Source organism: Rhizobium rhizoryzae (assembly GCF_011046895.1).
GTDB classification, from domain to species: domain Bacteria; phylum Pseudomonadota; class Alphaproteobacteria; order Rhizobiales; family Rhizobiaceae; genus Neorhizobium; species Neorhizobium rhizoryzae.
Window position 1 is genome coordinate 748853 of record NZ_CP049249.1, and the last position, 57671, is coordinate 806523.

A 57671-nucleotide genomic window follows, 5' to 3' on the forward strand; every position below is an offset into this window, starting at 1 on the left:
TCGGTGCTCTCATCATCGCACTTGGATTGCTCGTCGATGACGCCATGATCGCGATCGAGATGATGGTGTCCAAACTGGAAGCCGGTGAAACGCTCGCCAAGGCGGCAACCGCCGTCTACACCTCAACGGCTTTTCCAATGTTGACAGGCACACTCGTCACCGTGGCGAGCTTCATTCCCGTCGGTCTGAACGATAGCGCGGCGGGCGAATTCACCTTCTCGCTTTTCGTTGTGATTGCGATATCACTGATCGTTTCATGGATCGTTGCGGTACTCTTTGCTCCATTGCTGGGCGTGGTCATGCTGCCGAAGACCATGAAAAAGCACGAGGACCACAAAGGCCTGATGGCACGGGTCTTTTCAAGGATCCTGCACGTCTGCGTCACCTGGCCGAAGATGACAATCCTCGTTACGGTCGCCTTGTTTGGTGCCTCCGTTTACGGGATGGGCTTCGTTCAGCAGCAATTCTTCCCTCAATCCGATCGCCCGGAACTCATCGTCGACTGGAATTCACGCCAGAATTACACGATCGACCAGACCAAGGCTGATATGGACAAGTTCGAGGCAGCCTATCTTGCCAAGGATGAGGATATCGTTCATTGGACCTCCTATGTCGGCCAGGGAGCAAAGCGCTTCGTACTCTCGTTTGACGTACAGCCATCCACCGCCTACTTCGGTCAGATGGTCATTGTCACCAAGAGCATAGAAGCTCGCGAGCGCCTGAAGGCCAAGCTCGAGAAGGTTGCCGAGACCGAGTATGCGGGCGCGGACATCCTCTTGAAAGAAATGGAACTTGGACCCCCGGTAGGCCGCCCCATCCAGTACCGCGTCAGTGGTCCTGATCCTCAGCAGGTCCGCATGCTTGCAGGCCAACTAGCTGGGATAGTGGGTCAGGATCCCCGTCTAGGTCGCGTGGTCTTCAACTGGAACGAACCCGCACGCAGCGTGAAGGTGGATGTGCTTCAGGATAAGGCCCGCCAGCTCGGCGTTACATCCTCGGACATTGCCACGGCGCTCAACAATATCACGAACGGCTCAACCATCACGCAGATCCGCGACAGCATCTATCTGATCGACGTGATTGGCCGCGCGACCGAAGACGAGCGTCGTTCCATCGAGACGCTACGCAATCTGCAATTGCCGGGCAATAACGGTCAATCCGTGCCGCTCGCTTCGATTGCAAACTTCCGCTACGAGCTGGAACAGCCGGTGATCTGGCGTCGCGATCGCCTGCCAACCGTAACCGTGGAAGCAGCCATTGTTGACGGCACCCTGCCGGCGACGATCGATGCCTCCCTCAAGTCGTCCATCAACGACTTCAAGACGAAGCTGCCGATCGGCTACAAGATCGAGACCGGCGGCTCTGTCGAAAGCAGCGCGAAAAGCCAGGCTCCGATTGTGGCTGTCGTTCCATTGATGCTCCTGACCATGGCAACGATCCTTATGTTCCAGTTGCAGAGCTTCCAGCGCCTGTTCCTGGTGGTCATTGTTGCACCGCTGGGCTTGATCGGCGTAGTGGCCGCTCTTCTGCCAAGCGGCGCACCGCTCGGCTTCGTGGCCATCCTCGGCGTTCTCGCGCTGATCGGCATTCTGATCAGAAACTCCGTCATTCTGGTGGTGGAGATCGAGACGCTTCGCACCGCGGGGCGTCATGCCTGGGATGCGGTCATCGAGGCATCGGAGCATCGGATGCGGCCAATCATGCTGACCGCCGCGGCTGCCAGCCTCGCCCTCATTCCGATTGCCCGCGAGATCTTCTGGGGACCGATGGCTTATGCGATGATGGGTGGAATCGTGGTGGGTACCGTCCTTACTCTCCTGTTCCTTCCAGCCCTTTACATCGTCTGGTTCCGGATCAAGAAGCCGACGGATGGCGCTGAGGCCTCGCCTTCAACCGCGCCGGTCACTCACTAGACATCGCCTATTCAAGACGCAAGCGGGGCGGAGAGCAATCTCCGCCCCGCTTTTGTTTCTGCGCTTCTTCAATGACTTGGTCGGCTGAACAACAGTTCTCTTGCACTGCACAGCAAATCATCGCGCCGCACAACAATTGTGCTTATGTATGGCGATAAAAGAAATATCGTTCAACAATCTTGACGAATTTGTAAAACGGGATAACCCTTAGCGTTAGGAGAACGGTCGGGGATCCATTGAGGCCGCTCTCATCCAAACAAAAGAGGGAACCATGGAACAGCCAACTGCCGTACCATCTGCAGATCCTGCATCTGGCAAGTCACGCCGCGCGGCGCTCACTGCTGCCGTCTTCCTGATGGCAACATCAGCGATCGGACCGGGCTTCATCACCCAGACCGCTACCTTCACCACAAAGCTTGGCGCCGCCTTCGCATTCGCCATCTTGGCGTCCATCCTGATCGACTTCGTCGTCCAGTTGAACATCTGGCGCATCGTTACACTGACACGGATGCGCGCATCCGACATTGCCAACGCTGCCATTCCCGGCACAGGCTACATCCTTGCAATTCTCGTCATCGTTGGTGGGCTGTTCTTCAACATCGGGAATATTGGCGGATCGGGCCTTGGTCTCAACGCGCTTCTCGGCCTCGACCCCAAATGGGGCGGCGCCATCAGCGCTCTGATCGCCATCGGCATTTTCAGCTCAAAGCGTGCTGGGGTCGCTGTTGACAAGGCAATCATCGGCGCGGGCGTCTTGATGATCATCCTTACCCTCTATGTTGCGATTGTCTCTCAGCCACCCGTCGGCAAGGCGATGTTTGAAACCTTCATCCCTTCCACCATCGATTTCGCCACCATCACCACGATCGTCGGCGGCACTGTTGGTGGCTATATCACTTACTCCGGTGCACACCGCCTCCTGGACAAAGGCCAGACCGGTATCGAAAACCTCGGTGCCGTCAACCGCGCAGCGCTCTCCGGCATCGCGGTGACAGGCATCATGCGCTATGTCCTGTTCCTCGCAATTCTCGGCGTGGTATCGGCGGGTGTCGCGATCGATGTGTCGGGCAAAGGCGCCAACCCAGCTGCGCAGGCCTTTCAGGCTGCGGCAGGCGAGTTCGGCCTTCGCATCTTCGGCGCGGTCCTCTGGTTCGCCGCCATTACTTCGGTCATCGGTGCGGCCTATACGTCGGTCTCCTTCATCACGGTCTTCAAAAAGGACATCAGCGACCGCGCGCGTGACATTGCGACGATCATCTTCATCACCATCTCGCTCTTCGTCTACGTCATCATCACCACGCCTCCTGCGCAGATGCTCGTTTTCGTCGGTGGATTGAACGGTCTGATCCTCCCAATCGGCCTTTCCATCTTCATCTATGCGGCATGGGCCCGATCCGACCTGATGGGAGGCTATCGCTATCCCCGCTGGCTGCTGGTGCTCGGCGTGCTGGTCTGTGCGCTGACCTGGTATATGGGCTACAAGTCCATCGGCCCGATCTTCGCGCTGCTCGGCTGAAGCAAGACAGACTAGGGAGAGGAAACCATGACTTCCATTGATCTTAACAGTGACCTCGGCGAAAGCTACGGCGCATGGAAAATGGGCGATGACACGGCCATGCTGTCCATCGTTTCCAGCGCGAACATCGCCTGCGGCTTCCATGCTGGCGATCCGCTCGGCATCCGCCAGACGGTGAAGGCCGCTGTCGAGAGAGGTGTCGTCATCGGCGCCCATGTCTCCTATCCGGATCGCGTCGGCTTCGGCCGCCGCGATATGGACGCCACAAGTTCGGAACTGACAGCCGACGTGATCTACCAGATCGGCGCACTGCAAGGCATCGCCGCAGCAGCCGGTGGCAAAGTGGCCTATGTCAAGCCACACGGAGCGCTCTACAATCGCATCGCTCATGACGCAAAGCAGGGGCAAGCGGTTATCGACGGCATTCGGGAAATCGATCCGAACCTTGTGCTCATGGGACTGGCAGGAACGCCAATCCTCCAGCTCGCGGAGAAGGCGGGCCTGAGAACCGTGGCAGAAGCCTTTGCAGACCGCGCCTATACGCCCGGCGGAGAGCTTGTGTCTCGTCGTGAAGCCGGTTCCGTCCTGCACGACACCAATCTCATCGGCCAGCGCATGCTGCGACTGGCGCGTGAGGGCAGGCTCGAAGCGATCGATGGCACGACTATCAAAATCGAGGCTCACTCCATCTGTGTACACGGTGACAGCCCCGGTGCCGTCGCCATTGCGCAAGCCGTTCGCCAGACCTTGGAAGCCGATGGCATCACCATCCGCTCCTTTGTCTGACCCCCATTTTCCGGGAGGAAGATATGATCTCGTTTGAACATCTGGCGCATGTTGATGCGTCTCCCGCAAGGAACGCCCGCGCGCAGTACCGCAATGGCCTTGTAGAGCCGACGGCAGGCGTTGCCCGCGGCTTCACGCAGGCCAACATGATCGTGCTGCCGCGTGACTGGGCCTTCGATTTTCTGCTTTATGCGCAGCGAAACCCAAAGGCCTGCCCGGTCCTCGATGTTTCGGATCCGGGCTCGCATACAACGGCACTTGCGAAAGATGCCGATCTTCGTCGCGACGTTCCGCTATACCGCATCTGGCGCAACGGCAAGCTGGCGGAAGAAACGCCGGATGCCTCCGCCGCCTGGGCAGAACACCCGGATCTCGTGAGCTTCCTGATCGGCTGCAGCTTCACGTTTGAAACGCCCATGGCCGAAGCGGGTATCGAGATCCGGCATATCACCGACAAGTCAAATGTGCCGATGTATCTGACGAATAAGCTATGCCAGCCGGCCGGTCGTCTGCACGGCAACATGGTCGTCTCGATGCGACCGATCCGGGCAGATCGCGTGGCAGATGCCGCCACCATCTCCGGGCGTTTTCCTTCTGTGCATGGCTCCCCGGTTCACGTGGGCCAGCCGGAAGCCATCGGGATTTCCGATATCTCCAGACCTGATTTTGGAGATCCGGTCCGGATCGAGCCGGGTGAAGTTCCTGTTTTCTGGGCTTGTGGTGTGACGCCACAAGCGGCGGTCATGGCGTCCGGTGTTCCGTTTGCCATTACCCATGCTCCCGGCCATATGTTTATTACCGATATCCCCGATTCCGCTTACCACGCGTGAGGTTCCATGCGCTTCCTGCCCGTCAGCCTCACCACCCTTTTGGTGGAACTGCAAAATCTGGATGAGACGCTGGCACTCTTCGCGTCCCTGCAGGCCGATCCGGTCGATGGGATCGTGGAGATGGTGCCCGCCGCACGCACCCTCATGGTGCGCTTCCAGCCAGAGGTGATCACCGCGTCTGAACTGGTGGCGATCATTGCCGGACACGATGTTTCGAAGGCTCTATCCGCGTCTGATCAGCGCGTTGAGATCCCTGTCCACTATGATGGTGAGGATCTGGCCGATGTAGCGGAACTGACAGGATTATCGGTGGAGGAGGTCATCCGGCGTCATACGGAAAGCATCTTCACCGTTGCCTTTTGTGGCTTCGCCCCTGGTTTCGGCTATCTGGTCAATGGCGATCCCAAGCTGCATGTGCCGCGCAGAAAAAGCCCGCGCACCCGCATACCTGCCGGTTCTGTGGCGCTTGCGGGCGAATTCTCGGGCGTCTATCCGCAAAACAGTCCCGGCGGCTGGCAAATCATCGGTACGACGCCGGTGAAGATGTGGGATCTGGACCGAAACCCGCCGGCCCTTTTCCAGCCTGGCTATCAGGTGCGATTCATCGATCTGGCGCATGTGCCCGCCAGCTATCATCTGCCGCCAACTCGGCAGATCATGCAGGCACCGGCACGAGATGTCACTGAAGGTGTTGCGCTCAAGGTTCTGGAAGCGCCTATGCCTGCGCTCATTCAGGATCTCGGTCGCTTCGGCCAGACAGGTCAGGGCGTATCCTCCTCTGGTGCTCTCGACCAGGGTGCATTCAAAGCAGCGAACCGCATTGTCGGCAATCCGCTGAACACGCCCTGCCTCGAAGTAACCCTGGGTGGCTTCTGCTTCGAGATCACAGGTCGAACCGTGATGGCCTTGACGGGTGCCTCTTGCCCTCTTCAGATCGAAACACACGACGGCACCTCGATTCCTCACTCAACCTACCAACCAGTTTCATTGGAAGCAGGCGACAAAGTCCGTCTCGGCTTTGCTGTGAGCGGCGCTCGCAGCTATCTCTCCTTTCGAGGCGGTATCGACGCTGCCATGGCTCTCGGGAGTGCGGCGACTGACACGCTTGCGGTCGTCGGGCCGGAAGCGCTTGTTGCCGGAAGCGTGGTCGGCATTGGTGGCGTTGCTGAGCGGCTTCTGCCAGTCAGCCTTGAGGAGCAACCAGCGTTCAAACATCCCATCGCAGGCGAAGAGGTTGTGCTCGACGTCGTCATGGGGCCTCGAACCGATTGGTTTACGCACAAGGGCATCGAAACGCTTTTTAGCCAGAGCTGGACGGTGACGCCGCAGTCTAACCGCGTTGGCGTTCGTCTTGCCGGAGACACCCCGCTTGAACGCATCGATTCCCGAGAACTTCCGAGCGAAGGTACGGCCACAGGTGCCATTCAGGTGCCGCACAGCGGACAACCCGTCCTGTTCCTCGCCGACCACCCGCTGACAGGTGGTTATCCGGTCATCGCAACGGTCGCGGAATATCACCTCGACCTGGCCGGTCAGATGCCCGTGAATGCGAAGGTGCGCTTTCGCCCCATCACCCAATTCAACGAGATTGAACCGGCTGCACGCTGACCAGCAGACCGAAGAAGAACAAGAGGGAACATCCATGAAGAAGGTTCTGATTGCCAATCGTGGCGAGATCGCCGTTCGTGTCATCCGTGCCTGTCGCGATTACGGCTTGAAATCGGTTGCAGTGTACGCCGATCCGGATGTCGATGCATTGTTTGTTCGTCTGGCCGACGAAGCCTATGGGCTCGGCGGCGCTCGTCCAGCAGAGACTTATCTCGATATCGCCAAGCTGATCGAGATTGCGCAACGTGCAGGCGCAGATGCCGTGCATCCCGGCTACGGCTTTCTTTCAGAGCGCGCGGAATTTGCACAGGCCGTGATAGATGCAGGTTTGACCTGGATCGGGCCGGATCCGAACGTCATAGAGGCGCTTGGCGACAAGGTCGAGGCGCGACGCATTGCTCTTTCGGTCGGTGCACCGCTCGTCGCGGGCAGCGATGGCCCGGTGGAAACTGCAGCGGAAGTGCTGGCTTTCGCCCGCGAGCACGGGCTGCCGCTGGCAATCAAGGCTGCTCATGGCGGCGGCGGGCGAGGCATGAAGGTTGTGTGGAAGATGGAGGACGTGGCAGAAGCCTTCGAGTCTGCCGTCCGCGAAGCCAAGGCTGCTTTCGGTCGAGGCGAGTGCTTCCTCGAACGCTTTCTGGATCGACCACGCCATATCGAGGCACAGGTAATCGCTGACAAGCACGGCAATGTTCTGGTCGTCGGTACTCGCGATTGCTCCCTCCAGCGCCGCAACCAGAAACTCGTGGAAGAGGCTCCGGCTCCATTCCTCACCGATACACAACGGCAGAGCATTCATCATGCTGCAAAGCGCATCTGCGCGGCGGCAGGCTACTCAGGTGCAGGAACGGTTGAATTCCTTCTTGGTGTTGACGGAACGATTTCGTTTCTGGAGGTCAATACGCGTCTTCAGGTCGAGCATCCGGTGACGGAGGAAACGGCGGGCATCGACCTCGTGATTGAACAGTTCCGCATCGCGGAAGGCAAGCCGCTGGAAGTGACCGAAACGCCTGCTCCACGCGGTCACGCAATTGAGTTCCGCATCAATGCCGAGGATCCAGGGCGCGGCTTTTTGCCGACGCCGGGCACGATCACCCGCTTCGAAGGACCTTCGGGGCCGGGCGTCCGGCTGGACACCGGCGTCGTTTCAGGCTCCACCGTACCGGGAACGTTCGACTCGCTGACCTCAAAATTGATTGTGACCGGGGCAACGCGCGAACAGGCGATCGCGCGTGCTCGGCGCGCACTGGATGAGTTCGTCATTGAAGGTGTTGCGACGGTGCTGCCCTTCCACCGCGCCGTGCTGAAGGAAGACGATTTCATCGGCACTGACGGCTTCAAGGTTCACACGCGCTGGATCGAGACGGATTTCGCCGATCGCCTGGAACAGGCCGCAAGACCTGAGCCTGCGACAACGGAGGGTCTGGTCCGCACCGCTGTGGAGATTGATGGCAAGCGTGTGATGCTGGGCATCCCGCAGGCGCTGCTCGGCGGCCTGGCGGGACTTTCGGGAGTAGGTTCCAAAAGTGCCGCAGCTTCAGTGGATACCGTTGATCCCCTGGCGATGATCGCGCCGATTTCCGGCACGCTGCAAAGCTTCAAGGTTGAGGATGGCGCCACAGTCCAGGAGGGTGATCTGATCGCCGTCATGGAAGCGATGAAGATGGAAACGCAAGTTATTGCAAAGCGCAGCGGCGTCTTGAATTTCACCGCCAATCAGGGCGATTACCTGCAAAGCGGATCCGAGATCGCGCGTTTCCAGCCGTAGAAACCAATAAAGTACGACACCAAATATCGCCCCGTTCGCCAATGTCGAACGGGGCGTTTTCTTGATCACCCCATTCGCTCGGAAGCGTAAGATCCGGGGCTGGGTGGGAAGACGATTGTGCGATTGCCGTTGATGAAGGTGCGATGATGGATATGCGCGTGAATGGCGCGCGCCAGCACCTGTGCTTCCACATCGCGACCGAGAGAAACATAATCGTCCGGCGACTGGGCATGCGTCACACGCACGGTGTCCTGCTCGATGATCGGGCCTTCATCAAGATCTGCTGTCACGTAGTGCGCCGTCGCGCCGATCAGCTTCACGCCGCGCTGATAGGCCTGCTTGTAGGGGTTGGCTCCCTTGAAGCTCGGCAGGAAGGAATGGTGGATGTTGATGATGCGGCCGGACATCTTCTTGCACAGATCATCGGACAGAACCTGCATGTAGCGGGCCAGCACGACAAGTTCCGTGCCCGTCTGCTCGACCACATCCATCAACTGCGCTTCCGCCTGCGGCTTGTTTTCCTTCGTCACCTTGATGTGGTGGAAGGGAATATCATGGTTCACGACGACCTTCTGGTAGTCGAAGTGGTTGGAAACCACGCCGACGATATCGATTGGCAGCGCGCCGATCTTCCAGCGATAGAGCAGATCGTTCAGGCAATGACCGAAACGCGAGACCATCAGCAGCACTTTCATGCGCTCGGCGGAGTCATGGATATCGGCCTGCATCGAAAATTTCTGTGAGATCGGTGCCAGGCCTTCCATGAGTGCATCACGCCCGATGCCCTCTTCCGAAATGAAGGAGATGCGCATGAAGAAACGCCCGGTATCGAAATCATCGAACTGCGAGCTATCGACGATGTTGCAACCCTTTTCCGCCAGGTAACCCGAAAGTGCAGCCACGATGCCGCGGGCGGTGGGGCAGGTTACAGTCAGGACGAAATTCATCGGCTCATTTTCCTTCAGACACAGTTCGTTGCGGCGACCGGGCTTGCGACCACGGTCGGGGCTCTGCTTTTGGCGCGGGAACGCCTCGTTGTCGAGACATCCTTTATGATCGACAGTAGCGAGGCTGTTAATTAACTCTTGCTCATCACTCCGAAACCGGCTGGCGCACGAGTTCGGAGGCAAGTTCATGGTAGTGCGCAGGCGCAGGCCGCCTTGTCTTGATACCGTCGGTTAAAGCCGCAAACGCGATAGAAAGAGCGTAGCTTCCTGTTCAAACGCGCGTGAAAAAAGGGACGGCCGGCCATCCTGCGATGACCGGCCTTCCAATGTCTTCCAAAAATTCCCGGATGTCAGGTGCGGACCTTTGTCGGCACGTCGACGCTTGCCTTGATGGCATTGGAGTACGGGCAGATGCCGTGGGTGACTTCGATCAGCTTCTGGGCCTCATCTTCAGCCATGGCTGGCAGGTAGACGTCCAGTTCAGCCGTGATGCCAAACCCGCCTTCAGAGCGCGGGCCAATCCCCACGGTTGCGTTTACTGTAGAACCTTCCGGAACCTTGGTCTTCAGCTGCTGCGCGCCGACGCGCAGGGCACCCAGGAAGCATGCGGAGTAACCCAAAGCAAAAAGCTTTTCCGGGTTTGCACCCTCACCGCCCGGTCCACCCAATTCCTTCGGAACGACCAGTTGCAGTTCCATGGAACCATCCTCCAACTTGGTCTTACCATCACGGCCACCACCGGAAGCCGTTGCAGAGGTCTTGTACTTTGCGTCGACAGACATAGGTCTTCTCCTTGGGTTGTGTGGCCACCGCTTCAGTGATCCACAATTCAATTGCGCACAATATGTATCGGCGAAACCTGTTCGTCAATAGCTTGCAATCAGATTGCGCACAATATATATTCAGATCATGAAAAAAGCCGAACCAACCAGTGATGTCGCTTTGGACCAAATGCTCTGCTTTGCAGTCTACAAAGCGGAGCAAGCGTTCAACCGCGTCTACAGGGCGGCTTTGGAACCTCTTGGCCTTACCTATCCGCAGTTTTTGACAATGCGTCTTCTGTGGAGGTCTGGGTCGTCATCGGTGGGAGAGATCTCTGAGCAGTTGGGCCTCGACTCCGGTACAATTACCCCGCTCATCAAACGTCTTACCAATATGGGGTTGGTTCGCAAGGAGCGCCGCGCCGACGACGAACGTCGTGTCGATATCCACCTGACGCAGGCGGGCCGCGAGCTTGAAGCAAAGTCCGGAGAGGTTCTACGCTGTATCGGACAAGCGCTTCAAATGGACATGCAGCAGGCAAATGTGACATTGCAAACAATAAATCACCTGACGAGCAACCTGACGCGAGCGGCAAACGTCCGAACGACAGGCACGGATGGAGATTCAGCACCGCATGCTTCCATCGTATAGCGTGAACTAGGAAGAGCAATGGTGCCTGCATTCGAGTTTACAGAGCTCCGTCTACCAGGACTGGCACCCGGCATGCTGGGGATCGGGACCCGTTACGAACCCATGGGCGAACCGGTGCTGGAGGCAGCCGGCATCCAGTTGCCACCGGCTCTTGCGACCGCTGTTCCAAGCCGGCAACTCGAATATCTTGCGGGTCGCGCGTGCGCGGTTGAAGCCTGCCGCAGATTGGGTCTGGATGCGACGCCCGCGACAACCGGCCTTCATCGAGAGCCGATCTGGCCCGCGGGCGTTGTCGGCAGCATCACGCACAGCCATGGAGAGGCAATGGCGGTGATTGCGCCTTCCTCCGCCTGCCGCAGTCTTGGTGTCGATATCGAACATATCGTCGATTTGCAGAAGGCAGAAGATCTCTTCAGTGTCATTGCGGACCCGGCAGAGGCAGATGTTCTGAAGGATCTGACAGGCAATAATCTCGCACTGATCTTTACCCTGATTTTCTGTGCGAAAGAGGCGATCTTCAAAGCCACCTGGCCCTTCGTTCGTCGTTTCATCGATTTCGATGAAGTGAAATTGGTCGCTGCCAAGTCTGGCTCGCTGACATTTGCCGCAGATGCGCCTCTTGCATCGCAACTCGCTTCTCCAGGATTACCGCCGGTCACGTTCGCCGCAGCCACGTCATCAATAACAACGCTTTGCATCTACCGATGACAAAGCTTCCACATGAATAGTGCTCCTGAAAATGTACTCGTACAGTATTCAACCTTGTATGTGCACTGGTTTCTGTTAGGTTGAAGCAATCTTTCATGGGTGCATGATTGTTCAATCGATCCGTGAGATCGTATTTTGAACGGAAGAATTTTCCTTCAGGTTTCATTCAGACGCTATTCTGCGACAATCTTCGAGGACTGATATGACTCAAAACTTCAGCAAATCTCGCCAAGAGGCCGAGATTGCCTTTACGAATATTCAAACTAGAACAGCCTTACCAGACAGCGCCACCGAGGAGATTGACCTTCTGGACAGGCAGCGTCAGGAAAAGACCGAGCGTCTGCGGCAGGCCCGGCTTGGGCGAGAGCAGGAGGCGGCAGCATTTGGTAAATCTGGCGCCCGCAAGCGACTGAAATGACGGGCTGCAGCGAGCCTTGTTATCCCTTGTGCTACACTCATCTGCAGTGAATTCGATCGGTGGATTACCATGAGCGGCCTTACAGGCGCAGATTGCCAAACCTGCGGTGCATGTTGCGCCTATTCATCAGACTGGCCACGCTTCACTATGGAAAGCGAAGATGCTCTGGAGAAGATCCCTCCACATCTCGTGGCCGGGGATCTGAGTGGCATGCGCTGCGACGGTCAACGTTGTTCAGCGCTAGACGGCCAGATCGGCGTGGCGACACGCTGCACGATCTATGAGGTAAGACCCCAGGTCTGCCGTGAATGTCAGCCTAATGACGAGGAATGCCTGACGGCTCGTTGGGCTTACGGCCTTGGGCGCTCTGACTGATACCGTCATTTCACGCTATGATTTGAAACCGTATTATTCGACCAGCCGTTTCCCATTCGGGAAAAAGGGCTCTACAGTCTCTTCGCCTGTGGTCGTGTCGGCCATGCATAGTCAGACCCACCAGCGAAGGGCCACCACATCATGACGGACAAGTTTCATCAGCCTGTCGATGCGGCGCAGGTGCCGCGATTTGCAGGACACGCGACGTTCATGCGGCTGCCGGCCGTAGCAGACGCCGAAGGTCTCGATATCGCACTTGTCGGCATCCCGTGGGACGGCGGAACAACAAACCGTGCTGGCGCACGCCATGGACCGCGCGAGGTCCGAAATTATTCAAGCCTTATGCGCAGCGCGCATCACATGTTCGGAACTGAGCCCTACAAGGTTGCCAATATCGCAGATGTCGGCGACGTTGCCGTCAATCCCATTGATCTGATGGATGGTCTTCGACTGATCGAAAACGGGATCTCCGCCATCGTGGAAAAAGGCGCCCTGCCGCTCGCCGTTGGCGGGGATCATCTAACCACCCTGCCCGTACTGCGCGCAGTCGCGAAGAATGGCCCCGTGGGTCTCATTCATTTCGATGCTCATTCCGACACGAACGACACCTATTTCGGCGATAATCGCTATACGCACGGAACTCCGTTTCGACGCGCGATCGAAGAGGGGCTGCTGGATCCAGCCCGCATGGTGCAGATCGGTATTCGGGGTTCGGTTTACGGTTCTGACGAGCATGCTTGGGCACTGAAGCAGGGTGTTCGTATCATTTACATGGAAGAGTTCGTTGCCCGCGGCGCTCTTGAGGTCATGGAGGAGGCGCGCGCCATCGTTGGCGGCCATGCGACCTATGTGACCTTCGATATCGACTCTATCGATCCATCCATGGCTCCCGGCACCGGAACCCCCGAGATTGGCGGGTTTACGACCCGTGAAGCCCAGCAACTTCTGCGTATGCTGGATGGCCTCAATCTGGTAGGCGCAGATGTGGTGGAAGTCGCCCCGCCCTTCGACTTGAACGGTATGACATCGATCGTCGGTGCAACCGTCATGTTCGAGTTGCTTTGCATTCTCGCAAGACAGATCGAGCGGCAAAAAAACCGCATTGCCCGGTGAATGGCGATACAACAGAGATAGACTGCGGTTGACTATCAACATCTTGAACGCGGCCTTGGACAATCCCATATCTTCGTCAACCCGCTGGTCCGGGCCCCTCTGGTGAAGGTTACGGCGCCTTCACGATGTCGGACCCTTTTGAGTTCGATGCCGGATTGGAGGATTTCAGCATGCTTGCAGATATTGCAGCCTGGTTCATTACGCTTTTTCTCATTAACCCGCTTCAAGCTGAAGCCCAGGAACAACTGCAGAGAGCGAACGCGTCCGCACAGACCGTGCAGCAGTTTCGCCAGTGTATTGCGAGCGAGGGTCCGCGCCTGATCGAACGCGCCACGAACGAGCCTGCCTGGGCCATCGCCGCAGGGACAGGCCTCATGATTGGCTGGTCGTCTCCGCTGGAATACATTGACCGGAACAATGAAAACTGTGCCTCGGTCGTGCGCTTGCTGCAGGGTGGCGAGGGCAACACTGTCGAAAGCTGATAGTCGTTTCTGAAACAAAAAAGAGAGGAGCGTAGCAGTGCTCCTCTCTTCGCCGCATCTCCCAGGAATGGGAAGAATGGTCAAAAGCCTTAGACGCCTGACGCTCAGTATGCGTCCGTCAAACCAGCATGGACAGAAACGGATTTAGGTTGCCCCCCGATGGCCACACCCTGCTAAAGGCGCAAATGGTGCAGACACCGAAGAAGACAAGGGCAATTCATTTCGCTCTTTGAATATTTATCTGAGCGAGGGGCGGATCACCCGCCAAATACCGACCAGCCCGTTTTGTTGGCCAGCATTTCCAGAGCTAAGGAACCAACCAGCGAGTTTCCATTCTGATTGAGACCGGGCGACCAGACAGCGACCGAAGCCTTGCCGGGGGCCACTGCCATGATGCCGCCGCCAACGCCGCTCTTGCCGGGCAAGCCTACGTGATAGGCGAAATCGCCGGAGCCATCATAATGGCCGCATGTCAGCATCAACGCGTTGATACGACGAGCACGCTGGCTGGACACGACCGTATGACCTGTGATCGGGTTTTTGCCGTTGGCTGCCAGAAAGAGGCCTGCGCGCGCAAGCTGAGTGCAGCTCATTGCGAGCGCACATTGGTGAAAGTAGACGCCCAGCACGTGATCCACTGGATGCTGCAGCTTTCCATAGGACTTCATGAAATTTGCGAGCGCCATGTTGCGAAAACCTGTCGCTGCCTCAGACCGGGCAACCTCCGGATCGATCGCGATTGTCGGATCGTCTGCAAGATACTGAACAAAACGAACGATCTCGCCAATTGCCTCGCGTGGCGTGTGGCCAGCAAGTACGGAATCCGAAATGACAATTGCACCGGCATTGATGAAGGGATTGCGCGGCTTGCCGTGCTCATGTTCCAGCTGGACAATGGAGTTGAAGGCAGAGCCTGAAGGTTCGCGACCGACCCGGTTCCACGTTGTTTCGCCATGCTTGCCCAGTGCCAAAGTCAGAGTGAAGACCTTGGACACGCTCTGAATGGAGAAGGCTTCGTCGCAATCGCCAGTCTTGTAGACGGTGCCGTTGAGGTCAATGATGGCGATGCCGAACTTGTTCGGGTCGACACGCGCAAGCGATGGGATGTAGTCAGCCACCTTGCCTTCGCCGGTCCGCGGCTTCAACGTATGATGGATCTCTTCGACCAAAGCCTGTAGGTCCGCCATTCTTTCCCGTCGCTCCGATGATTGTCTGTGTCACCTCTATGCGCAAAGAAGGTGAAACTCGCAAGCGGTCTCACCTCCGCCAGAGCGCGGCTTGGCGTCACAAACCGCCGAGGCAAATGTATTTCATTTCGAGATAATCTTCCAAACCGTGCCGCGAGCCCTCTCGGCCGATGCCGGATTGCTTCATTCCACCAAAAGGTGCCGCTTCCGAAGACATCCGGCCCGTATTGACGCCCACCATTCCGTATTCGAGGGCTTCGGCAACGCGCCAAACACGCTTCATGTTCGAAGCATAGAAGTAGGCTGCCAGGCCGTAGATCGTGTCATTCGCCTCACGAATAACCTCGTCGGCATCGTCAAAGCGAATGATGGGGGCCAGAGGACCGAAGGTCTCTTCCTGAGCAAGCTTCATCGTCTTGCTGACATTGGTGATGACCGTTGGCTGGAAGAAAGTTCCGTCATTGCCGCACTGCCTGCCGCCGCAACGAACCTGTGCGCCTTGCGCCAATGCATCATCGATGTGTTGTTTCATCTTGAACAACGCACGCTCATCAATAAGAGGGCCGACCGTCGTCGCTGAATCGAAGCCGTCTCCCACGACAAGCGACTGGACGCGATGCGCAAATTTTTCGGCGAACTCATCGTAGACGGCTGCCTGAACGTAAAGACGATTGGCGGAGACGCAGGTCTGGCCCGCATTTCGAAACTTTGCCTGTATCGCGCCATCGACAGCCTCATCGATATCCGCGTCATCGAAAACGATGAATGGAGCATTTCCTCCCAATTCGAAGCTGATCCGCTTGATCTGATCCGAACACTGGCGCATCAGAATGCGGCCCACCTCTGTCGAGCCGGTGAAGCTGATCTTGCGGACCTTCGCATTGGTGCAAAGCTCGGTGCCGACTGCTTCACCTTCCGCAGCATACACGAGGTTGACGACGCCTTCGGGGAAACCGGCCAGACGCGTGAGCGCGAACATGGCACCCGCAACAAGCGGCGTTTGTTCGGCTGGTTTGATGATGACTGTACATCCCGCTGCCAGCGCTGGAGAAATCTTGCGCGCGACCATGGACGCCGGAAAATTCCAGGGTGTGATGGCACCAACAATGCCAACCGGTTGCTTGATCACCAGCATTCGCCGGTCGTTTGAAGGGGCGGAAATCGTCTCTCCGTAGATGCGGTTTGCCTCTTCCGCATACCACTGCAGATAGGCCGCCGCATGGGCCACCTCCGATTTGGCTTCTGCCAAAGGCTTTCCCATCTCTGCTGTCAGGATCGCGGCAAGATCGTCGCTATGTTGCAGGATTAGACGATGCCAGTTCCAGAGAATGTTGGATCGTTCGCGCGCGGTCAGACCGGCCCATTTTTCCTGCGCGGCTTCCGCCCGGTCGATAGCGATACGCACCTCTTCCACGCCCATGTCCGGCAATTCGGCCAGCAATTCGCCTGTCGACGGATTGAAGACCTTGAAACGCTTGAGAGTCGAAAGCTCCCCAGATGGCAATTCGGCGAGTGCCTCGAAAAGGGCGGGTTCTTTGAGATGCTTGAGCAAGGCGGAAGTAATGGTCACGGCGAAGTCTCCTTGCCGCCTTCTACTCTGTGGAACTGGCCGGAGCCAGTTCTTTTCGTAGCATTCAATCCACCACAGCTTCCATCAACCGATGAATAATCTTGCGGTCGAATTGTTCGTTTCGCTCATACATCCAGTCCAACGCTTCCTTCGACGTCCAGGGCTTCTTGTATGGTCGGGTAGATGTCAGCGCATCATAGACATCACACACTGTGCCAATACGAACGGCAAGGCTGATTTCTGATGCCTTCAAGGCTCTTGGATAACCCTTGCCGTCCAGAGTTTCGTGATGGTTTCGGCAAACCTCCAGGATAAGTTCGCACTCTATGCCGTTCTTGCGCAGAATATCGTAACCAACGTCCGGGTGCGATTGGATGATCCGCCGCTCTTCGGGCGTCAGCGCGCCGCTCTTGCCAAGGATCTGGTTTGGCGTGAAAAGCTTGCCTATGTCGTGCAGCAAGCCAGCCATGCCGAGTTCGAGGATCGTTTGCTCCTTCAGACGCAGCAATTGACCGATGCGCATCATGAGCGTGCTGACGCTGAGACAATGCAGATAGGTGGCTGTATCCTTCTTGCGCAACCGTGTCATCTGGATCAGCGCTGACGTCGAGCGGGTAGCCACCTCCTCCAGCGTACGGACGACCCCGCGCGTCTTTTCCAGATCAAATTCCTTGCCAGCAACCAGTTGATCAAAAACGGAATAAACATCATTGATGCCCTGCATCAGGGCAGTCGCAACAATCTGGCTCTCGACAAGCTTCTCCTTCGCTTCGCTGAGCGAATCCTTCGGCTTGGTCTCCGGTTTGGCACAACCAAGCGTCGTGTTGATCAGAACAGAAGCGGCTGATGTCAGGCGGATGGCATCAAGGTCCTCTTTCTCCCGAAGAAGAAAGCGCTTTTTATTGAACTCAGCGTCGGGACATTCCACAGCCTCCACATACATGCCCTGGCAGAGCGAATGCTTCGAAATGCGAACCAGCATGGCGTTCCTACGCAGACAAGAGATGGGCCTGTATTGGAAGGAACTTAGTTACAAATATCTAATTCATTACTGATGAAATCCGTAAAATTGCAGCTACAGCAATAAAACTGTCTCAAGAATAGCCGATATACTCTCAATTTTTAGGTGGGAGACACGAACTCATCTGGAGAGTGACCGCCGCAGGGATGAGGCGGTCACGGGTACAATACGGACAAGCGGAGTTCAGGAAACAGTGATCTCGATCTTTTCTGCCTGGAACCCGCTGCCATGTGCAGTTAAAGTCATGACGCCTGAACTCTCACCCGCTTCAACATAGACGCCGACAACGCCACCCTTGAAGCTGACGAGGCTTCCACCAATCAAGCGGCCTGGACCTTCAAGAGCAAGCGTGACAGGTTCGTTGAAGAACGGCATCACATTTCCGGCTTGATCAAGAGCTCGCAGGATAACGCGCGTCGTATCCTTGCAACCTTTTTCCAACAGGTCAGTATCGGCAACCATTTCGAGGTTCGTCGGCACCGGATCTGCTGGCATGAAGATTGATTTCACCGCCACGCCATCGAGATAACCGATGATCGTTCCGTCTCGCCAGGTCATGCCCCATTCACCGAATTCTTCCGGTGTCACCATATGGCGTTCCAGAATGCAGGGCGGATGATCGAGATGCGGGTAGGTCACTCTGTCCGGCTCGATGCGCTTGGTCACATTGCCGATCTTCACCTCAACATAGTCACAGTTGGTCAGAACGATCAGCGGAAGGACCCCGCCGATGTTGCGCTCTCCACGCGCCCAGAACGTGACCGGTTGAAGCACCACTCCGTCGCTCGGCGACCCTTGGGATGCATAGACCGCGGCAGCGAACTTGGGTTCGCGATAGATATCGAGGACCCCATGGTAGCAGATGCGGTCACCGGATCCGAAATCCTTGTGCGTGTTGTAGTCGGCCATGCACCATCCGATGCAGCCAGATGTTGATGGCGTGCCGGCTGAAGCGTTGAGAATGGCAAGATGCCGGCTGACATGTTCCAGTTGGCGCTGTTCTTGATCGAAACGCTTGGTGGGATACATATGCCCGCCATATTCGGTCACAAGATATGGCACCTTGCGGTCGAGTCCGGTGACTTCCTGTTGATCCCTCAGGATGATCCGATCGCGATTGTGCCCCGGCAATTCTTCCATGCCGAGAATGAAGTCATTCATCGTGAAGACGTCTTCCAGCATTTCGCTTTCAGGAATGTAACGTACGCCGCCGGTCTGCCGAGTGGGATCCAACTCCCTCGCCACGCGATTCGTCTCGACGTAGAAGTCATGGTCGTCCTTGCTCTCATTGATCCGGACGCCCCAAATGATGATGGATGGATGGTTCCAGTCACGTTCGATCATGCGGCGCACGTTGCGAACGGACCCCGCCTTCCAGCTCTCACCCCCGATGTGCTGCCAACCGGGAATTTCTTCAAACACCAGCAAGCCGATTTCATCACAGCGATTGAGGAAATACGGCGACTGCGGATAGTGTGACGTCCGCACGATATTGCAGCGCAAATCGTGTTTCAGTATGTCGGCGTCCTTTTCCTGGCCACGCTGGCCCATGGCATAGCCAAGATGTGCCCAGGACTGGTGGCGGTTCAGGCCGCGCAATTTGACGACCCGACCGTTGAGTTTGAAGCCATCCGTGGTGAATTCCGCTGTCCGGAAACCGAAACGGTGAGCGCTCGTATCCCGCCCGGATGGAGCATCCAGCTCAAGTTCGAGCGTATAGAGGCGAGGATCATCAATGTCCCACAACTGAATATTTCGAAGCCCTGCGAGCTCGATTTCGACAGTCTCCGCGGCAATGGACACGCAATGGCAGGCGATCGTTTCACCATCACTCCCCTTTAGCGTGACGCCGATTTCTCCATTAATGCTCAAGCCTTGCGGGTTCGAGAGGGCAACCCGTGCCTTGATTGTCTTTTCCTCGGCCAAGGCATCCGGCGTTTCAATCTTGACGAGCCCGACAGAGACCGGAGCGGTGGCCTTCAACCAGACATCGCGGTAGATGCCTGCATAGGTCAGATAATCGATGACACCCCCGAATGGCGGAATCTCAGGGTTCTCAGACCCATCCACCCTGACCGTGATCAGATTTGAACCCTTGTTGAGATGGGGCGTCAGCCTTGCCTCAAACGGTGTATACCCATCCTTGTGTGAAACGACCTCGGTGCCATTTACGAACACGACGGCATCGGCCATGGCCCCGTCAAAAACCAGGCTGATTTCCCTTCCCTCGAAGACATCACGCCAGGCAAGGCTCGTCTGATATGTGAATGCTCTCTGGTAGCATTTCTCATCAAAGTAATTGTAGGGAAGCTCTACCGCAGTATGGGGAAGCGAAATGCTCTCGCCATTCACCTCCTCGGCAATCCAGCCCGCGTCAAAACCGTGCTTGAATGTCCAGCCCGAATTGAACCGCTCCCACATACGCATTGAACCCTCCAGATATTTATCGATTGGCAGTCCGAGCGGAATCGATCAGACCTTGATACCTTGCGCATTGTGATAATAAGCAGCATCGGGTGGCGCAAGGCACTTGTATGATCACCTGACCTCTTGCCATCCATACGTCCCGGATTGCGGGTATAGCGGTCAATAGCGAGCAAGGAGAAACCTATGAGCCAGAGCTTCGATGTCGCAGTGATCGGACTGGGCGCTATGGGTAGCGCAGCTCTGGCGGAGCTGGCAGAACGCGGCTTCAAGGTCATCGGTTCCGAACGGCATTACCCGGCGCATCCTCTGGGATCGTCACATGGTGACAGCCGAATGATCCGCCTCGCCTATTTCGAAGACCCGTCTTATGTCCCAATTCTTCAGAGAGCCTATGCCAAGTGGCGCGAACTGGAGCAGCGATCCGGACAGGAAGTCCTTTCCGTAACGGGCGTGCTCCAGATCGGACTGCCCGATAGTGACCTGCTTCGCGGTGTACTTGCCTCCTGCGCGCTGCACGGATTGAGCCATGAAGTGCTGGATGCGTCCAGTACAATGGCCCGTTTCCCGGCCTTTTCCCTCGACCCTGATGAAATGGCAATCCTTGATCCCGAGGGAGGCTTCGTAAGGCCTGAGATAGCCATCTCGCTTCAGGTCAAGCGGGCTGCAGCGGCAGGCGCAGTGATGCATTTTGGGGAGACAATCACTCACATCGATCCGGGCCAGGGCGGCGTCTCGGTTGTTTCGAACCACGGCAGATATTTCGCGAAAAAGGTCATCGTGGCCACCGGCGCCTGGATCAACCAACTCGTTCCCCGGTTACAAGGGAAGGCAAAGCCGATCCGCCAGGTGGTTGCCTGGTATCATCCGAAGCAGGCGCTCAACGCACAACAGGGAAGAATGCCCGGATTCATCCGCGACGAAGGTCCCAATGGCGCGTTCTTCGGCTTTCCAGCCATCGGTTCCGACGGCGTGAAGATTGGACGTCATCTTCATTTCAATCAGCCTCTTGACCCGGACGAGCCGAATGCACCCGTCGACGATGAGGATTTTACGCTTCTGGATCAATTCGCACACCATCGGCTACCGACGGTCGCGAGCTTCCGGCACAAGGCCATTACCTGTCGCTATACGATGATGCCGAACGAGAATTTCCTGATCGACTTCCTGCCGGGCACGGATGACATTATCATCTGCTCTGCTTGCTCGGGTCATGGTTTCAAGTTCGCCAGCGTCATCGGAGAAATTCTTGCCGATCTGGCAGAGAAGAGCACCACCGACCTGCCGATCGGTTTATTCGCCTTTGACCGTCATTTTCCGGGCTGATCGTCTGGGGCCTGGTTTAGCGGAACCTGTAAAGATTGAGGCTTACCCGCTCGTCGAGCGAGCAACCCTCAAACAAAGCTGTGTTTTCTTATATCCGCGATTCAAGGGCCGCCGTCATTCGGTCAAGCCCCTCCACCAGAAGAGAGCGGGGGCAACCGAAATTGAGACGGATGAAATTGCCGTAGGCGGCACCGAAGTCAGACCCGGCACTAAATGCGACCTTGCCGCGGTTGAGGAAAAAGGCCTGCGGCGGCTCCGGTAGATCCAGCGCGCTGCAATCCAGCCAGGCAAGATAGGTACTTTGCGCGGGAACGATACGAATTTTCGGAAACCGCCGCGCAATCTCGGACTGCAAGTAATCCCGGTTGCCTTCCAGATAGCTCAGAAGAGCCTCGCGCCACTCACTTGCCGACATATAGGCGGCATGGGCTGCTTCAAGACCGAAGAGATTGACACTGTCGACCAGACCAAGACGGGACGCGTTGAAGCGCTGGCGCAACTGCGGATTCGTGACGATTGCAAATGCCGCCTTCAGTCCCGCAATGTTATAGGTCTTGCTTGCCGACATGAGCGTGATCGTACGATCCGCGATCTCTGCAGACAGCGAAGCGATGGGAATATGGCGGCGACCATCGAGTAGAAGCTCACAATGGATCTCGTCGGAGATCACCAGAACATCATGGCGAATGGCAGATTGTGCGATGTGGCCGAGCTCTTCGCGGGTGAAAACCTTACCCGTTGGATTATGCGGATTGCAGAAAAGAAATACCCTTGAACGCCCCATCCCTTCGTCCAGAGCGTCTGCGTCGATGGAATAGCCGTCGTTACTTTCTCTCAGCGGGACCTCGATGCTTTGTAGTCCCCAATGTCGGTGAGCGGTCAGAATGGGGTTGTAGACAGGTGTCTGGATCAAGAGCCCGTCATCTGGTTTGGTCTCTGACTTGAGCGCCATGTTGAAGCCTGGCTCGACGCCAGGGAGGAAAACGATGTCGTCCGGGCTGATCGTCCAACCATACTTCTTCTGCATATCATCGACGATCTGTGTCCGCAGACTGTCCTGAGGCAGACAATAGCCGAAGACGCCGTGCTCGACGCGGTGACGAAGCGCCTCGATCACCGATGGCGGTGCGGCGAAGTCCATATCCGCCACCCACATCGGCAATATGTCCGACGGATAGGCACCCCATTTCTTGGCGTCTGTACCGAGGCGGGTAACAACAGTGTCGAAATCAAATGAAGTCATGGTTTCCAGTTTCTGGCTTTGCGCGTGAGACTTTGGGATGAGGTTGAAGCAGCATCAAGCCAGCTCGGCAAGGCGTTTCTCCAGACGCAAAAGCAATCTGTCTACCTCTGCCACAGCCTTGGTGCCGAGCGCCGCACCCGGGCGGCGCTGAGCCTGACTGGAGATAACGCCACGTTTTTCAAGCACGTATTTTCGCACCGCAAGACCGAGCCCGGGCTGCTGCTCGAAGCGGGCTAGAGGAAGATAGGCATCAAAAATGTCCTGTGCCCGATCGAGATTGCCCGCGCCGGCCAGTTTACAGACATTGACCATCATCTCCGGGAAGGCAAAGCCCGTCATTGCGCCATCGGCACCACGCGCCATTTCTTCCGGCAAGAACACCCCGCCGTTGCCGCAGAGAATGGAGATACGACGGCGACCGGCAGCTTCTGCAGCACGAAGTTCACTGATCTTGTCGAGCCCGGGCCAATCTTCATGTTTCAGCATCACCATGCTTGGAAGCGCTTCGATGATCGCACCGATCGTTCGTGGCGAAATCTGGACGCCCGTCACGAGAGGAAAGTCCTGCAAAACGAAAGGCACATCCTCACCAATCGTGGCAACGACGTTGCGATAATATCCGATAATCTGGTCGTCCGTGCGCAGGGAACCCGGTGGCGCGACCATGACACCTGCCGCTCCAAGGTCCATGACGGCTTTCGTCAACTCCCCGATGGCCGCAAGTCCCGGTGCCGAGACGCCGACGATGACGGGTCGTCCGGCGGAGCGGGCAAGAACCTGTTTTGTGATCGCAATCGATTCCTGTTGTGTAAGCTTCGGTGCCTCCCCCATGATGCCAAGAATGGTGAGGCCATCCGTGCCTTTGTCGAAATAGAAATCGACCATGCGATCGACGCTTGCGGTATCGATCGCTCCATCGTCCTTAAAGGGGGTGACGGCGATGATGTAAACGCCTTTGCTGTCGGCGGAAATGCGGCTCATACTCTGCCCTCTGCGGCCTTTGCGGGAAAGTGGCTATTCGTGCGCTGCGCGCTATTGGCGCGACGGCGCATTTCTGGCATGGCCGCACCCGGAAACGCAAGGCGCCCGCGCTGCCTATTGCCTCCGCCCAATCCCTGGTCTAATAATTTCATATGAAATTAATGTTCGCGATGGGAGCGAGATGACGACACAACGCATGCACGGAACGCCTACCGAACTCTCAGCAAACCCGGAGTTTCTGGATCTGGGCGAGCTTGGGCATTCGCTCGGATTTCTTCTTCAAATGGCGCACAAAGCTGCATCTGAGGAACAATCGGAACTCCTCAAGGACGACGATCTAGGCCTGAGTTTCAACGAGTTCATCGTCCTCAAGGCCGTAGCCCTCAACCCGGGCATTTCGCAGGGCTTCCTTGCTGACTTGTACCGAATCACCTGGCCAAGCATGAGCAGACTGATTGCGTCGATGGAAAAGCGTGATCTCGTTCGGCGGGTTATCCCTCCGGAAGATCGCCGCTGCGTTGGACTTTGCCTGACTGCTGAGGGAGAACGCGCAGTCGTCAAACTTTCGGTGGCCGTGAACGCAGCCAATGAACAGGTGTTCAGCCATCTCAATCCCGACGAGAGGCACGTGCTGGTAACACTCCTTCGACGCATCGTCGATCGCCACGCCGCCGGCGGATCTGACGCACTTCCGGCGGCAACTACCATCTAAGAATCCGTCCGCCGAGCAGCCAGCCACCAAAGGCCACCAAGGTTATTCCGATGAAGTACCACGTCGCCACAAACAGCGGGCTGTCGTCAGGGCAATGCAATGCATAAACGGACCCAGCAATTGCACCAGACGCAAACCCCGCGGCGGCACCGGCCAGTGACGGGCTCACAGGTGCTGCCTGCTTCAGCGCAGCGAAAATAAGGGCCAGCGGAGCGAGCGACAGAAGCGGAAGGAACAGCAGGCAAAAGCCAGGATTTTGACCAATGAGCCTTGCTCCCCATTCTCCCGAAGCAACGCTTCTCAACTCCAGAACAATCCCCGAGACAAACAGGAGGACCGGCACAGCAAGAATTGCGAGAGCTGGTTTGAGGGATACTCCCGGCTTTCCTATGATCAAGGCGATCCGGGTACAGGTTGCAGCCAGGATGAACATCAGGCCGATCTTGAATGCAACGCGAGGGGTCTGGATCGCTTGCGCAAGATCGGGGCGCAGGCCGATGGTACCAATCAGCAGCAGCACGGATATCAGAAGCCCGCCGATGACAGCGACTGCGAACACGGGATTGAAGCGATGCCTGACACGCGCATCCTGTGTCATGAGCTTGATGAGGTCGTCTGTCTGCACGCTATTCACTCCTGTAGAGCATCGCCAGCCCTTTAAGTGCTCGATGCAGCGCGACCCGCACGGCGCCCTCTGACATTTTGAGGCGTTCCGCAGTTTCCCGAATGCCATCTCCGCTCACGGAGATGGAACGAACGATTTCGCGTTGTGGATCACGCAATCCAGCGAGCATTTTCTCCAGGTCGGCCGGTTCCAGCCCCGATCGACGATCTTCAGCCTGTAGCGTTTCCATCACGTCATCGATCGGAACACTGATATGTCTGCCGCGCTTGCGAAAGCTGTCGATCATCTTGTTCCGGACGATGGTCGATAGCCATGGCCCTATAGGGCGCGACGTGTCCCATGTAGCGCGCTTGAGATGAACTGCCAGCAAAACCTCTTGAACAACGTCCTCCGCCTCACCCGCCGATATGCCAAGCATATTGCAACGCTTGCGGGCCATGGAACGCAGATAAGGCGTCACAGCCCGCAGAAAGCGATCATAGGCCGCGGCATCGCCATCCACGGCCAGACGCAGCCAGTTTCCCCACTCCACCTCACGGGCCGACTGATTCATTCGCCCCTCAAACTCGGTATCCACCACCCCGTCGCACCAGACGATGCGCAGTTCGAGGTGCTGCGGAACGGCCTGATGGTTTCCTATTCAACTGTCAAGCAGAGAAGAGTTCAAGATAGACTTCGAAACACATCTTATACGCGGTCATGGTCCAGGGTGAGCCAGCTTTTTCTCTACGGCTTCACTGTCCGGCAGATGAGGTAATCAAGGGAGATGCGACCCGCTCCCAACCGCATGATGCAAAGCGCCATGGCCGCCCAGGTCAAGTGAATTGGCCATCCGTCAGGAACCGTGATCTGTATGACAAGCGTCATGGCCAGCAGAGCGAGTGATGCAAAACGTGTCGCCAGACCGACCACGAGAAGCGCCGAGAAGACGACCTCGCCGCATCCGGACAGAAACGCCATCACCATAGGCATTGGATAGGGATAGGGTCCTCCCGGCAGATGCAGCATGAATTCCTGACTGAAGAGGTCGATCGCCGTATCACTGAGTTGAAGAAAGCCATCCCACTTCAGAACCCCGGACTTCCAAAACGGAATTGCGAGACCAAGTCGAACAATCAACGAGACTACGTCCGGCTGAGCCAGTAATTGAATGCGTGAAAGTGCGATCGCAGTTGCCTTTCCCAGGCTGTCGACAGCCGAGCGGTTTCCGGTCCGTGTCATATCAGTCATCGATATGGTCCATTTCGAGGGAGGAAAATACGTTTGCCTCAAGCATGACGGCGATAAGCCGCGCCAGATCAAGGTCGGGGTTCAGGCCAAGCCCCACCTGCGCTGCATCCTGCAGATGCGCACCGTGTGACAAGGCAAGCAGGAATTCGGCGGCACCAGCATCCAGTAGCCTGACCTGGACCTGGTTGCCGCTGCGCGTAATCAGGGCGTCTTCAGGCCTGTCGTTAACCGGCAAGACTTCGCCGTCAGCCCGGTTTTGAGAGAAAATAGATACGGCAGGATAGAGAGAGCGCACGATCCTTGTAGCCGGATGCATGGTGAAGCGGATCAGGCCAACCCGTTCTTGCGGGATAGCAGCCAATCGGGCAGGATCGAGCCCATCTGCATCGGCCGCATGGTAGGCATCCAGCCAGGCCCGCTCGATACGTGCAACATCCGGCAGCCATGGCATGGTCTGAGCATATTCGTAGGCTTCAATGAACTCGGCGAAATCTCGGCCATATTCGAAGAGGAGCGGCGACGAGGGCGGTTTGGCGCGAATGTAGAAGCGTGCCATGGCGCGAAAGAAATCAGGACCGGTGATGCGCTGGACGGCAGGGAAAATGGAAGCGACCGCGTTGATCAAACCGACCGTGACGTTGTTGCGATAGATATTGTAGCGGTCCGCGAGCACTGTACCCTGCGGGGAGCGCAGGTCTTTGGGGACAGGGGAATCTGGCGCAAGAAGGCCTGACGAAAACAGGAATGCCTGCTCCCGAGCCGACTGCGAGAGCTGAACGGTGTTATTCTGCGGCATCACGCACCTGCCCTGTCGCACCATGACGATCCAGAATGTCCTGAGCGGCAAGCGCTTCGGCGCGCAAAACAGGCCAGTCGGGGATTTCACTATCCCATTCGATCAATGTCGGAACAGGGCCGCAGCGAGTGATGATTGTCTCGTAAAGTTGCCAGACCGCATCGGCGACGGGCCCGTCGTGGCTGTCGATCAGAACCCTTTGGCCTTCACTGTCCACCTGCTCCGCGTGGCCGGCCAGATGCACCTCACCGACCGCAGCGAGCGGAAAGGTTTCCAGATAGGTAATGGGTGAAAATCGATGATTGGCCGCAGATACAAAGACATTGTTGACGTCGAGCAGGAGCCCGCAGCCGGTGCGTCTGACGACTTCAGCGAGGAAATCGGTTTCACTGATCGTCGAATGATCGAACGCGACATAGGTTGATGGGTTTTCCAGAAAGATCCGTCGTCCTATCGTTGACTGCATGCGGTCGACATGCTCACAGACATGCAGAAGTGTTGTCAGGTTGTAGGGCAGTGGCAGCAGGTCGTTGAAGAAGACATTCTCATGGGTCGACCAGGCAAGGTGCTCGGAAACCATCGCAGGTTCGTAACGCTCGACAAGTATTCTGAAGCGCTCAAGATGCTGCGGGTCCAAAGGTGATGGCCCGCCCAATGACATGCAGACCCCGTGAATGGATACGGGATAGTCTCGCCGGATTGATTCCAGTGCCGCATGCGCGGGACCGCCAGCACCCATGTAGTTTTCAGCATGGACCTCGAAGAAGCCCTGTTGTGGTGGATCCTCGAGGATGGCTGCAAAATGCTCCGGCTTGAAACTGGTACCGGCCTGACCGGCCACACGATGAGGGGTAAAGCGGAGAGTTTCAGCCTTGCCTGCAGGCTGCTGCCGTATCAAATGTGTTCTGGCCATTCGCCCCTCCGCTCCCACCAGCTTGAACTTAGGTATCGCGTGTCAAGGGCGTCAGCGAGCCCTTGCGGTCACCGGGCAACTGAAGCGAAATGCAGGTGCCACCTTGAACGAACTTCCATGCATTGCCCTGGAAGTCCTTGGTCGAACTGCCTTGGCAGCTAGTGCCGGGACCCGCTGCGCAATCGTTCTGACCCTTGAGCGAAACGCCAAAGCACTTTTCTTTCTTGGCCGCCACAGCAGCGTCGGCTTCAGCTTTGGTAAGGGGACCGGCGATTGCGAGCGTCGATAGTGCAGAGGTGATTGCACCGGCGAGCAGCACAGTGCTAATTGAGGCTTTCGACATCATATGTTCTCCGTTGCTGGTGGTGCCGCATTGGGCGACACACAGGCAATTCGGGAACGGGAGGCCATTCGTTACAAGCCTGATGATAACGAACGCGTGATCGCCAGACTTATCTGCGACGCAGTGTGGCAGGGCCCGACACGATCCAGTCAGCTAATGATCGACTGAAGGGAGGCAACGAGCAAAAGCGCCATGACGATGTTGAAGGCGCGCATACGCTTGTGAGAAGAGAGCCATCCTCGCAGGATCGTTCCAAATGCTGCCCAACTCCCAACACTTGGAGCATTGACGAGCGCAAATGCAAGCGCGAGCACGGCGACGCTCCATAAAGAGGCGCTTTCAGGCAAATAGGTCGTCAACGCACCCATCGCCATGATCCAGCATTTCGGATTCACCCATTGGAACAACGCAGCTTCTGCAAACGTCAGAGGTGGACGGGCCTCCTGCGCTTCATTGTCCATCGGGCCGGAGGTGGCAAGTTTCCAAGCCAGCCATAGCAGATAAAGGCAACCAATCCAGCGCAGGACGGTTTGCGCCTGCGGCACGGCAAGAAAGATTTCCCCAAGGCCCGCCCCGATGACCAACACCATCAATGCAAAACCGAGAGAAACGCCCAGGATGTGCGGAATGGATCGTACGAGGCCGTAGTTCACGCCTGAAGCGAGCAACATCGTGTTGTTTGGTCCAGGAGTTATTGATGTAACAAAAGCATAGATCGCAAATGCGATAAATTGGTCCGGCATCGCGGTGTCTCGCTCTTGAAGAAAATTACTTCTAACTTGTTCTGGTTAGCGATCGAGACACTTGCCGTAAATCACAATCATGTATCGATACACTTCAGGATGTGTGCCTGTCTGCGTTATCGATCAAATGCGTTTCAGCTCAGACGCCGATGAAATTCTCCGAGGTCACAACCAGAGGCTGGCTGGAGATCTTCGCCAGGAGCGCCAATGCTGCGTCCAGTTCCGACCGTTTGGGCGCACCAAGGCATAGCCTCACTCCCGTCTTCGGTTGTTGGCAATCCACCATGAAAATAGATGGCGGACTGACAAGAATACCGGAAGCCGCAGCGCGGTTTGCCACTTGTTCCGCAGCCAGAGACGACATTGGCAACCATGCATGTAAACTGCCACCATCGCGGGGAAGACAGGCATCCGGCAAATGGTGGCGGGCAAGACGAACGCGTTGTTCGGCCTCCTCTCGAACGGTGGCACGTACCGAGGCGATCACCCCTTCGCGTAACCAGAAATTCAAGAGCATGCAAAAAATTGGTGACGCCATCGACGTTGTCGCCTGAAGGCCTGAACGAGAGCGGTCGGCGAACGCCAGCGGCGCAACGATGATGCCGATACGCAAACCCGGAGAAACCATCTTTGAAAAGCCATTGATGTAGAAAACGCGTTCCGGCGCAAACGTTACCAGCGGCTTGCAGTCAGATGGCGTGAAAAGCGAATAAACATCGTCTTCAACGATCAGCACATCATGTGCTCGGCACACATCCACGATCTCCTGGCGTCGTGTCATCCCCATCGTCGCAGTGGTTGGATTGTGCAGGGTCGGAGTTACGTAGATCACCCGATGGGAGGTCCGGTCACTCGCAGCGAGCGCTGAATCGAGATGTGCCGGAATCAGACCCTGTTCATCGATCGGCAAACCGACCAGCTTGCATCCGAGGTATTTTGCCGCTTGGATGGCTCCCGGATAGGTTACCTCCTCGGTAAACAGCGTTCCCCCAGGGCCGCACGCGGCGTAGAATGCGACTGATAATGCATGTTGTGCTCCGTTTGTGATGAGGATCCGCTCGATCGCTGTATCGATACCCACCTGATGCAGCCAACCGGCGATCATTCGCCGATCATCTGAATTACCTGCCGCAGGCCGATAATGACCGAAATCTTCTGCCGTGACATCTCGAGCGAGCGCCTGGAAACTTGCAACAAGGATCTGCTGACCGAGCAACTGTGGCGGGACATTGACGGACAGATCCGTATATCCGCGTTCACGAACCGCCTGGACGGATACGAACATTCCCCGTCCATGCTCGCTCCGCACCAAACCTCTGCGTTCCAGATCCAGATAGGCGCGAGAGACCGAACCGACGCCGACGCCAAGCCGGTACGCCAAATCTCTGTGTGCAGGCAATCGAGCACCTGCGGGTACCAGGCCTTCGGCAATATCCTCCGCCAAAGCAGTTGCAATACGGTCATGTATCTTTCCTCCGCCCGCCGGCAGACGAGGAATCCATGGAGATACGAGGCGAATGGTATCCTCCCTAAGTGTCACGCAACATGAATCTGCTTTTCAAGACGTCTCCATGGGATTACAGCTACGCGAAATCAACTATAAATTTTAACTAAATAAAATTTGCACCTTTAATTCGAAACTAACCCTCTATTCTTTTTTAAGAATGTAATTTGCAAGTAAACATAAATATAATTACAGTTTTTTGGCGATATCGATATGAAATATAATATAAATCGTATCTCTGATGAATTACATTTCCTTCATCAGCGGATTCTCACTCATTTCATGAGTGCGGAGATGCGATCCGTTACCGCCATCAAAGCTGCCGGACTGGTCGTCAGCTATGGCGATCTTGCGGATAACGCAATGAAAATCGCTGGCAGCCTTCAGCGCCTGGGGATAACCGACGGTGACGGGGTCGGACTGCTGACCTCCAGAAGTCCGGATGCAATCGCTGCGATGCTTGGTATCCTCGCCTGCGGTGCCCACTGGTTGCCACTGGACCCACGCAACCCGATGGAGCGCAACATCAGATGCCTCAATGAGGCCGGCTGTCGTATGCTTTTGGTCGACGAAGTCTCGCAACCCGACCACGCCACGGAAATCGAAACACACCTCCTATCCAAACTGAAGACATCGCGTGCGATCGACCAATGGGCGACGTCCAAACCTGAAGCGCTGGCATACACAATCTTTACGTCGGGTTCTTCCGGTATGCCCAAAGGTGTAGCGATCAGCCATGGAGCGGCTGCAAACCTCATGGATTGGGCTCTCGATACGTTTGGCCGGCCGGGTCTGACACGAACACTGTGCTCAACCCCTTTCTCCTTCGATGTCTCGGTCTTCGAAATCTTTGCGACTCTCTCAGCAGGTGGATGTCTCGAACTTGTTCCATCCATTCTCTCTCTTGCGGATCTTTCCGACAGAAATCAGCTGACACTTATCACAGGCGTTCCTTCCGCCATGGCAGCACTCATGCGGTTTGGCGTCGACATGACAGGGATCAAGGAGATCCTGCTGGCTGGAGAAGCGACGCCACCGGGTCTTGTCCAGAAACTATTTGCAGCAGGAGCCAAACGTGTCTGGAATCTCTACGGACCGACCGAAGATACAATCTATTCGACTGCTCAACCGCTTACGCCTGTCACATTCGCGGCCGTCACTCGGCATGGCGACGTGCCGATTGGTGTGGCCCTGCCGGGACATGTGGCGCTGGTCCTCGATCCGGACGCTAACGAAGTGGCAGCGCACGTCGTCGGGGAGCTATGTCTCATGGGGGTCGGGCTTGCGGACGCGCCGCACCCGGTGCCGGGCGCACTGTCCGAGGCCTATCGCGCCGACAGGTTCGAGGTCCGTCATGGGAAGAGGCTCTACCGCACAGGTGACAGAGCCTGGAAAGATGGCAGCGGCAACTTGCATTTCGCTGGCCGGCTGGATGATCAGATCAAGTGGCGAGGTTTCAGGATCGAGCCGCAGGAGATCACACATGCCATCTGTCAAGTGCCCGGCGTTCTTCGCGCAGAAGTTCGGCTCTGCCCCTGTACGGCCGGACAAATAGACCGGGCCGAACTCGTCGCCTGGGTCATGGCATCAACCGAGGGGGACCACTCGGGTCTTGATGCGGAAATCCGCAAAGCCCTGACGAATGAGCTGCCGGAATGGATGCGCCCTACGACACTTCGGTTTGTCGATACGTTGCCCCTTGGACGACACGACAAGCTGGACCGACGTGCACTCCTCCATCAGCAAGTGGCCATCGGCTGAAACCGGCAAACAATCTTCGCAAACCAATTTCATGAGGAGCCGTCGCAGTGACGCCATCGAACAAGCCATCCTTCGCCGCTCAATACCCTCAAAAATTGAATCATGGTCCGAATGCTCTATCCAAGAGCGTTCCCCTCGAGAACATTGAACCCTACGTCACGTTGAGGTCGTCGCCTGGCAAAAGTAATCCGGTAGACTTTGTCTCCGCCACGCGCGACACGATAGCCACCGCCTTGACCGCGGTTGGCGCCGTCTTGCTCCGCGGCTTCCAGGTTGGTGATGCGCAACGATTTTTCCAGACAGTGGAGGCGCTGGACCCCGAAATCCTGAGCTACTCGGAGCGGTCATCTCCACGACATGCCGTGGCAGACCGGGTCTACACCTCAACAGATCATCCTGCCGATCAGGAGATCGTGATGCACTCGGAGCAATCTTACACTCTCAACTTTCCACGTTTCATCTGCTTCTGGTGCAAGGTGCCTGCCGCGACCATGGGCGCCACCCCTATTGCAAGCAACAGGACTATCCTCGAAGGTCTGCCTTCAGAACTCGTGGAAAAATTCCGCCGCAAGGGCGTCCTCTACCGACGTACCTACACTCCGGGTCTTGGCGTATCGTGGCAAACTGCCTTTCAGACCGATAATCGCGGTGACGTCGAACAGTTTTGCCGAGAGCGCGACATCGAGTTCGAATGGGACCGTGAGGATAGACTGAAGACGAGGCAGTATCGCTCTGCGTTTCAGATACATCCTGTTACCCGGGAGCTCGTCTGGTTCAACCATGCCTTGTTCTTTCACCACACAAGTCTCGATCCAGAGATTGCGTCGGCGCTGATCGACGCTGTCGGGCTCGACAATGTTCCCACAGACACGGCGTTCGGCGACGGCGAGGCCTTTTCAAGCTCGGAAATAGAGGCCATGCGCCGCGCCGTCGCGGCAGCGAAGCGTCGGTTCCCCTGGGAGGTCGATGACGTGCTGCTGCTGGACAACATGCTGATGCAGCACGGCCGCGAGGCGTTCACGGGTGAACGCAAGATCCTCACTTTGATGGCCCGTCCTTACACTTCGCTGCGTGAACCACTGAGATCCCCACTCCAATTCTCTCGTCAGGAGCACTGAAATGGCTGCACATTTTTCAGCCCCCGTCCTGAAGCCGCGCCTCTATGAAAGGGGCATGAGCGATGGCCTGAAACCGGAGGGATACGTCGACCCTGACCGCGAATTCGTGGCAATTCTTAATGCTCCATCCGGCCCTGTCGAACTCGGCCCATGGGTTTCGGAGCACCGGGCCGCTCTCGAAACACTGATGGCGAAAGCAGGCGGCATACTGCTTCGGGGCTTTTCTTTGAATACTCCTCATGCCTTTGGCGAGGGGGTAAGAGCTTTTGGCCGCGATCGATTGCCCTATCTTGAGCGCGCTGCGGTCCGCTCTGAAGTGGCCCCCGGAGTATTCACATCCACGGAATTCTCCTCCGATCATTTCATCGATCTGCATCATGAAATGTCGTTTGCCAGAGACTTGCCGGAGCGCATCTTCTTTTTTGCCGAAACACTTGCAGAAACCGGCGGCGCCACACCGCTTGCCGACGAACGGGCGGCGACTGCCAAATTCGATGCCGCGATCCTGAAAGTCTTTGAGGAACGAGGCGTCATCTATGAACGCAATTTCCGTCCGGAGATCGACATGGACTGGCGTTCCGCCTTTCAGACGCAGGATAGAGCAGACGTCGCCGCCTATTGCGAAGCCAACGGCACGCAATTCGAATGGCTAGGGCCAGAACATCTTAGGACACGCCAACGCCAGAAGGCATTCGCAAGGGTGCCTGCGACGGGCGATAAACTGTTCTGCAACCACGCGCATCTTTTTCATACTGCGACCCTCCCGCCTGGAGTCCTCGCATCACTGATCGAAGAGTTCGGCACAGAGAACCTTCCTCGCCGCGTCTTCTTCGGTGACGGGTCACCCATACCCGATGCAATGATCCACGACATCCGGGCAGTTTACGCTGAGGAAACGCGAACCTTCGACTGGCAGCGACATGATGTGCTGGCGCTGGACAATCTGATCTGCCTCCACGGTCGCGCTCCATTCACCGGCAAGCGTACGACCCTTGTCTCCATGACGACACTGGTCTCGAGGGGTGTGTGATGAATTCCCAGATCGACACTGCCGAGACATCCGCACTGATCGAAGGCTATCCACTTTCACCCTTGCAGCAAGCCATCGCCGGCACAGGCCGCAGCGTTCTTCGGCAAGTCTCATCAGTTCAGCTCCGCTGGCCGCAGCCCGTAGACAAGAATGAAGTCATTGCGCTCCTCACGAAAAGGATCGCCTCTCAGGCAATGCTGACCACCCGTATCGTTACATTCGGTCAACCGCCTGTTTCTCTTCAGGTTCCGGGCGAAGGCCGTGTGGCCTGGATTTGCGAGACATCGGCAGATGCGTTCGAGCGACAGCTGATCCAGCCGTTTGACCGCGAGGCGACCGAAACACTTCGGATCCTGATGGAGGGAGATGACGAAAAGATCCACCGCCTCGCCCTGCTTGCCCCGACGGATGTGACAGATCCGGATGGACTTGTTCTGCTTCTTTCCAAGGAGGAGGCAATCCCGACACTGACCTACCAGCACTTTTCGGAGTGGGCTCTCCAGGCGAAGAACGAGAATACGCCGGAGACAGTTGCTCCCCTCACGGATCTGGACCTGGGAGTGTCTCTGGAAAAGGGTATCTTGCAGCAGTCGAGCTCCATGGTGAGCCATTCAGGCCGCCTCGGATCTGCGGAAGCGTGTCTTGCCGGTCTTGCGGTGCTCGGACCCTATTTCGCCCAAGATCAGAGCGAAAGCATAACGGTTTCACTCAGTACTGATGGTCGCCTCTTCAGTGAATTTTCAGGCATGGCCGGGCCGTTTCGGCTTGGCACGCCGCTGACTGTTTCTCGGGTCATCCCGCAACTTCAGGAATCATCCAAGGCGCTTGAAAATCAGCTGGATCAAAACGCGCTTGCCATTGCGACCGGTGCCGCATCTGCCCCTGTCGATCCGCCCCTCATCATATCCATCGTGACAATCCCGGATCTTCACCCCCTGTTTTCCGCGGCCACTCTCTCCTTCCGGGAATGTCCGGCAGCGCCACTCGTTCTGTCACTACGCCTGTCGGACGGGCGGACTGATATCGAACTGTCGAGCTGCGTTTCCAGCCTTTCTCCGGCTGTACTTGCGGACCTGGCAAAACGGACGGCGGATGCGATCACACGCGGCGCCAGCAACAAGGGATGCAGCGGGTCGCAGCTTGCCGGTTTGGCACCTCCAGCCTTGGCGCCCATTTCGCCCATAAAGGGCACGATCTGGAAACGTTTCGAAGATCTTGCGCTCGACGAGCCCACCAGAACGGCACTCATAGCGGATCGTAGCTATAGTTTCGGCGAAGTGCGTGATGCTGCCGAACGTCTGGCAAGCACACTTCAGAAGAAGTTCGGTCCCAAAGGACGCATACTCCTTTTTGCAGATCGATCCTTCGGCGCCGTGGTCTCGCTGCTTGGAACGCTGAGAGCTGGATTAACTCCAGTGCCGGTTCTAAGGGAATATCCAGACGAGCGGATTCGTCACATCGCGGCAAGGTCAGATGCACTTGGTGCCGTTGCGGAAGCGGGAGAGTTCGAGCGCGCAAGCCGGATCATGCCGGGCAAGGTCTTGCCTGCGATTGGGCACGAGCCCCAACCCATGGCCGATTTTGCCGGATCGGGTGAAGATGAAGCCTACATCCTCTTTACGTCCGGCTCTACCGGTGAACCAAAAGGTGTGGCTGTACGACAGTCGAGCGTCCTCAACCTCGTCGATGCCCTCAAGGACAGGATTTATGGCAGGACCGGACCTGGCCTGCGGCTTTCCATCAACGCACCGCTCGCGTTCGATTCCTCGATGAAGCAGGTCTTCCAGATCATCCTGGGCCATACCCTCGTGCCGGTGCCGGCCGAAATCCGTGCCGACCCGGAGGCGATGATCGAGTTTGCTGCTGATATGCAACTCGATGCGCTCGACGTGACACCGACCATCCTCAGGGCGATGATTTCAGTCGGCTTCGGATCGAATCCGGAGAGGATGCCTAAGCGCCTTCTGGTGGGTGGCGAAGCCTTCGACGCGGCTCTTTGGCGCGAAGCACGCAATTGGAGGAATACCGATACCTGGAACGTTTATGGTCCGACCGAGGCGACGGTCAATACGCTCGTCGCTCGCGTCAAGGACCATGAAGCCCCGACCCTTGGCTACCCCCTCGCAGGGATCTCGGTTGCGGTGGTCGATGCTTCTGGCAATGAGTTGCCGCAGGGAGCTGCGGGTGAACTCATCATCGCCGGTAGAGGTGTGGCGCTTGGCTATATCGGCGCTTCAGAAAAGGACAATCTGCGCTTCAGCTCGCTGCCGAACGGAGTCAGGACGTATCGTACCGGCGATTATGCTCGTCAGCTAGCCGATGGCACGATTGCCTTCATCGGACGCCGCGACGATCAGGTCAAGGTGGGTGGACAAAGACTGGAATTGGGCGAGATCCAAACCTGTCTGTCGCGCCAGCCGGGTGTTGCAGAGGCTGTTGTCCTCATCGACAAAAGTCAGGAAGGCAATCCGCGGATCGTGGCAGCTGTCGTACCGCGCGAAGAAAACAAGCTGCCGGATCTTCCCGATGCGGTCTACGTCGATCTGCCGACCGGGCACAGGATAGCAAGTCTCAATGCGTCGGAAACGCGCTATCAGTTTCGGGAGATCTTTGAAGACCAGATCTACACCGATCCTCGTATCATTTATCCGGAAGACGCAGTCGTCTTCGACGTGGGAGCGAATCTCGGCCTGTTTTCGCTGTTCGTCGCATCCCACATACCACGGGCAAAAATATATTCATTTGAACCGCTTGCGCCAATCCGCGAAAAGCTGGCCAACAATATTGCAAGATACGCGCGCAACGTCACGATCTTGCCCTACGGCCTATCGGACAGGGAGCGCGAGGTCGGCTTTACCTACTATCCTGGCTACGCGATGATGTCCGGCCAGCGCGACTATGCCGATGCCGGGGCCGAAAAAGCCGTCATCACAACCTATCTTGGTAACGCTGCCAACGAAGGTGATGGCGAAGCCCGCTTGCTGGCTGACCATATTGAAGAGGTTCTCGAAGGCCGTTTCGACGCTCAGATCCACGAGTGCCGGTTGCGACGCCTGTCGGACGTCTTCGATGAAAACGGTCTGGACAGGATCGACGTCCTGAAGATCGATGTGCAACGGGCAGAGCTGGATGTCCTGCGCGGTATAGATGAGCGTCATCTTCGCAGAATTCGCGCCATTTCGATGGAACTACACGACGACCCCTCCGGCGTGACCGCCGGTCGTGGCTCCGTCATTTCGAATATGCTGGAACAGGCCGGGTTTCAGGTCGATCTGCGTCAAGACCCGTTACTCCAAAGCACCGACCGCTGGAACCTCGTGGCCTGGCGGACCGATCTGGCGGAGCCTCGGCAACACATCACGATACCGTCGACTGTTCATCGCCTTTTCGGCGGCGTTACCAGCCGCAGTCTCCTGACAGCACTGCAAGCCGAACTCCCGCCCTACATGGTTCCGCGCGCGCTGCGCGTCGTGTCGCAAATACCACGCACGCCCCAAGGCAAGCTTGACAAGGTGGCGATCCTTTCCTCGCTGGAAGAAGAGACCGAGATGGATACAGTGTCCGTAAATAGCCTGCCACCCGTCGGTGACAGTTCTTCGAACCCACCGGCGATCCAGCCGGAAATCGTCACTCGGGAACAACCGAATACGGAAGCCCTGCTCTCTATCTGGCGGGAGGTGCTCCGCAGACCTCAACTGACCGAGCGAGACGATTTTTTCGTCAATGGCGGCGATTCCATCCGCGCTATTCTCATGCAGTCGAAGGCACGGGCAGCTGGCATCAACATCACTCTCCGAGACCTTCATGCCCGTCCGACTGTCACAGGTCTGCTGGCTACAACCGGTACATCTGAATCGCAACCTCAACCAACGGTCAAGATTTCCGAGCCAAGTCCAGTTTCCGGGTCCCCTGCCGCTAATGAAGCAACGCATGCACTGCTGGCGATTTGGCGAGATGTTCTCCGCAGGCCTCAGTTGACGGAAAAGGACGATTTTTTCGTCAACGGCGGAGATTCCATCCGCGCAATCCTCATGCAGTCAAAGGCACGGGCAGTCGGCATCAACATCACTCTTCGCGACCTTCATGCCCGTCCAACGGTCGTCGGTCTCCTGGGAGGTTTGCGGCCGGCCCCCCATCCTTCCACAGAGATGGTTACTGCCTTGCCCTCTCCTGCAGCCGCCTCAGTCGCGCCGCCGGCCCCGGCGCTTGCGGTTGAACGACGGTGGCCAGCGACAGGCATGCAAAGGTTAAAGCTTTCGGCCACAGCGGCGAGACAGGATGCCCAAGTCTACCATAACGCCACGATTACACCTGTACATCTGCCGTTTAGCGCCACGGCGTTTTCCGATGCCCTGGCAGCCATCCGAAAGGTCCACCCCATCTTGACGGCGCATGTCGCGCTGTCCGGTGATAGCGTCGATTTCGTCTTCAATCCGCGGCGCGCAAACGGAGATTATTCCTATCTCGATATTTCCGCTGCCGCGATAGCCGAGCAGGAACAGATCATAAAGGCAGAAGTCCTTGAGGAGCGCGAAAAGTCTTTCCCCTTGTCTGAGGGAAATCTGGTTCGCTTCAAGGTGATCAAGCGCAACAAGGATCGTTTCGATCTTCTTGTGGCAGAGCATCATGCTGCCCTTGATGGCTACAGTCTCAATGCCATCATCCGCGAACTGGTCGAACGGTTCCGCGGGTCAAAGGTTGAAACCACGGATGATCTCGCAGTGTTCGCCGCCGTAGAGGCCGAGCAAAATGCCACGGATCGATCGCAGGCGAGCAGAACCTTCTTCGGAGAAAGGCTCGAAGGCCTTCCTTTCCGGCCATTGGCGCCACCGCGTGCCCTCGCCGACAGCGCTGATATGCGACAGGTGGATGTCCTTCAATCGCAGGAAGTCTTTCGGCGCCTGAACCAGATCGAGAATATGGGCGATGTGTCCACCAAGGGCCTCTTCTTTGCGATGAACATCGAGGCTCTTACCCGCGCGCTTGGTGAGCGCCCGAGCCGCATCGGTGTCGTGTTTTCGCTGCGCCCGGAGGTCGAGGGATCCCTGCTTGCGATTGGCAACTTCCTGAATGTACTGCCGGTACCGACGGGTCCGCGCACGGACCTCGTGGAGGCAGCAAGACAATTCGATCGGTTTGACCGTTCCGCCTTCCAGCATAAGGCAGCCTCATTCGAGCGCCTCGCAGAGTGGTTTGGTTCGGCAGCACATTTTGACACGGTCTTCAACTTCATCCAGTTTGCGGAACCGGACAGCAAGCGCGGGGATGTGCACGAAACGGAGCAACGGTTCTTTGCAGTAGACGCTATGGTTCCGCTCTCTGTCGATTGGGATCTATCCGGCGACAGCCTCGTACTCGGCTTCCAATACGATGCCAAACGTCTGGACGCTGCAACGGTGGAGCGACTGGCGTCCTCATTCAGGTCAGTTGTGGCCGAATGGCTGGGGCCGACCGCATCGAATGTCAGCGGAAACAGAACTCAGTCCATATCGCAGCTGCACGCGGTGCTGCGCGAGGCAATAGGCGAGCTACCCTCGCCGTCCGCTCGCCTGTCCGATCATGCCTTGGGATCGCTTGAAAAAGTTCAACTGGCGCGGAAGCTGATTGATCGGACGGGTATTGCCTTCCCATTGTGCGAGTTCCTGCCTTTGCAGACGCTTGGCGAACTGGAGCAATTCGTCGAGCAAAAAGCTGGAAATTCGACGATTAACTTGAGCTTCATCGAATTGACGGCACCCCGGCACGATCCACCCCGCTTGCGCATCGTCGGTTTCCAACCGGTCGGTGTCGCCGGATCCATCTTCGACCCTTGGTGCGACCTGGTCGGCGATGATGTCAGCATCCACGCTCTTCGTTGGCCGGAGTTTGAGGGCAATCCGGCAAGTCTCGGGTTCGAGCGGTTTATCGCTTCCCTCACGGAGGCGGTCGGGATGCTCGGCAACGAGCCAATGATCTTCGTTGGAGGTTGCTTCGGTGCAATCCTTGCCTACGAAGTGGCCTGCCGTCTGAAAGTCGGTCCACACGCGATGGTTTTCATCGGATCTGGTGCTCCGGCGCAGGATGCGCGGGCTCCTCTCTACCATGAAATGACGGATGTCGAACTGAAGGCTGAGTTGGTCCGCCTGAAGTCCATGCCTCAGAGCTTTCTGGAGAATGAGGAGATCCTGGTTCCCGTATTCAAGGCTCTGCGTGGCATGGCCGCCATAGCGACGACGTGGAGCCCTCGCCTTGATGTTCTGGCTGAGTGCCCAATTACCGCCGTCTGGCCTCAGCAGGATGCAGGCGTTTCAAAGCGTGCGATGCTGGACTGGGCTAACCTGACCTCGTCAGGTTTCAAACTGACGGAGATACCGGGAGAGCATGCGGTCCTGGTGGATGATCCACTTGGCGTCTGGAAAGTGGCGGAATTACAGAACCTCATCAGAACGCATTGATCGACATGCCCGATAAAGAAGCACGATCGGCGACGTCATCAGGCGCGCCGATCCGACCTCCGCAAGATGAACCGAAAGGAATTTGAAAATGCCCGTCATCACCTTTGAAGCAGGCGCCATGAGCGACGATGTCAAGGCAGAACTCTTGACCCGCCTCACTGACGTGGCAGTCGAAGTCACCGGCATTCCGAAGCATCTTTACTTCGTTTCGATCCATGAGCTCCCTGATACGCATATTGCCGTGGGCGGCGTAAGCGTCGCTGACATCAAGCGCGACCTCAAATCCCGGCAAACCTGAGGACAGGTGTGCACCTCGACCTGATCGAGCCTTGAAGCCAGCCGGGAACCAATTTTCGATGAATATACTAGTACTGAGCCAGTTCTCGGAAGCCATTGCATATGCCTTGCCTGCCAGCAACGCAACGGTTCGCTTTGTGAGCCAGTTTTCAGGTTATGATCCGATTGAGGACCATAAATCGCAGCCGTTCGATCTGCTTGTAAGCTTTGGATATAACCGCCATTTGCCGGTGGACCATCCGCGGATGGCTGGCATCCGCGCAATCAACCTGCACACCAGCCTTCTTCCTTATGGTCGGGGCCTCAACCCCAACTTGACGGCCTGGCTGAATGGTGAACCGCACGGATTGAGCATCCATGAAATCTCGTCTGAATACGACAGGGGTGACATCATCTTTCAGCAGCGGCTGGTTGACTGTTTCGACATGGATGCGGAAACCTTACGCTCGACATACGAGCGCAAAATCGCTCTTGCCATCACGTTCCTTGCTGACGCCTGGCCCGATCTCGTTGAAAACCGGTATCGTGTCCGGCCGCAACCGCAGGGCTATGGCTCCTTGATGACGGCTCGCGCCCTGAAGGCCTATCGACCTGTTCTGGCTGAATACAATGATCGTCCGCTTCGTGACTTCATCACGGCCGTTCGTCAGGGGAAGATCGATCGACTGACGTCGGATCTCAGTTGCTTTGCGAAGACACCAGCGGAAACTCTACAAGGCTCATTTGCCTGAAGTGAGCGCTTGTCACGTTGCGACGAGTACTTCAACGCCGCGCCGCTCAAACTCCTTCGCGACGCGATCCGGAATGCCATCATCCGTGATCAGGGACTGGATCACGTCAAGCGATCCGAGCCGCGTGAACGAGGAACGTCCGATCTTGGTGGAATCGGCTACCAGGTACACATGCGCTGCTGCCTTGATCATCGCTTCCTTGAGCTGAAGATCTGCAAAACTTGGGTAGGTGAGACCTGCTTCCAAATCGACACCGGCGGTGGCAAGGAAGAGCTTACCGGCAAAGATGTTACTGAAATATTCGACTGATTTGTCACCCGACAAGGACAAGGTGGGCGACTTGAACTGCCCGCCCGGCATATGGACAGCAAACGTCGGCACCGCGCCGAGAATGATGGCAATGTTCAATGCGTTGGTGATCAGCGTCAAGTCGCGGCGGTTTGTCAGCCGCATGGCGATCTCGGTTGTCGTCGTGCCAGCATCGAGGATCAGCGTTTCGCCATCCTTCACCAGACCGGCAGCCAAAGCGCCGATCTTGCGCTTCTTGTCCATGTTCTCCTGATGATGCAGCGTCATGGTGCCGGTCTGCGGCGCTGCCGAATTCAAATAGGCGCCGCCATGCTCGCGCGTAATGAAGCCGTCATTCTCCAGGCGCTCAAGATCCTGACGGATTGTCGCTTCGGAAACATGGAAGGCGGTTGCCAATTCGCGAACGCGGGCCGAACCCTCTTCCTGCAGCCATTCGAGAATGCGCCGACGGCGTGGCTCGGAGAGCAAGCCGATCATGGATTCGGAAGAATCGTTCTCTGCCTTCGCGTCCATGTCCCGACAAACCTCAAATTCCGCAAGCAAACCGCAATGTTTCGATCTTAACCCACGGCTCCCTTACAACAAGTGCCCGCCGGTTGAAATCCTCATCACGCTTGACTTTGCAAGACGACCCGAGCCTGCAGCTTCTGCTGCACCTGATCGACCACGACGGCGGCAATGATCACGAGCCCCTTGATGACCGTCTGCCAGAAAGAAGAGACACCCATCATGATCAGGCCATCGGCCAGGATACCGATGACGAAAGCCCCGACGATGGTACCTCCGATGCGTCCGCGCCCACCGGACATGGAGGTTCCGCCCAGAACGGCAGCGGCAATGGCGTTGAGTTCGAAAGTCTCCCCCGTGGCCGGATGGCTCGCCTGCAACTGCGATGCAATGATCAGACCGACCAGGGCAGCACAGAAACCCGAGAACATGTAGACAAAAATCTTGATGCGATCGACATTCACGCCGGAAAGTGCCGCACCCCGTTCATTGCCACCGACCGCATAGATGTGACGACCAAGCGGCGTGCGCGTTGCAAGATAGGCGGCGGCGAGTGCGACCACGACCATGATCCAGACTGAAAGCGGGAATCCAAGCAGGGTTCCCGAGCCGATTAGCTTGAACGTGTCGGAACCATAGTCCGGATTGCCCGAAAGATTCGGGAAGGTCCGTCCATCCGAGAAGAGCAAGGCTGCGCCGCGGGCGACGTAGAGCGTGCCGAGTGTGGCGATGAAAGGCGCAACATTGAGCTTGGTAATCAGCAGTCCGTTGATCAATCCGATGAAGACACCGACGACGGCGACAATCAGGCAGATCTCAATCGTGTTGAACTGCAGGCTCCAGCCGATCTGCAGGTCGATGCCGTAAAGAACCAGCCAGCCGGCAACCATCGCACACAGGCCGACGATCGAACCGACAGACAGGTCGATGCCGCCAGAGACGATGACGAAGGTCATACCAATCGCAAGCAGCGCGTTGAGCGCCACATGCTTCGATATGATCAGCATGTTTGCCCCGGTCAGGAAGTTTGGCGCGGCGAGCGCAAAAAAGGCGAAGACCAGGATAAGGGCGACAAATGTTCGCATCTTCAAGAGAAGCAGCAGCATAGAGGTTTGCGACGATGCGTCGGCGACTTTGCTGCCTTGGGTGATGACGGGACTGCTCATGAGGATTTGACCTTGTTGAGATTGGGCGTCGCGGCGGAGATCACCTCCGCTGCCGCGGCACCGGCCGGAAAGTCGCCAGTCAGCCTGCCATTCGCCATGACGAGAATGCGATCGGAAAGGGCGAGGACCTCTTCCAGATCCGAGGTAACGAAAAGGATCCCGAGGCCGTCAGCGGCCAGTTTGCGCATGGTTCGGAAGATTTCGGCTTTGGCGCCGATATCGATCCCCCGCGATGGCTCATCCATCAGAAGGATGCGCGGCCGGGTCATGAGCGCTTTGCCAATCACGACTTTCTGCTGATTGCCGCCCGACAGGCTGGAGACCGGATGCTCCATACTTGCGATCTTGATCGCCATGCGCTTGACGAATTCTGCAGCCTTTCCAGCTTCCGCCTTCAGGCTCAGATGAAAGATACGCGTAAAGTCGCCGAGCGACGAAAGCGTCAGGTTTTCACGGATACTCATGATCTGAACCAGACCATCGCGCTTGCGGTCCTCCGGGATGAGCGCAAGACCACGCCGGATACGCCCGGATACGCTGCGTTCCGTGACGCGCTCTCCAGCGATAAACAGCCTGCCAGTCGACGCCGGATGCTGGGCCATGATGCACTCCAGAAGCTCAGACCGTCCGGCACCCATCAGCCCATAGAGACCGACGATCTCTCCTGATCGAACCGAAAGCGACATATGATCGACCACGTAGCCGCCAGCGGGACTGGGTAGAGAGACATCTTCGACGCGAAAGATCTCATCGCCGAGTGCGTGGTGCTCAGTCTTCGGAAATTCCTTGGATGCGCTACCGATCATGTTGGCGACGATCCAGGGAACATCGACGCCTTCCATGGAACGCGCGCCGGTGATCACGCCGTCCCGAAGCACGGTGATGTAGTCCCCGATACGGATCAGTTCCTCGAGCCGGTGGGAGATGTAGACAATGCCCACGCCTTGACGCTTCAGGTCACCGATGACGCGGAACAGTACTTCGACTTCGGTCGCAGACAGGGCGGACGTCGGCTCATCGAGAATGAGGATGCGAGCGTCCTCGGCAAGCGCCTTGGCAATCTCCACTATCTGTTGCTGGCCGATCCGCAAATTGCCCAACGGCGTGTCGGGATCAATATCCTGCTCCAGACGCTTCATCAGTGCCGCGGCAACAGCGCGCTGGGCACTCCGGTCGATATGGACACCACCGACCGTCTTCTCGTGCCCGACGAAGATGTTCTCTGCCACCGTCAGATTGGGAAAAAGATTGAGTTCCTGGAAAACAATGCCTACGCCATGACGTGCCGCATCGGTGCGGTCAGCGAAAACAACCGGCTTGCCGTCAAGCGCGATGGTTCCCCCGTTTAGCCGCTCAACACCTGCAATCACCTTCATCAGTGTCGACTTGCCGGCACCATTTTCGCCAACCAAAACGTTGACCGCGCCCATCCGTAGATCGAAGTCAACATTCTTGAGAGCCTGTGTTCCCGGATAGATCTTGGACCCAGAGCGGATCGTCAGGCCGATGGGATGCGTTTCGCTCATGGCATGACCTCGATGCGCACAGGCGTCACAAGCGGCTTTTCGCCCGCAGAGCGAAGAACGGTCGCACCGAGAAAGTCGACCGTCTTGCCGTTCAACGGCTTATCGGCAGGTATGGTCGAAACAGCCCGATCGTTCAGCGCCCGGCCAAGGCGGGCATATTCGATCTGATCACGGAATGCGGAAAAATCATAAAGCGGCGTCACATCACGCAGCGCCGTACCTTTGACCACCGGGCCAAGCTGCAGGATCACATCAGCGGTCCCGTCACCGTCGAGATCAACTTCGGCCACGGCGGCCTTCGAGACGCGGTTTTCAACGATCACCTTGCCCCTACCCTTGACAGCGAAGTTCCACCCACCGCCGGCACCGCCGACACGCAGGCCGTACTGGCTGCCCGTGCTATCCAGTCCTGATTTCAGCGCATCGCGCAGCGCCAAGAGATCGACTGCTTTCTCCGACAAAGCCGGAAGAAGTTTCGCCTCGAAGCTTTCGGATACGAGCGTGGCGATGGGATCGGCAGCAGACGCGTCAGCGCTCTCCGTTTTGACCAGCTTGCAGCCCGACAGGCTCAACGCGACCGCAAGGCCCGTTGCAAACAACATGGGTTTCATCTTTGGACGACCACTTTACTCAGCTGGGATGCCCCCGGGGCGCAGACGCACCGGGGGACCTTGTGGACCATGTGTCAGGGCTTGAGAGCAAAGGTCTCAAGCTTGCCGGCATTGCTTTTGTTGATGAGAATGCAGTCCATCAGCTGCTTTTCTTCAACGCCGGTGGAGCCGGTCTTGATGAACTTGTGCGCCTGTTCGACGGCCAACTGGGCCTGTTGATAGGCAGGCTGCAGAACGGTTCCCTTGATGCCGTCCTTCAGGATCGAGTCGCGGACATCATTGGAGCCATCGAAGCCGACGACGATGACATCCTTGCGACCCGCCGCTTGGAGTGCCGCATAGGCGCCCATGGCCATCGTATCATTGCCCGAGATGACGCCCTTGATATCGGGATGCGCCTGCAGGATCGATTCCATGACCGTATAGGCTTCGGTCTGTGACCAGTTCGCGGTCTGGCGAGCCACCATCTTCATGGTCGAATATTGATCGATCACATCGTGGTAGCCCTTCGAGCGAATGCCCGCATTCGTATCCGATTCCTTGCCGACGAGTTCGGCATAGTTGCCCGCCTCCTTCATCAGCTTGACGAACTCTTCCGCCCCGAGCTGTGCACCTTGGTAATTGTTCGAGACGATCTGAGAGACAGCCACTCCGGTCGTTGTGATTTCCCGGTCGATCAGGAAGGACGGAATCCCCTTGTCCTTGGCTTTGCGAACGGCTGCGACGGAAGCGTCGGCACCGGCGTTGTCGAGAATGATTGCTTTCACTCCCGCAGCAATGGCCGAATCGAACAGTTCGTTCTGCTTATTGGCGTCGTCATTATGGACCATGACCATCGTCTTGTAGCCAAGCTCCTTGGCCTTGGCGGCCGCACCGTCGGCTTCTGCCTTAAAGAATGGATTGTCGTGGCTAGGCGTGATGATCGCGATGGTATCGGCCGCGTTGGCGAAGCACGGCGCCAGGCCGGACAGGGTCAGTACGCAGACGGATACGAGCAAACGGCGTGAAATTTTCATGAGAAACTCCCTCTCTCCCAGTCACCTCCTCGTGACTTGTCGTATTTTCTATCGATTGATTTCGATTATTGTCAATATATTTCTGTTCCTTTCTCAATTTACGCAGATTTCTCGGCGAGGTATCGCGGGTTGCGGACTACTATTTGGATATTCAAGGCAGAAACGAAAAACTTTGAAGGTTGCTTCGGAATTTCGCTTGTCGTTGTTTCGAATTTGTGGAAGATATCGACATCAAACGATACCAAATGAAATAAATTCGCAAAAATTCTGAGGCGCGTGGATCGCGTCGGAGGCCCATATACACCGGGTTGGCGGATGGATTGCGGAACTGGAGGAGATAGACCATGACGACGCAACGCTTCGGTGCCGGGATCTGGCATTTTGCAACCTATGTCGATCGCTACGCGACCGACGGCTACGGCACGCCCCGCAGCGTCATCGACGCAATCGACCTGGCCGGACAGGTGCGCGACCTCTCGGTCGTCGATATCAACTACCCGTTCTTCGGAGGCGACTTCACCAGTGCGGAAATCAAGACGGCCCTCGACCGCAACAATCTCGGCGTTATCGGCATTACGCCTGAGATCTACACGCGGGAATTTTCAAAGGGCTCCTTCACCAATCCGGATGCTGGCATACGCAGGCGCACCCATGAGCTGGTGACGGAAGCCTGCGATCAGGTTCGCTATTTTGGCGCCGACTATGTAAAACTCTGGCCGGGGCAGGACGGCTGGGACTACCCCTTCCAGGTCGACTACGGCACCCTTTGGCAACATTCGCTGGATGGCGTCGGCCAGTTGGCAAGCGAAAATCCGGATCTGAAGTTCGTGATCGAGTACAAGCCGCGCGAGCCGCGGGTTCGCATGAGCTTCGGCTCTGTCGCACGCACTCTTCTCGGTATCGAGAAGATCGGCCTGCCAAACATTGGCATTCTCCTCGACTTCGGTCACGCAATTATGGGTGGAGAATCCGCCGCCGACAGCGCACAGCTTGCCATCGACTACGGTCGTCTGTTTGGCATGGACGTGAACGACAATTACCGCAGCTGGGATGATGACCTCGTCGCTGGCAGCCTGCATCCGATCGAACTCTTCGAGTTCTTCTATGTACTCAGGAAGAACAAGTGGGAGGGTGTATGGCAGCTCGACCAGTTCCCCTTCCGCGAGGACAGCGTTGCGACCGCCAATCACGCCATCGACTTCCTGAAAGCCGCAGACACGGGCCTCGATACCCTTGATCTCGACGCTCTTAAGGAGGCCCAGAGCCGACACGATGCCATCTCAGCCTTGCGGATCGCTCAGAAGGCTCTCTTCGGCGCCCTCTGAGCGCCGGATGCTGTATGAGTCGCATCAGACGGAAAGGCTAGTTGAATGCTGAAGAACGATACCGTTCAGACCATCCGCGAGAAGGCACTATGGATGCGCCGTCGCGCCTTCAAGATGGTCCATGACGCCCAGCTCGGGCATCCGGGCGGAGACTTCTCCGCCATCGATATTATTGCCACGCTCTATTTCGGCGTCATGCAATACGATCCAACGAGACCGGACCTCGAAAGCCGTGACCGGTTCATCATGTCGAAAGGACACGCTACAGGCGCGCTCTACACCGCACTCTGTGCGGCCGGATATTATCCCGAAGATTGGCTCGCGACCTACATGCAGCCGAATTCGAAACTGAACGGCCATCCGAACAGGAACTATCTGCCGGGCGTTGAAACCAACACGGGACCACTTGGCCATGGCATGCCGGTCGCACTCGGAATTGCCATCGCCGCGCAAATCTCCGGACAAACCCATCGCACCTTTGTTCTGACCGGCGACGGCGAGTTGCAGGAAGGATCGAACTGGGAGGCGGCCATGACGGCCGGCCATCGCAAGCTTGAAAACCTGACGTTGATTGTCGATCGCAACCGTCTTCAGCAGGGCATGGGCACTGAGGATACCAACGGGCTGGATCCCCTTGATGAAAAGTTCGAGGCATTCGGCTGGGACACCGTGATGATCGACGGCCATGACATCGGCGCTCTTCTCGACATCCTGGCTGCTCCGCGCATTGGCAAGGATCGCCCGCTTTGCGTCATTGCCAATACAATCAAAGGAAAGGGTGTCTCCTTCATGGAGAACAAGGCATCATGGCACCATGGTGTGCCGAACGCTCAGCAGTATGAAACAGCCTTGGAGGAATTGGTCTGATGGCTGCTCCCGCCAAGAAACAGGAAGGCTTTCACGATTGCCGTGATGCCTGGGCTCGCGCGCTCGAGGAACTCGCCACCCGGGATCCGCGGATCGTGGCGGTCGTCAACGATTCCGTTGGCTCGTCGAAACTGGGCAGCTTCCAGAAGGCGTTTCCCGAGCGCCTCATCAATGTTGGCATCGCCGAGCAGAACATGGTCGGCGTTAGCGCCGGTCTTGTCAACGGCGGCAAGATTCCCTTCGTATCGGCAGCCTCATGTTTTCTCACTGCCCGCGCACTGGAACAGATCAAAGCCGACATTGCCTACGCAGGCTTCAACGTAAAACTCATCGGCCAGTCGTCCGGCGTCGCCTACGGTGAGCTTGGCCCGACGCACCATTCCATCGAGGATTTTGCCTGGCTCCGTCCGCTGGACGCAATCACCGTGATCGTGCCCGCAGACGCCTGGGAAACAGAGGAAGCGGTCAAATGGGCAGCAGCCCATGACGGTCCAGTCTATCTGCGACTGAGCCGCATGCCGGTGCCAGATCTTGATATCAGAGACCGCGTATTCCGCCCTGGAAAGGCTGAACTCGTTCGAGACGGTAGCGACGTCACGCTGATCGGATGCGGAACCACCGTGCATATTGCAGCGCTCGCGGCGGAAAAACTTCTCGCCGAGGGCATTTCTGCTCGCGTACTCAACATGGCGACACTCAATCCCCTCGACGAGCAGGCTCTAGCCGCTGCAGCGAATGAAACCGGAGCGATTGTGACAGTAGAAGAAGCCAATATCCGCGGCGGTCTCGGCGGTGCAGTTGCCGAATTCACCGCCGGACATCGGCCGGTCCCAGTGGAGCGGGTCGGGTTTCCCGGCTTTGTCGTCACGGGTTCGGTGGACTTCCTTTTCGAGCATTACGGAATCACGTCCGACGGGATCGCTGCGGCGGCGCGCCGCGCGATTGCCCGTAAACGGTGAGTGTGATGGCGCAAGATATCCCGCTGATCCTCGCCATAGACCAGGGTACGACCAACACCAAGGCCGTGCTCGTCGATGCCGCTGGCAAAGTTCTTGCCAAGGCGTCTGCACCGCTGGCATCGAGTTACCCTCGGCCGGGCTGGGCCGAACAATCGGCGGATGCCATCTGGGCGAGTGTCCAGTCAGTTATTGCAGACATCGTTTCGGGCGATCACGGTTTCATCGCCGGCATTGCCATCAGCAACCAGAGGGAGACTTTGGTAGTCTGGGATGCGGAGACCGGCGAACCGCTGGCTCCTGCCATTCTCTGGCAGTGCCGCCGGACAGCGAAAGACTGCCATGCACTGATTGATGCGGGACAGGATGCGGCCGTCGCAGATATCACCGGGCTATCCATCAACGCCCTGTTCCCGGCTTCGAAGCTCGGATGGGTGATGGGCAATATCGCGTTGGCGCGGGATCTTGCCGAAAAGGGGGGCTTGAGAGCAGGTACTGTCGACACCTGGCTTCTCTTCAAGCTGACGGCGGGCCATGTTTTCGCGACCGACCATTCCAACGCTTCGCGCACAATGCTTTTTGACACCGCGAAACTGGAGTGGAGCACGCACCTCTGCAACTTGTTCAAGGTGCCTGTCTCGGCGCTCCCGCAAGCCCTGCCCTCGAATAGTCGCTTCGGCAAAACCGCGGCAGGAACAACCGCGCTATCCGCCGATACGCCGATCCTGACCATGATTGGTGATAGTCACGCAGCACTCTACGGCCACGGCGTTCGCGCTCCCGGTCTCGTGAAGGCCACGTATGGCACGGGTTCGTCACTGATGACACTCACCGAAGGGCGCGTTTTATCCCGGCATGGTCTCTCGAGCACCATTGCCTGGTCCGATGAACGCGGCGTCGCCTATGCTCTCGAGGGCAACATCACCGTCTCGGCACAGGCAATCGCCTTCGCTGCGACCTTGCTCGGTTTGGATGGCCCCCGCGCATTGTCGGATCTCGCGCAATCTGTCTCTGATAGCGGCGAGGTGGTTTTCGTCCCGGCGCTTGCCGGTCTCGGCGCACCGCATTGGACCGATGATGCGACAGGTACAATCTCCGGAATGACCCATGCGACGACGCCGGCTCACATTGCCCGTGCGACAATGGAGGCCGTCACACTTCAGATCGCCGACGTCTTCAACGCCATGCAGCAGGACATTGGTATGGCCCTGTCTGGACTGATGGCAGACGGTGGTGCTTCGACCAACGACTTTCTCATGCAGTTGCAGGCCGATGTTCTGAATCGGCCCGTCCTGCGAGGCGACCAGCCGGAGGTCGGCGCTCTTGGCGCAGCTGCAATGGCATTTCGCGCTCTGGGCATTACGGCACCTCAGCCCTCCCATGCCCGTCATTTCGAACCGGGAACCATGCAGGCGAACGCTCGGATCACTCTGCTGGCGCGCTGGCATGAGGCAGTCACTCGGGTAAAGTCGCAAGGTCAGGTGCAAGGCGACAGCCGCCACCCTGCGCCTGTATTCTATTAAGCCACACCCGGATGATTGATCGTCAGGAAGTGGCGAACGACCGGCTTTTCCGGCCCCGAGTGGTAGGCAAGCACCTTTCCCTGCAGATCGGCGTCGGCGTTCGATACCCGCTTGTGCTGACGAAGGTGCTCAGCCCAGGACTCGACCATGAACCACTCGACGATCTTTTCAGGATCGGCTGAATCTTCGGTGACACCCCAGCCATAGGCTCCGTCACGACGTCTTGCATGCGAGAGGTGGTCGAGCGCGTGCAGGAAGGCACTGCGGTTTTGCTTCTCTATCTTGTATTCGATCAGGATCAGAACCGGGCCGCGGTCATGGGCAACAGGCTCTGCGACAAGCGGCTCCGGCCAGTGGTTTGATGGCACGAGGTCCGCATCGCCTGCCGGCAGTTTGATACGGTGCATGACGGAACCTGCGATCAGCAAACCCGCAGCGCCTATGAGCAGGGTCGACCGGATGCCGACCACCTCACCAACAGCACCCCAGCCGAGACTGCCAGCCGTCATCGCGCCGTTGAAAACAGTGAGATAGACGGCGAGACCGCGACCGCGAACCCAGTTCGGCAGTACCGACTGTGCGGTGCCGTTCAGCGTCGTCAACGCAGTGATCCAGGCGGCACCAAGAAAGAGCAAAACAGTGATGGCGACGACTTTTGGCGGTGCAAGCGCAAGAACTGCCATGACCATTGCCGTTATGATGGCCGCGCCGAGAAGCAGGCCGTCGGAACTCAACCGTTGCCGCAGCCTCGGCATCAACAGTGCTCCACCAATTGCTCCCGCGCCGACCGCGCCGAGCAGGATGCCGTAGAAGCTCGCGTCGCCACCCAAAAGTTGCCGGGCAACCAGAGGAAGGAGCGCCCAAACCGCGCTGGCAAAAGCAAAGAAGATCGCCGCACGCAGCAGAACCACATGCAGAGGCCTGCTGGAGCGCGTGTAGCGAAGGCCCGCCCGGAAGGCACCGAAGAAGTTTTCCTGAAGTGCGTCAGTGGCGTTTTTGGCACGCGGCCACCAGATGAGAGCGGCAATGACTACAATGTAGCTCGCAACGTCCGCCCCGTAGGTTATCCCAGCACCGAAAGCCGCGAGAAGCAAACCGCCCGCGGCCGGCCCGATCGAACGGGCGATGTTGATGCCAAGCGAATTCAGGGCAACAGCGCTCTTTACGTCTTCTCGCTTGACCAGTTCGGGCACGATTGCCTGCCAGGTCGGGCCCATCAGCGCCGCGCCAACGCCACCCAGAAAGGTCAGTCCGATCAGGGCACTGACCGACAGCATGCCCGTCTGGGACAGGACCATCAGCGAAATGCTGACCGATGCCAGAAGGAGCTGCACGGCGATCAGGAACTTGCGCCGGTCGAGGATGTCGGTGAGAACGCCTGCGGGGATGGCGAGAAGGAAGATCGGCAGTGTCCCGGCTGCCTGGACCAGGGCAACCGCGGCTGGCGATGCGGACAGGTCCGTCATCAGCCAGGAGCTTGCGACATCGCGCATGAAACTTCCGGTATTACCCAAAACGGTTGCTGCCCACAGAACAGCAAAGACGGGCTGTGCAAGAGGCGCAAAAGTGCCTCCGGGCGCTCTGGTCGGGCTCATTTGCCTGCTCCTTTGGTGAGGTCGTATGCGGCAACGAAAACGAACGCGCCAGCGAGACCCAGATGTTCGAAGAAGGCGTTCGTCGCCATCATGCGCTCCATTCCGGGCGTCATCTCCCAGAAGCGCAGGGCGATGAAGGTAGCGAGGATGGTGAAGCCAGCCAGGGCGAGTGCGCCGACCCAGCGGAAGAAGCCTGTGACGACCATTGCAGACGCCACCAGTTCAAAGACGATGACGGTGACCGCGAAGAAGGCTGCCGGATGCAGACCAAAATGATCCATCTCGGCAAGCGCGCCACCGAAGTCGGCGATCTTGGTCACCGGCCCCTGGATGTAGGCAGCGCAGAGCGCAAGGAGCGCGATCGTCCGTAGTGCGGATGCAGATGCAATCTCAGTGAGAATGCTGCGTGGTTTGGAGTAGGAGATAGCGGTCATTATCGCTCCTGCGATCTGGGCCAGCCGGTGTGAGCGGCTTTAGCGTTCGTCTGATGGAACAATAGTGTAGGAAATGGTTCCTTGTAACAATTGCATCAATAATTGGTACTCAATTGCGATTATCGCAATTATACGTCGCCACCTGAAACGCCAATGGGCAGCGGTTGCCGCCGCTGCCCATTATTTCATGGATGTTGGTAGAACCTCAGACTGCCCAGCAGGAGCAGCCGAGGGCGCCGAAGAAGCCCTTCAGATCAGCAATCGGCAGTTTAGAGGTCCAGGCACCGGCATGGTCGTGGCCATGTACGCCGCAGTCGCTGGCGCAGCCGCAAGTGGAGATAGCCGTGCGACGCAGTGACCGGGCGCCAGCACCCTGCGGCTCTCCCCAGGCGGCATAACCGCCAAAGGTGCTAACCGGCGACCAGTCGGGCATGGCAGGCGGAATGTCGTTCTCGTCAAGCGATCTGAAGTCGCCCGCGCCATAGACGATTTTGCCACCGACCATGGTCAGGTCCGACACGATGAACGAGATCTCGTCTTCGCGGCAGGAGAAGAAGTCCTTGTCCGGCACCACCAGATCGGCAAACTGCCCTTTTTCGATGCGGCCCTTCTTGCCCACCTCGTTGGAGAACCAGGTGACTTTCTCGGTCCACATGCGAAGTGCGGTTTCCCGGTCCAGGCAGTTCTGCCGCGGATAGAGCTGCATGCCGCCAACCGTCTTGCCGGTCACCATCCAGGAGAGCGAGACCCATGGATTGTAGGAAGCGACGCGGGTGGCATCGGTGCCCGCCGAGACGTTGACGCCCTTGTCCAGCATCTTGCGGATGGGCGGCGTTGCCTCTGCCACGCCATGGCCGTAGCGCTCGACGAAGTACTCGCCTTGATAGGCCATGCGATGCTGCGTGGCGATGCCGCCGCCGAGGGCCGCGATCCGGTCAATCGATCGATCGGAGATGGTTTCGGCGTGATCGAAAAACCAGTTGAGACCTTCGAGCGGGATATCCTTGTCGACCTTCTCGAAGACGTCGAGCGCGCGCGAGATCGTCTCGTCATAGGTGGCATGCAGGCGCCATGGCCAACGGTTTTGTGCCAGAATGCGCACGACCTCTTCCAGTTCGCCTTCCATCTCCGGCGCCATCTCCGGGCGCGGCTGGCGGAAATCTTCAAAGTCGGCGGCGGAAAAGACCAGCATCTCGCCCGCGCCATTGTGGCGGAAGTAATCGTTGCCCTGCTTGTATTTTACCGAGGACGTCCAGTCGAGGAAGTCCTCCTTTTCCTGCTTCGGCTTCTGGGTGAAGAGGTTGTAGGCGAGGCGAACCGTGAGCTGGCTTTCGTCGGAGAGCTTCTGGATGACCTCGTAGTCATCCGGATAGTTTTGGTTGCCACCACCCGCGTCGATTACGCCGGTCACCCCTAAGCGGTTCAGTTCGCGCATGAAGTGGCGGGTGGAATTGACCTGATAGTCGAAGGGCAGTTTCGGGCCCTTGGCCAGTGTCGAGTAAAGAATGCCGGCGTTCGGCTTGGCCAGCAGCAGCCCGGTAGGGTTGCCGTTGGCATCGCGGGTTATCTCGCCGCCCGGAGGGTTGGGCGTCTCGCGCGTATAACCGACAGCGCGAAGAGCGGCACCATTCAGCAGTGCACGGTCATAGAGATGCAGCAGGAAGACGGGTGTATCGGGCGCGACTGCGTTGATCTCCTCGATTGTCGGCAGGCGCTTCTCCGCAAACTGATGCTCGGTGAATCCACCGACGACGCGCACCCATTGGGGTGCAGGCGTCACGGCCACCTGGCGGCGCAGCATGTCCATGGCATCGGCCAGCGAACGAACACCGTCCCAGCGCAGTTCCATGTTGTAGTTCAGCCCGCCGCGTACGACATGGGTGTGGTTGTCGATCAGGCCCGGCAGGACGCGCTTGCCCTTGAGATCGACGATCTTCGTGCCCGGTCCGGCCAGCGCCATGATCTCGCGGTCGGATCCGACCTCCTGAAACAGGCTATCCTTGATGGCGATTGCCGTGGCATTCGGATTGGTCCGGTCGAGCGTCGTCACGCGGCCGTTGTGAAGGATCAGGTCAGGGTACATGCTATCATCTCCGGGCGGGTGTTGATCGGCAGCATTAGTCGGGGAGAGAAGGTTGGAAAACACCAGGCTCGATGCGCCTCCAAGAAAGGATCGACGCGTCGTCATCAGCCACGGTCCTTCGCGTCCATTGTCGCGCGATGGGCAACCTCGTTACGGTCGGCGCCCTTTGGCAAATGTCCGAACATGTGTGGCTTGATCTGATGAAGCCAGGAAACAGCCGCGGGCTCTCTGCCCCACAAGGTCTTTGCCAATGGGACGATCTGCTCCCCGAGCAGGATGCCAAGAAGACCGACCAGCGCGATGACCGGAGGGGCAGGAGAACGAACATTCAGGAGACTGTACACGATCCCGACGAGCAGGCCGGCTCCGAACGACATAAGATACATTTTCATGGGACACCTATCCGGTTGGACGCCGCTCCGACGGATCGCCGGAGCGGCAGGACGATTGTTACTTCGCCGGGTTGGGTCCGATGCGCTTGCCGTGCTGGACGCGTTCGTCCGCACCGTGCACCATGGTGTAGGCATAGTCGATGCCCATGCCATAGGCACCCGAGTGCTCCTTCACCAGCGCGGTGACCGCGTCGTAGGTTTCCTTGCGTGCCCAGTCGCGCTGCCATTCCAGCAGAACCTGCTGCCAGGTGACCGGGATCACACCCGCCTGCACCATGCGGTCCATGGCGCGATTATGGGCCTCCAGTGAGGTGCCGCCGGAGGCGTCGGCAACCATGTAGATTTCATAGTCGGAAACGTCATTCAGAGCAGAGAGGGCAAATGTCGTGTTGCAGACCTCTGTCCAGAGCCCGGAGACGACGATTTTCTTAGCGCCATTGGCCGCATTCTTCGCCAGCGCATCGCGAACGTTCTGATCGTCCCAGGAGTTCATCGAAGTCCGTTCAAGAATGTCGTTTTCAGGCAAGACGGCCAGCAGTTCGGGATAGGTGTGGCCCGAGAAGGACAGTGTCTCGACGGTGGTAATGGTCGTCGGGATATTGAAGATCTTGGCTGCCTTGGCGAGACCGACGACATTGTTCTTCAGCGTCTGCCGGTCGATCGACTGAACGCCGAAAGCCATCTGCGGCTGTTGGTCGATGAAGATGAGCTGGCTGTTGGCAGGGGTCAGGACTTCGAGCTTGGACATGGTTCTCTACCTCTTGGTTGCGGCCCGCAAAGGGTGCCAAAATCAGGTCGCTGCTGACGGACGTTGTCTGGTCTGCCTGACCGTTTTGCGTCCCGTCTTGGCTGCTGAGATCAAACCTATTGCCAAAGACGCACGTCTGGAATTGCAATAAAAATGTCGAATGAATTGCTTTAGTTGAAACAATGACAATCGTGGTTGTCAGGCTGGAAGGTCGGTTGATCCCGCAATGCAAAGGCAATACTCCTGGCAGAAGAGTTGCTGAAAGTGAAACAATCCCATGAACGACTATAAAGCGCTGCGTACCTTTCTCCTTGCGGCGGAGAAGCGCAATTTTGCCCAGGTTGCGCGGGAACTCGACATGACGCCTGCAGCAGTCACCCGCGCCATTGCCGCGCTTGAGGCAGAGCTTGGCGTTCAGCTCTTCGTGCGCACCACGCGGCAGGTATCCCTGACGACCGATGGCGCGATCTTCGCGGCGCAGATACAGCCGGCGGTCAAGACGCTCGAGGATGCGCGGCGCGAGGTGATGAATGCGCACAAGGCGGAGGAAGGACGTCTGAGGATCAGTGCGCCGACATGGTTCGGCAAGGTCGTGCTACCGCCGATCCTGTCCAGCTTCAAGGCAAAATATCCGAAGATGTGCTTCGAGATCTCCCTCTCGGACGGGCTCGTCAACATCGTTGATGACGACTATGACCTCGCAATCCGCATCTCGTCGCAGCCTTCCGACAAGTTTACGATCTGGCG

At 57.6% G+C, this 57671-nt stretch carries 51 protein-coding genes (2 of these 51 running past the window's edge); 25 read left to right on the top strand and 26 right to left on the bottom strand.

What is annotated here, in order from left to right:
- From G6N80_RS04220 to G6N80_RS04245, 6 genes are all read left to right on the top strand, one after another.
- A protein-coding gene (locus G6N80_RS04220) for an efflux RND transporter permease subunit (protein ID WP_062556369.1) crosses the window boundary here: on the top strand, positions 1–1913 show its 3' portion. The gene continues 1174 nt to the left of window position 1, outside the view; only the last 1913 of its 3087 coding nucleotides appear in the window; its start codon lies beyond the left edge, outside the window; its stop codon occupies positions 1911–1913.
- Positions 1914–2184: 271 nt separating this feature from the next.
- Positions 2185–3429 (top strand): NRAMP family divalent metal transporter, encoded by a 1245-nt coding sequence (locus G6N80_RS04225; protein ID WP_165131511.1) that lies wholly within the window; start codon positions 2185–2187, stop codon positions 3427–3429.
- 27 nt (positions 3430–3456) lie between these two features.
- Positions 3457–4215: a LamB/YcsF family protein gene (locus G6N80_RS04230; protein ID WP_165131514.1), complete on the top strand. Its 759-nt coding sequence runs from the start codon at positions 3457–3459 to the stop codon at positions 4213–4215.
- Positions 4216–4238: 23 nt separating this feature from the next.
- The gene (locus tag G6N80_RS04235; RefSeq protein ID WP_165131517.1) at positions 4239–5045 is read left to right on the top strand and encodes a putative hydro-lyase; all 807 of its coding nucleotides are present in this window, start codon (positions 4239–4241) and stop codon (positions 5043–5045) included.
- A gap of 6 nt (positions 5046–5051) precedes the next feature.
- Positions 5052–6653, top strand: coding sequence for a 5-oxoprolinase subunit PxpB (pxpB, locus tag G6N80_RS04240; RefSeq protein WP_165131520.1), 1602 nt, complete (start codon positions 5052–5054; stop codon positions 6651–6653).
- Between the two features lie 34 nt (positions 6654–6687).
- Positions 6688–8421 carry an acetyl/propionyl/methylcrotonyl-CoA carboxylase subunit alpha gene (locus tag G6N80_RS04245; RefSeq protein WP_165131523.1) on the top strand — a complete coding sequence of 578 codons (1734 nt, stop codon included), beginning with the start codon at positions 6688–6690 and terminating at the stop codon, positions 8419–8421.
- 65 nt (positions 8422–8486) lie between these two features.
- On the opposite strand, the gene purU is transcribed toward G6N80_RS04245, so the two are convergent.
- Entirely contained in the window at positions 8487–9368 is an 882-nt protein-coding gene (purU, locus tag G6N80_RS04250; protein WP_165131526.1) for a formyltetrahydrofolate deformylase, read from the bottom strand.
- A gap of 350 nt (positions 9369–9718) precedes the next feature.
- Entirely contained in the window at positions 9719–10150 is a 432-nt protein-coding gene (locus G6N80_RS04255) for an organic hydroperoxide resistance protein (protein ID WP_165131529.1), read from the bottom strand.
- A gap of 127 nt (positions 10151–10277) precedes the next feature.
- Here G6N80_RS04255 and G6N80_RS04260 point away from each other — a divergent pair, with 127 nt between their 5' ends.
- From G6N80_RS04260 to G6N80_RS04285, 6 genes are all read left to right on the top strand, one after another.
- Entirely contained in the window at positions 10278–10781 is a 504-nt protein-coding gene (locus tag G6N80_RS04260; RefSeq protein WP_165131532.1) for a MarR family winged helix-turn-helix transcriptional regulator, read from the top strand.
- An 18-nt stretch (positions 10782–10799) separates the two neighbouring features.
- The gene (locus G6N80_RS04265) at positions 10800–11489 is read left to right on the top strand and encodes a 4'-phosphopantetheinyl transferase family protein (protein ID WP_165131535.1); all 690 of its coding nucleotides are present in this window, start codon (positions 10800–10802) and stop codon (positions 11487–11489) included.
- Positions 11490–11691: 202 nt separating this feature from the next.
- Positions 11692–11907: a hypothetical protein gene (locus tag G6N80_RS04270; protein ID WP_062556361.1), complete on the top strand. Its 216-nt coding sequence runs from the start codon at positions 11692–11694 to the stop codon at positions 11905–11907.
- A 147-nt stretch (positions 11908–12054) separates the two neighbouring features.
- Complete coding sequence (locus tag G6N80_RS04275; protein WP_343048700.1) at positions 12055–12282, top strand: YkgJ family cysteine cluster protein; 228 nt, start codon at positions 12055–12057, stop codon at positions 12280–12282.
- Positions 12283–12423: 141 nt separating this feature from the next.
- Positions 12424–13395 (top strand): agmatinase, encoded by a 972-nt coding sequence (speB, locus tag G6N80_RS04280; RefSeq protein WP_062556360.1) that lies wholly within the window; start codon positions 12424–12426, stop codon positions 13393–13395.
- Positions 13396–13565: 170 nt separating this feature from the next.
- The gene (locus G6N80_RS04285; protein WP_156379309.1) at positions 13566–13877 is read left to right on the top strand and encodes a hypothetical protein; all 312 of its coding nucleotides are present in this window, start codon (positions 13566–13568) and stop codon (positions 13875–13877) included.
- Positions 13878–14134: 257 nt separating this feature from the next.
- Here the strand turns inward: G6N80_RS04285 and G6N80_RS04290 are convergent, their stop codons facing one another.
- The 4 genes from G6N80_RS04290 to G6N80_RS04305 all read right to left on the bottom strand — a co-directional run bounded on the left by G6N80_RS04290 (position 14135) and on the right by G6N80_RS04305 (position 20082).
- The gene (locus tag G6N80_RS04290) at positions 14135–15064 is read right to left on the bottom strand and encodes a glutaminase (RefSeq protein WP_165131541.1); all 930 of its coding nucleotides are present in this window, start codon (positions 15062–15064) and stop codon (positions 14135–14137) included.
- Positions 15065–15161: 97 nt separating this feature from the next.
- Positions 15162–16634, bottom strand: a complete 1473-nt coding sequence (locus G6N80_RS04295) for an NAD-dependent succinate-semialdehyde dehydrogenase (protein ID WP_165131544.1) — start codon at positions 16632–16634, stop codon at positions 15162–15164.
- A 64-nt stretch (positions 16635–16698) separates the two neighbouring features.
- Positions 16699–17616: a cyclic di-GMP phosphodiesterase gene (locus G6N80_RS04300; protein WP_062556356.1), complete on the bottom strand. Its 918-nt coding sequence runs from the start codon at positions 17614–17616 to the stop codon at positions 16699–16701.
- A gap of 222 nt (positions 17617–17838) precedes the next feature.
- Positions 17839–20082, bottom strand: coding sequence for a glycoside hydrolase family 2 protein (locus G6N80_RS04305; protein WP_165131547.1), 2244 nt, complete (start codon positions 20080–20082; stop codon positions 17839–17841).
- 183 nt (positions 20083–20265) lie between these two features.
- Between G6N80_RS04305 and solA the strand changes: the two genes are divergently transcribed.
- On the top strand, positions 20266–21405 hold the full coding sequence (gene solA, locus G6N80_RS04310) for an N-methyl-L-tryptophan oxidase (protein WP_165131550.1): 1140 nt from the start codon (positions 20266–20268) through the stop codon (positions 21403–21405).
- An 88-nt stretch (positions 21406–21493) separates the two neighbouring features.
- On the opposite strand, the gene G6N80_RS04315 is transcribed toward solA, so the two are convergent.
- Positions 21494–22648, bottom strand: a complete 1155-nt coding sequence (locus G6N80_RS04315; RefSeq protein WP_062556353.1) for a MalY/PatB family protein — start codon at positions 22646–22648, stop codon at positions 21494–21496.
- A 54-nt stretch (positions 22649–22702) separates the two neighbouring features.
- Complete coding sequence (locus G6N80_RS04320; protein ID WP_165131553.1) at positions 22703–23629, bottom strand: dihydrodipicolinate synthase family protein; 927 nt, start codon at positions 23627–23629, stop codon at positions 22703–22705.
- 181 nt (positions 23630–23810) lie between these two features.
- Here G6N80_RS04320 and G6N80_RS04325 point away from each other — a divergent pair, with 181 nt between their 5' ends.
- A complete protein-coding gene (locus G6N80_RS04325) occupies positions 23811–24341 on the top strand; it encodes a MarR family winged helix-turn-helix transcriptional regulator (RefSeq protein WP_165131556.1) in 531 nt (176 codons plus the stop codon).
- Here G6N80_RS04325 and G6N80_RS04330 read toward each other — a convergent pair.
- The 8 genes from G6N80_RS04330 to G6N80_RS04365 all read right to left on the bottom strand — a co-directional run bounded on the left by G6N80_RS04330 (position 24331) and on the right by G6N80_RS04365 (position 30531).
- Positions 24331–24966, bottom strand: coding sequence for an NrsF family protein (locus tag G6N80_RS04330; RefSeq protein WP_165131559.1), 636 nt, complete (start codon positions 24964–24966; stop codon positions 24331–24333). The genes G6N80_RS04325 and G6N80_RS04330 overlap by 11 nt on opposite strands.
- Before the next feature lies 1 nt (position 24967).
- Positions 24968–25519: a sigma-70 family RNA polymerase sigma factor gene (locus G6N80_RS04335; protein ID WP_062556350.1), complete on the bottom strand. Its 552-nt coding sequence runs from the start codon at positions 25517–25519 to the stop codon at positions 24968–24970.
- A gap of 173 nt (positions 25520–25692) precedes the next feature.
- Positions 25693–26196, bottom strand: a complete 504-nt coding sequence (locus G6N80_RS04340) for a DoxX family protein (RefSeq protein WP_165131562.1) — start codon at positions 26194–26196, stop codon at positions 25693–25695.
- The gene (locus tag G6N80_RS04345; protein ID WP_165131565.1) at positions 26189–26992 is read right to left on the bottom strand and encodes an HvfC/BufC N-terminal domain-containing protein; all 804 of its coding nucleotides are present in this window, start codon (positions 26990–26992) and stop codon (positions 26189–26191) included. The genes G6N80_RS04340 and G6N80_RS04345 overlap by 8 nt, the downstream gene beginning before the upstream one ends.
- Positions 26979–27905: an MNIO family bufferin maturase gene (bufB, locus tag G6N80_RS04350; protein ID WP_165131568.1), complete on the bottom strand. Its 927-nt coding sequence runs from the start codon at positions 27903–27905 to the stop codon at positions 26979–26981. Before bufB ends, G6N80_RS04345 begins: the two co-directional genes overlap by 14 nt.
- A gap of 28 nt (positions 27906–27933) precedes the next feature.
- Entirely contained in the window at positions 27934–28251 is a 318-nt protein-coding gene (locus G6N80_RS04355; protein WP_165131571.1) for a BufA1 family periplasmic bufferin-type metallophore, read from the bottom strand.
- Positions 28252–28397: 146 nt separating this feature from the next.
- Positions 28398–28991, bottom strand: coding sequence for a LysE family translocator (locus tag G6N80_RS04360; protein WP_165131574.1), 594 nt, complete (start codon positions 28989–28991; stop codon positions 28398–28400).
- Between the two features lie 139 nt (positions 28992–29130).
- On the bottom strand, positions 29131–30531 hold the full coding sequence (locus G6N80_RS04365; RefSeq protein WP_165131577.1) for an aminotransferase-like domain-containing protein: 1401 nt from the start codon (positions 30529–30531) through the stop codon (positions 29131–29133).
- Positions 30532–30789: 258 nt separating this feature from the next.
- On the opposite strand from G6N80_RS04365, the gene G6N80_RS04370 reads away from it, so the two are divergent.
- The 6 genes from G6N80_RS04370 (at position 30790) to G6N80_RS04395 (ending at position 41866) form a co-directional block, all read left to right on the top strand.
- Positions 30790–32256: an AMP-binding protein gene (locus G6N80_RS04370; protein ID WP_165131580.1), complete on the top strand. Its 1467-nt coding sequence runs from the start codon at positions 30790–30792 to the stop codon at positions 32254–32256.
- A 233-nt stretch (positions 32257–32489) separates the two neighbouring features.
- Positions 32490–33374, top strand: coding sequence for a TauD/TfdA family dioxygenase (locus G6N80_RS04375; RefSeq protein ID WP_162249596.1), 885 nt, complete (start codon positions 32490–32492; stop codon positions 33372–33374).
- A 1-nt stretch (position 33375) separates the two neighbouring features.
- Positions 33376–34404: a TauD/TfdA family dioxygenase gene (locus G6N80_RS04380; RefSeq protein WP_165131583.1), complete on the top strand. Its 1029-nt coding sequence runs from the start codon at positions 33376–33378 to the stop codon at positions 34402–34404.
- Positions 34404–40838, top strand: coding sequence for an FkbM family methyltransferase (locus tag G6N80_RS04385; protein WP_165131586.1), 6435 nt, complete (start codon positions 34404–34406; stop codon positions 40836–40838). The genes G6N80_RS04380 and G6N80_RS04385 overlap by 1 nt, the downstream gene beginning before the upstream one ends.
- Before the next feature lie 88 nt (positions 40839–40926).
- Positions 40927–41136, top strand: a complete 210-nt coding sequence (locus G6N80_RS04390) for a tautomerase family protein (RefSeq protein ID WP_062556339.1) — start codon at positions 40927–40929, stop codon at positions 41134–41136.
- Between the two features lie 58 nt (positions 41137–41194).
- Complete coding sequence (locus tag G6N80_RS04395) at positions 41195–41866, top strand: formyltransferase family protein (RefSeq protein WP_165131589.1); 672 nt, start codon at positions 41195–41197, stop codon at positions 41864–41866.
- Between the two features lie 12 nt (positions 41867–41878).
- Here G6N80_RS04395 and G6N80_RS04400 read toward each other — a convergent pair whose 3' ends face one another.
- From G6N80_RS04400 to G6N80_RS04420, 5 genes are all read right to left on the bottom strand, one after another.
- The gene (locus tag G6N80_RS04400; protein ID WP_082547295.1) at positions 41879–42688 is read right to left on the bottom strand and encodes a DeoR/GlpR family DNA-binding transcription regulator; all 810 of its coding nucleotides are present in this window, start codon (positions 42686–42688) and stop codon (positions 41879–41881) included.
- A gap of 95 nt (positions 42689–42783) precedes the next feature.
- Positions 42784–43848 carry an ABC transporter permease gene (locus G6N80_RS04405; RefSeq protein WP_165131592.1) on the bottom strand — a complete coding sequence of 355 codons (1065 nt, stop codon included), beginning with the start codon at positions 43846–43848 and terminating at the stop codon, positions 42784–42786.
- A complete protein-coding gene (locus G6N80_RS04410) occupies positions 43845–45374 on the bottom strand; it encodes a sugar ABC transporter ATP-binding protein (protein ID WP_165131595.1) in 1530 nt (509 codons plus the stop codon). Before G6N80_RS04410 ends, G6N80_RS04405 begins: the two co-directional genes overlap by 4 nt.
- A complete protein-coding gene (locus G6N80_RS04415) occupies positions 45371–45976 on the bottom strand; it encodes a DUF2291 family protein (protein WP_200958474.1) in 606 nt (201 codons plus the stop codon). Before G6N80_RS04415 ends, G6N80_RS04410 begins: the two co-directional genes overlap by 4 nt.
- Before the next feature lie 83 nt (positions 45977–46059).
- On the bottom strand, positions 46060–47001 hold the full coding sequence (locus tag G6N80_RS04420; protein ID WP_062556334.1) for a D-ribose ABC transporter substrate-binding protein: 942 nt from the start codon (positions 46999–47001) through the stop codon (positions 46060–46062).
- Between the two features lie 344 nt (positions 47002–47345).
- Here G6N80_RS04420 and G6N80_RS04425 point away from each other — a divergent pair, with 344 nt between their 5' ends.
- Genes G6N80_RS04425 through G6N80_RS04440 form a run of 4 tightly spaced genes read left to right on the top strand, consistent with a single transcriptional unit; the run spans position 47346 to position 51672 of the window.
- A complete protein-coding gene (locus tag G6N80_RS04425) occupies positions 47346–48326 on the top strand; it encodes a sugar phosphate isomerase/epimerase family protein (protein ID WP_062556333.1) in 981 nt (326 codons plus the stop codon).
- Positions 48327–48371: 45 nt separating this feature from the next.
- Complete coding sequence (locus G6N80_RS04430) at positions 48372–49193, top strand: transketolase (RefSeq protein ID WP_062556332.1); 822 nt, start codon at positions 48372–48374, stop codon at positions 49191–49193.
- The gene (locus tag G6N80_RS04435; RefSeq protein WP_165131598.1) at positions 49193–50152 is read left to right on the top strand and encodes a transketolase family protein; all 960 of its coding nucleotides are present in this window, start codon (positions 49193–49195) and stop codon (positions 50150–50152) included. Before G6N80_RS04430 ends, G6N80_RS04435 begins: the two co-directional genes overlap by 1 nt.
- Positions 50153–50157: 5 nt before the next feature.
- Positions 50158–51672, top strand: a complete 1515-nt coding sequence (locus G6N80_RS04440) for an FGGY-family carbohydrate kinase (protein WP_165131601.1) — start codon at positions 50158–50160, stop codon at positions 51670–51672.
- On the opposite strand, the gene G6N80_RS04445 is transcribed toward G6N80_RS04440, so the two are convergent.
- The 5 genes from G6N80_RS04445 to G6N80_RS04465 all read right to left on the bottom strand — a co-directional run bounded on the left by G6N80_RS04445 (position 51669) and on the right by G6N80_RS04465 (position 56924).
- Complete coding sequence (locus G6N80_RS04445; protein ID WP_062556329.1) at positions 51669–53267, bottom strand: MFS transporter; 1599 nt, start codon at positions 53265–53267, stop codon at positions 51669–51671. The genes G6N80_RS04440 and G6N80_RS04445 overlap by 4 nt on opposite strands.
- Positions 53264–53701, bottom strand: a complete 438-nt coding sequence (locus G6N80_RS04450; protein WP_165131604.1) for a DoxX family protein — start codon at positions 53699–53701, stop codon at positions 53264–53266. Before G6N80_RS04450 ends, G6N80_RS04445 begins: the two co-directional genes overlap by 4 nt.
- Positions 53702–53906: 205 nt before the next feature.
- Positions 53907–55889, bottom strand: coding sequence for an amidohydrolase (locus G6N80_RS04455; protein WP_165131607.1), 1983 nt, complete (start codon positions 55887–55889; stop codon positions 53907–53909).
- Positions 55889–56176: a XapX domain-containing protein gene (locus G6N80_RS04460; RefSeq protein ID WP_165131610.1), complete on the bottom strand. Its 288-nt coding sequence runs from the start codon at positions 56174–56176 to the stop codon at positions 55889–55891. Before G6N80_RS04460 ends, G6N80_RS04455 begins: the two co-directional genes overlap by 1 nt.
- Positions 56177–56234: 58 nt before the next feature.
- Positions 56235–56924: a hydrolase gene (locus tag G6N80_RS04465; RefSeq protein ID WP_165131612.1), complete on the bottom strand. Its 690-nt coding sequence runs from the start codon at positions 56922–56924 to the stop codon at positions 56235–56237.
- A 277-nt stretch (positions 56925–57201) separates the two neighbouring features.
- Between G6N80_RS04465 and G6N80_RS04470 the strand changes: the two genes are divergently transcribed.
- Positions 57202–57671, top strand: the 5' portion of a protein-coding gene (locus G6N80_RS04470; protein WP_165131614.1) for a LysR family transcriptional regulator. Its footprint extends 430 nt past the window's final position; the window shows 470 of its 900 coding nt (coding positions 1–470); the start codon lies at positions 57202–57204; its stop codon lies beyond the right edge, outside the window.

Bases quoted from the DNA above. Each gene is read 5' to 3' on its own strand.
- G6N80_RS04255 (WP_165131529.1), bottom strand. From the start codon at position 10,150: ATGTCTGTCGACGCAAAGTACAAGACCTCTGCAACGGCTTCCGGTGGT.
- G6N80_RS04270 (WP_062556361.1), top strand. From the start codon at position 11,692: ATGACTCAAAACTTCAGCAAATCTCGCCAAGAGGCCGAGATTGCCTTT.
- bufB (WP_165131568.1), bottom strand. From the start codon at position 27,905: ATGGCCAGAACACATTTGATACGGCAGCAGCCTGCAGGCAAGGCTGAA.
- G6N80_RS04305 (WP_165131547.1), bottom strand. From the start codon at position 20,082: ATGCGTATGTGGGAGCGGTTCAATTCGGGCTGGACATTCAAGCACGGT.
- G6N80_RS04315 (WP_062556353.1), bottom strand. From the start codon at position 22,648: ATGACTTCATTTGATTTCGACACTGTTGTTACCCGCCTCGGTACAGAC.
- G6N80_RS04275 (WP_343048700.1), top strand. From the start codon at position 12,055: ATGGAAAGCGAAGATGCTCTGGAGAAGATCCCTCCACATCTCGTGGCC.
- G6N80_RS04415 (WP_200958474.1), bottom strand. From the start codon at position 45,976: ATGTTGTTTGCAACGGGCCTTGCGGTCGCGTTGAGCCTGTCGGGCTGC.
- G6N80_RS04410 (WP_165131595.1), bottom strand. From the start codon at position 45,374: ATGAGCGAAACGCATCCCATCGGCCTGACGATCCGCTCTGGGTCCAAG.
- G6N80_RS04245 (WP_165131523.1), top strand. From the start codon at position 6,688: ATGAAGAAGGTTCTGATTGCCAATCGTGGCGAGATCGCCGTTCGTGTC.
- G6N80_RS04455 (WP_165131607.1), bottom strand. From the start codon at position 55,889: ATGACGACGCGTCGATCCTTTCTTGGAGGCGCATCGAGCCTGGTGTTT.
- G6N80_RS04230 (WP_165131514.1), top strand. From the start codon at position 3,457: ATGACTTCCATTGATCTTAACAGTGACCTCGGCGAAAGCTACGGCGCA.
- G6N80_RS04300 (WP_062556356.1), bottom strand. From the start codon at position 17,616: ATGCTGGTTCGCATTTCGAAGCATTCGCTCTGCCAGGGCATGTATGTG.
- G6N80_RS04395 (WP_165131589.1), top strand. From the start codon at position 41,195: ATGAATATACTAGTACTGAGCCAGTTCTCGGAAGCCATTGCATATGCC.
- G6N80_RS04355 (WP_165131571.1), bottom strand. From the start codon at position 28,251: ATGATGTCGAAAGCCTCAATTAGCACTGTGCTGCTCGCCGGTGCAATC.
- G6N80_RS04285 (WP_156379309.1), top strand. From the start codon at position 13,566: ATGCTTGCAGATATTGCAGCCTGGTTCATTACGCTTTTTCTCATTAAC.
- G6N80_RS04225 (WP_165131511.1), top strand. From the start codon at position 2,185: ATGGAACAGCCAACTGCCGTACCATCTGCAGATCCTGCATCTGGCAAG.
- speB (WP_062556360.1), top strand. From the start codon at position 12,424: ATGACGGACAAGTTTCATCAGCCTGTCGATGCGGCGCAGGTGCCGCGA.
- G6N80_RS04370 (WP_165131580.1), top strand. From the start codon at position 30,790: ATGCGATCCGTTACCGCCATCAAAGCTGCCGGACTGGTCGTCAGCTAT.
- G6N80_RS04450 (WP_165131604.1), bottom strand. From the start codon at position 53,701: ATGACCGCTATCTCCTACTCCAAACCACGCAGCATTCTCACTGAGATT.
- G6N80_RS04420 (WP_062556334.1), bottom strand. From the start codon at position 47,001: ATGAAAATTTCACGCCGTTTGCTCGTATCCGTCTGCGTACTGACCCTG.
- G6N80_RS04265 (WP_165131535.1), top strand. From the start codon at position 10,800: ATGGTGCCTGCATTCGAGTTTACAGAGCTCCGTCTACCAGGACTGGCA.
- G6N80_RS04385 (WP_165131586.1), top strand. From the start codon at position 34,404: ATGAATTCCCAGATCGACACTGCCGAGACATCCGCACTGATCGAAGGC.
- G6N80_RS04400 (WP_082547295.1), bottom strand. From the start codon at position 42,688: ATGGACGCGAAGGCAGAGAACGATTCTTCCGAATCCATGATCGGCTTG.
- G6N80_RS04425 (WP_062556333.1), top strand. From the start codon at position 47,346: ATGACGACGCAACGCTTCGGTGCCGGGATCTGGCATTTTGCAACCTAT.
- purU (WP_165131526.1), bottom strand. From the start codon at position 9,368: ATGAATTTCGTCCTGACTGTAACCTGCCCCACCGCCCGCGGCATCGTG.
- G6N80_RS04435 (WP_165131598.1), top strand. From the start codon at position 49,193: ATGGCTGCTCCCGCCAAGAAACAGGAAGGCTTTCACGATTGCCGTGAT.
- G6N80_RS04235 (WP_165131517.1), top strand. From the start codon at position 4,239: ATGATCTCGTTTGAACATCTGGCGCATGTTGATGCGTCTCCCGCAAGG.
- G6N80_RS04260 (WP_165131532.1), top strand. From the start codon at position 10,278: ATGAAAAAAGCCGAACCAACCAGTGATGTCGCTTTGGACCAAATGCTC.
- G6N80_RS04320 (WP_165131553.1), bottom strand. From the start codon at position 23,629: ATGAGCCGCATTTCCGCCGACAGCAAAGGCGTTTACATCATCGCCGTC.
- G6N80_RS04405 (WP_165131592.1), bottom strand. From the start codon at position 43,848: ATGAGCAGTCCCGTCATCACCCAAGGCAGCAAAGTCGCCGACGCATCG.
- G6N80_RS04340 (WP_165131562.1), bottom strand. From the start codon at position 26,196: ATGACTGATATGACACGGACCGGAAACCGCTCGGCTGTCGACAGCCTG.
- G6N80_RS04360 (WP_165131574.1), bottom strand. From the start codon at position 28,991: ATGCCGGACCAATTTATCGCATTTGCGATCTATGCTTTTGTTACATCA.
- G6N80_RS04440 (WP_165131601.1), top strand. From the start codon at position 50,158: ATGGCGCAAGATATCCCGCTGATCCTCGCCATAGACCAGGGTACGACC.
- G6N80_RS04335 (WP_062556350.1), bottom strand. From the start codon at position 25,519: ATGAATCAGTCGGCCCGTGAGGTGGAGTGGGGAAACTGGCTGCGTCTG.
- G6N80_RS04430 (WP_062556332.1), top strand. From the start codon at position 48,372: ATGCTGAAGAACGATACCGTTCAGACCATCCGCGAGAAGGCACTATGG.
- G6N80_RS04345 (WP_165131565.1), bottom strand. From the start codon at position 26,992: ATGCCGCAGAATAACACCGTTCAGCTCTCGCAGTCGGCTCGGGAGCAG.
- G6N80_RS04290 (WP_165131541.1), bottom strand. From the start codon at position 15,064: ATGGCGGACCTACAGGCTTTGGTCGAAGAGATCCATCATACGTTGAAG.
- G6N80_RS04380 (WP_165131583.1), top strand. From the start codon at position 33,376: ATGGCTGCACATTTTTCAGCCCCCGTCCTGAAGCCGCGCCTCTATGAA.
- G6N80_RS04460 (WP_165131610.1), bottom strand. From the start codon at position 56,176: ATGAAAATGTATCTTATGTCGTTCGGAGCCGGCCTGCTCGTCGGGATC.
- G6N80_RS04325 (WP_165131556.1), top strand. From the start codon at position 23,811: ATGACGACACAACGCATGCACGGAACGCCTACCGAACTCTCAGCAAAC.
- G6N80_RS04445 (WP_062556329.1), bottom strand. From the start codon at position 53,267: ATGAGCCCGACCAGAGCGCCCGGAGGCACTTTTGCGCCTCTTGCACAG.
- pxpB (WP_165131520.1), top strand. From the start codon at position 5,052: ATGCGCTTCCTGCCCGTCAGCCTCACCACCCTTTTGGTGGAACTGCAA.
- G6N80_RS04465 (WP_165131612.1), bottom strand. From the start codon at position 56,924: ATGTCCAAGCTCGAAGTCCTGACCCCTGCCAACAGCCAGCTCATCTTC.
- solA (WP_165131550.1), top strand. From the start codon at position 20,266: ATGAGCCAGAGCTTCGATGTCGCAGTGATCGGACTGGGCGCTATGGGT.
- G6N80_RS04390 (WP_062556339.1), top strand. From the start codon at position 40,927: ATGCCCGTCATCACCTTTGAAGCAGGCGCCATGAGCGACGATGTCAAG.